This window comes from Mesorhizobium sp. FG116, assembly GCF_057809835.1.
Map to the genome: position 1 here is coordinate 112,594 of NZ_JBMDKS010000006.1, position 55,948 is coordinate 168,541.

Sequence of the window (55,948 nt, forward strand, 5' to 3'; positions counted from 1 at the left end):
AATGCACCCAGGCGTGCGTCTTTTCGACGAAGCGCTTGAGGAAAAGTGCGGCCGTGATCGACCCGGCGAAACCGTCGCTGGTGACGTTGTTCATGTCGGCGATCTTCGACGACAGCTTGGCATCGTAAGCTCGCCACAGCGGCATGCGCCACAGCGGGTCCTCCACCGCCACGGATGCGCTGGAAAGGTCCGAGGCCAGCTTTTCGTCGTCCGTATAGAAAGGCGGCAGGTCCGGCCCGAGCGCCACTCGCGCAGCCCCGGTCAGGGTCGCCATGTCGACCAGCATCTGCGGTTCGTCCTCGTCGGCCAGCGTCAGCGCATCGGCAAGGACAAGGCGGCCCTCGGCGTCTGTGTTGCCGACCTCTACCGTTATGCCCTTGCGGCTCGTTAGCACGTCGCCGGGACGGAAGGAATTCGCGGCGATGGAATTCTCCACGGCAGGGATAAGGACGCGCAACCGGACCTTCAGCTTGGCGGCCATGATCATCGAGGCCAGCCCCAGCACATTGGCCGCGCCGCCCATGTCCTTCTTCATCAAGAGCATGCCGGAGGCCGGCTTGATGTCGAGGCCACCGGTGTCGAAGCACACGCCCTTGCCGATCAGCGTCACCTTGGGGGCTGACTTGGAACCCCAGCGCATGTCGATGAGGCGCGGCGCCTGCGAAGACGCGCGCCCGACCGCGTGGATCATCGGGAAATTCTTGCGCAGCAGGTATTCCCCGGCCGTCACCCTGACATCGGCATCATAGATTGTCGCAAGGTCGCGCACCGCCTTTTCAAGCGCATCGGGGCCCATGTCGTTGGTCGGCGTGTTGACGAGGTCGCGCGCGAGAAAAACGCCGTCGGCAATACGACGCACCCTTGCCGCGTCCGCGCCAGCCGGCAATCCGAGGCGCACGGCGCGGCTCGGCTTCTTGCCGTAGCGCGTAAAGACATAGCCGCCCAGGACAACGGCGAGTGCCGCGAGTTCAGGGTTCTGCGGCGCCGTGGCGAATTGCCAGTCTCCCTCCGGCAGAGCCTTTGCCAAAGCGCCGACCGTCAACGCGCCTTCGCCCTTGCCGACACCGAACAGCGCGCCGCTGACCCCGCCCCCCTCACCCGGAAGGACGAGAACCTTGCCCGCTTCGCCTGAAAATCCGTTGGCCTTGGCCCAGACCACCGTGGAAAGCGAGAGCCCCGCCGTCTCCAAACTGTCCTTGGCCACAAGGTGAACCGGCAAGGCCTTGGCAAATTTGTTCGGCGCCAGCTCAACCGCCATTTTTCCCCCTTTTGACCCGAGCCCCGAGTCGGCCTTGTTAACCAACGGTTAGGGTTAACAGAATATTTCTGACCAAGGGAAGTCGGCCATTCGAATGGCCGCAGCCACGAACGGAAGGTCTAGCTCCCATGCTGCTCACGCGCACGAACACCGCGACATATGGCCGTTTGCTTGCAACCACATTTGCAGTCGCCTTGATGGCTGGTGTTGCCGGCTGTGTATCGACCAGCAAGATGACCACGGGTTCGATCTCTCGATCCAGCGGCCAGCCGATCGAAACGATGTCGACCGGTCAGTTGCGCGACGCTGCGGCGAAACTGGGAAGCTCCTACGCCGCCAATCCAAACGACAAGTCAACCGCGATCAAGTTCGCGACCGTGTTGCAGATGGACGGCAACGCCGACCAGTCGCTGGCGGTCATGCGCAAGCTTGCCATCGCCTATCCGAAAGACCGGGACGTCCTTGCAGCCTACGGCAAGGCGCTCGCCGCCAACGGCCAGCTTGAGCCGGCACTTGACGCCGTGCGCCGGGCGCAGACACCGGAATATCCCGACTGGCGGCTGATGTCGGCCGAAGGCGCGATCCTCGACCAGATCGGTCAGAAGGAAGACGCGCGCCAGATCTACCGCAAAGCGCTCGACCTCAAGCCGAACGAGCCATCCATCCTGTCCAATCTCGGCATGTCCTATGTTCTAAGCGGCGACCTCAAGACCGCCGAGACCTATCTTCGGTCAGCAACCCAGCAGCCGAATTCTGACAGCCGGGTGCGCCAGAACCTTGCGCTGGTGGTCGGGTTGCAAGGCCGTTTCGAAGAGGCCGAGCAGATTGCCTCGCAGGAACTGTCGCCCGAGCAGGCGCAAGCCAACGTGACATACCTGCGCTCGATGCTTTCGCAACAGAATGCCTGGAGCCAGTTGAAGGCGCAGGACGGCGAAAAGCCCACCACCAACTGACACGGTTCGACCCGCCTACCGAACTAGGCTGTGAATTTCGAATGAAACAAAAGGCCGTTCCGGATCATCCACGGAACGGCCTTTTCAGTTTGCCGGCGCTTTCGCTCTATTGGGCAGTGTTCGTATCCGACGAGGTGTTCTGCTGGTCGCCGAAGATGCCGCGCTGGCTGATCTGGATGCCGGCCGGGCCAAGGATGATGGCAAACAGCACCGGCAGGAAGAACAGGATCATCGGCACCGTTAGCTTGGGCGGTAGGGCTGCGGCTTTCTTCTCAGCCTCGTTCAAGCGCATGTCGCGACTTTCACTCGCGAGCACGCGCAAGGCATGCGCTACCGGCGTACCGTAGCGCTCCGCCTGGATCAGCGCCTGAGACACCGACTTGACGGAGTCCAGACCCGTGCGCGTGGCGAGATTTTCATATGCCTGACGACGCTCCTGGAGGTACGAAAGTTCCGCGTTCGTCAGGACGAATTCCTCGGCAAGCTCAACCGACTGTACGCCGATTTCATCGGCAACCTTGCGCATGGCCGCCTCGACCGACATGCCAGACTCAACGCAGATGAGCATGAGATCAAGCGCGTCCGGCCAGGCCATCTGGATAGACTGCCTGCGTTTGGTAGCCCTGTTGGAAACATAAAGGATCGGCGCGTAGAAACCGGCATAGGCTGACACCACGCACACAAGGACTTTCACCATCATCGGCTTTTCCGCCAGATAGCCGAGGCCGAAGATGATCAAGACAGCCAACGCCAGGCCCACGAACGGCAGGACAAGGCGGAAGAAGAGGAACTTGGTCAGCGGATTCTGGCCACGGAAACCCGCCACGCGGAGCTGGCGCATCGTGCCTTCGTCGGCCAGCAGGCGTCGCAGGTCGAGCCGTTCGACGATGTTGCGCATGCCAACCGACTGCTCTTCGCGCAGTCCGCCCCCTCTGCTGCGCTTCTCGGCATTTGCGGCCAGCCAAGCGCGCTGCTTGGCGCGCAGTTCATCGCGCTCCAGTGCAACAGATTTCATGCGGGCCTTCAGTTGATTGCCGCCGAAAGCCGGAAGCACCGTGAAAACGGTCGCAAATACGGCAATGCCGACGAGCAGCGCGATCAGGAAGGTCGGATCGGTTAGGGTCTTGATGACTTGGTCGGTCATGGGTGCCTGCTCATCAATGGGCTCTGTGTGCCGGGGTCCAGTCGTGACCCTACACGTCGAAATTCATCATCTTGCGCATCACGAAAATGCCGATCGACATCCAGAATGCCGACACGCCGAGAATGAGGTGGCCAGTGCTGGTGGTAAACAGCGGCATGATGTAGGTCGGACTGCTCAGGTAAACGAGAAGACCCACGATGAACGGCAGCGCGCCGATGATTGCGGCCGATGCCTTGGCTTCCATCGAAAGCGCCTGGACCTTGGCCTTCATCTTTTTGCGGTCGCGCAGCACGCGGGACAGATTGCCCAGCGCTTCCGACAGATTTCCGCCCGCCTGCGATTGGATCTGGATGACAATGCCGAAGAAGCTGGCTTCCGTGCACGGCATCGTTTCCGGCATGCGTAGCGTCGCCTCGGGTATCGAAAGCCCCATCTGCTGGGAATCGACGATGCGCCGGAATTCGGTTTTTACCGGCTCGGGCGATTCGTTGGCAATCAGGCGAATTCCGTCATTTAGCGGCAAGCCCGATTTGACTGCGCGGACGATGACGTCGAGCGCGTTTGGGAACTCCTTGAGAAAAGCCTTCACGCGGCGCCCACGCCGCAGCGAGACGAACCAGCGCGGCAGACCAAAGGCGCTGACGACAAGGACACCCGGCAAAACGATCAACGGCAGCCCGGCTATGAAGGCGAGCAAGGTCACGACAAGCCCGCACACAACCGAATAAAGATAAAAGCGCTCGATCGTGACATTCATGCCGGCCTGGCGGATCTGCACCTTCAGCGGCGGTTTCTTGACGTTGACGTTCTGGGCGCGCTGCTTGTCATCCAGCTCCTTCAGCGAGTCCTGCACGGACTTGCGCCGCCTGGCAGCTTCGGCCACGCGATCGCGTGAAGCCTTGACAACGGCCCGGTCCGTCTCGGCTGCCTTGATCGATTGCAAACGCTTTCCGACGTTCTTTTCGTCGCTGATCCTGCTGAACAGAAACGCATACGCGACGGCGCCGGCGCTAAGGCCGGCAAGCAACACGAATGCCAATACTGTACTGTCAATTCCGAACATGAATGTCAGGCCCCAGCTGCCGGGTTCGTTCAGTCAGCGCGCTTCTCCATCGCTTCAAGAGCGTTGGCGAGGCGCTGCTCCTCGCCGTAATAGCGGGCGCGGTCCCAGAAGTGAGGCCGGCCGATACCCGTCGACACATGCTCGCCGACCAGGCGTCCGCTCGCGTCCTCGCCCTTGATGTTGTAGACGACCAGGTCCTGGGTGATGATGACGTCGCCTTCGAGGCCGATCACCTCGGTGATGTGGGTAATGCGGCGCGAACCGTCACGCAGGCGGGCAGCCTGCACGATCACGTCGATGGAACCGACGATGATCTCGCGCACCGTTTTCTGCGGCAGCGAATAACCGCCCATGGCGATCATCGATTCCATACGGTTCAGGCATTCACGCGGGCTGTTGGAGTGGATCGTGCCCATCGAGCCGTCGTGACCCGTGTTCATCGCCTGCAAGAGATCGAACACTTCCGGTCCGCGCACTTCGCCGACGATGATCCGCTCGGGGCGCATACGCAGGCAGTTCTTGACCAGATCGCGCATCGTCACCTCGCCCTCGCCTTCGAGGTTGGGTGGGCGCGTTTCAAGGCGCACGACGTGCGGCTGCTGCAATTGCAGTTCGGCCGAGTCTTCGCAGGTAATGACGCGCTCGTCGCGGTCGACATAGTTGGTCAGGCAGTTGAGCAGCGTCGTCTTGCCGGAGCCCGTACCACCCGAAATCACGACGTTACAGCGCACGCGGCCAATGATCTTCAGGACCTCGGCGCCCTGTGGCGAGATGGCCCCGAACTTGACCAACTGGTCGAGCGTCAGCTTGTCCTTCTTGAACTTACGAATGGTGAGCGCGGTGCCATCGATGGCCAGTGGCGGTGCAATGACGTTGACGCGCGAACCATCTGGAAGACGCGCGTCGCAGATCGGCGATGACTCGTCGACGCGGCGTCCGACCTGGCTGACGATGCGCTGGCAGATGTTGAGAAGCTGCTGGTTATCACGGAAGCGGACGCCGGTCTGCTCGACCTTGCCGTTGACTTCGATGTAGACGTTGCGCGAACCGTTGACCATGATATCGGCAATGTCGTCGCGCGCCAGGAGCGGCTCCAGTGGGCCGTAACCCAGCACGTCGTTGCAGATATCTTCGAGCAGTTCCTCCTGCTCGGCGATCGACATCGCGAAGTTCTTGATCGCGATGATGTCGTTGACGATATCGCGAATTTCTTCGCGCGCGCTTTCGGGGTCGAGCTTGGCAAGCTGCGAAAGATCGATGGTGTCGATGAGCGCGGCAAAGACCTGGCTCTTCGTATCATAGTAGCTTTCATTGCGCTCGCGTTGGGTAGACCTTGGCTCCGGGGCCATGGGCGGCGCTTCGATTGCGCGGCGCGGCGTTGCCTGCGCGCTCGCCTCCATGGGCTTGGCTGCAGCCAAGGCGGCCTGCCCGTCACTCGTCTTCTGCGGCGCAGATGCAGGGGCCGGCCGGGGTGCCACCGGCCTGCTGGCATCGTCGTTGCCTCTTTTGCCAAACATGATCGACTACCCGTCCCGCCCAGCGACAGTTACTTGCCGCGTTTCAACTTGCCCAGGATATTGCCCAGCCCGGCTCTTTTCTTGACCTTGATCTCGCTGCGCCCCGTCAGCACATGGGCTATCTCGTTGATCGTGGCGACGACCGGGCTTTTTGTGTCCATCTCGCCAAGCATGCGTCCGTTGTTGGCAGCGTTGCCGAAGAGTTGCGGCTCAAAGGCTATGACCGCCATCGGCGTGATGCCGAGTGGTTCGGCAAAATCCTGGGCCGTGATCTCGGGCCTCTTCGGCACCCCGGCCTGATTGATGACCAGCTTCGGCGGCGGATCGTTGGGGCGCAGCCGCTTCAGCATGTCCATCAGGTTCTTGGTGTTGCGAAGGTTGGCCAGCTCTGGCGTCGCGGTGATGATGACCTCATCCGCCTTCATGAGCGTGGTCTTGCTCCAGCCGCTCCAGATATGCGGAACGTCAAGCACAAGGATCGGCGCGGAGCGCTGCGCCGTGTCTATGATTTGCGAGAATGCGTCGGAATCAAAGTCGTAGACACGTTCCAGCGTCGAGGGCGCAGCCAGCAGCGACAGGTGTTCAGCGCACTGCGCAAGCAGGCGATCGAGATAGACCTCGTCGATCCGTTCCGGCGAGAATACGGCTTCCGCGATGCCTTGCGCCGGGTCCTGGTCGAAATTGATGTTGGCGGTGCCGAAGGCGAGATCGAGATCGGCCACAACCACTTCGGACTTGAACAGGGAAGAGACCGCCCAGGCAACATTATGGGCGATGGTGGAAGATCCCACGCCGCCCTTGGCGCCGACAAAAGCGATGGAGCGGCCAATCGGCTCGGCCTCGGGGTCGACGAAAATCGTCGAGACGACGCTTACGATATCGGCCATCGACACCGGAGCTATGACATATTCCGAAATGCCGTTGCGGATCAGTTCGCGATAAAGGCCGACGTCGTTGTAGTGTCCGATGACGACGACCTTTGTGCTGGGGTCGCAGTATTCAGAGAGCTGCCCCAGTTGCTCAAGCAACTGTTTGGGCTCGCTGCGCGATTCGAGCAGGATCAGGTTTGGCGTCGGCGCGGTCTGGTAGAATTCTATCGCGGTCGGGATGCCGCCCATGTGAACCTTCACATGGGCCTTTGCCATGCGGCGATCTTCGGCCGCCCGTTCGATCGGATTGGCAACGCCGTCGGTGTCACAGAATGCTTGGATGGAGATGCGCGGTATCGGCCGCAGCGCCTGCAGAGCGGAGATTTCGCGCTGCGCGAGCTCGCCTGCATCGTCCGTTGGCTCATAGGCAAGATTGCTCATGATAGTGCTCTTTCCTTGACTTCGCGCGGCCTAGTACTCGACTTCCGAAGTACGGATGAATTCGTCCGGGATGCCTCGCTTGCGGTAGGCGTCGATGACCTCGCTGCGGTTCTCCGCATCGATCGTCGTACGCTTGCGCGGACCAAGAAGATCTGCAGGATTTGCGATCTGCGCGGCCAGGTTGTTCTGGTAGGAGCAACCGAAATTGGCGTAATGCTTGTTCTCGGTCGTTTCCGTAATGTCTTCCGGCCAGCGTCCGCACTTGTCTGTGTGCGCGCGGATCGAGGTGTAGACCAGCCTTACCGGCGCCGACGTTTCTATCGACGTAGCCTGGTATGACACCATCGCGATGCGATCACGGCGTACGCCGTTTGCGGTCGCGAGCTTCGCGAAATCGCGGGCTGCCGATCTGGCGGCCAGTTCGTTGGCCGAGCCCGACGGTACAGCAATCGTCAGCACGGGCGCGGCGCTCATGTCGTAGCCGTCATAGAAACCCAGCAGAACCTGGCGCTGCGACTGGGTCATGCCCTTGGCCGAGGCGGCCACCGGCAGGTCGAGCTTCTGGTCCTTTTCCGAAATCATTATCGGATGATTGGTGCGATAGTCGTCGGGGATTGCGCCGACGACCACGCTGTCACGGTGTGCGCATCCCGCCAGCAAGGCGGTAGCGATGACAACCAGGGCTGGCAGCGCCGGCTTGAACCTGATCATACCGGTTGACCGCTTAGCCGAAGCAGTCGTCCCCATCTGGAAACCTGTCTTGGACATGCCCGTTTCCCCGCTCATTTGTAGATGAAGCCAACAACGCCGTGATAGCGTCCTGCGGGCCTATCCGTCTGCATGGTGCCGTAAACCCGGTTGACGCGGCCGAGGAACATCCCGGCGCCGTCGCTTGCTGCATTGAAGTTGTCGTCAGGCTTGGCAAGGTCGTTCCGAGCGACCGGGCGAGCCAGATAAGGTGTGATGATGATGACCAGTTCGGATTCGTTGCGGACGAAATCCCGGCTGCGGAACAAGGTACCCAGTACCGGGATCTTGGTGAGGCCCGGCATCCCGTTGACCGCCTGGCGGATATCGTCGCGAACCAGACCCGCGATCATCATGGAGCCGCCTGACGGCAACTCGACAGTGGTGTCGGCCAGTCGCTTGCGGATCGAGATGATGTTCGAGTCATGCATGGAGATCGACGCTTCGGTCGTCGGCTCGGAGACAGACGTCCTGACCTTCAGGCTGATGCGCCCGGCCGAAAGAACCACCGGCTGGAATTCGAGACCGATGCCGTATTCGACCGTCCTGTGCGTATAGGAACGCTCGGACGTGCCGTCGTCGTTCTGCTGGTTGCTGGCCTGGCTCAGGATGTTGTATTCGCCGCCTACCTTGAACGTGGCCTTTTCGCCCGAGATGGCGGTCAATGTCGGTTCGGCCAGCGTCTTCATCACGCCCGACTGTTCCATGGCGTTGAAGTAAGCGCGCAGGTCCGAGTTTCCGACTGTCAGGTTCGAGTCGGAAAGAACCTTGCCAAGGCCCGGATAGGTCTGGCTCAGCGCGCTCCACATGATGCCATTGCTGCCGCCGTTGCCGATCATGTTGACGCCAAGCTGCTTCATGACCGAGCGGCTGACTTCCGCGACCGTGACCTTCAGGGTGACCTGGTCTTCGCCCATGATCTGGAGCATGTTGATGATGGCGCTTACTTGACGCTCTGAGTCCGGATTGTCGATATCGACGCCACCATTGGCGGACCCGCCGGCGGCAGTCTGGGAATATTGGCCTGTCGTTGCTTCGCCGCCCTTGACGAAGGCCTGGGCCAATTGGCTGGCGCGCTTAGCGTCCAATGGCGTCTCGACCGTTCCGGTCAGGACGACGTTGTCGTTCAGCAATTCGACCTTGATGTCCGAGCCCGGAATAAAGCGCTCGAGATAATCTTCGAGGCCGGCAACATCGCGCTCGACAGCGAGGTCGAGGCTCACGATCTGTTCGCCGTTCGGCCCAAACACGAAGATGTTGGTTTCACCGACCGACTTGCCGAACAGGTAGATGCGCCGCGAGGTGCGAGTTACCGCATCGGCAACGGAAGGATTGGCCACCAGGATATCGTAAGCGTCGCTCGGCAGGTCGATGACGACGGATTTGTTGAGCCCCAGCTTGACGCGTTGGTTCGCCGTCGTGGCGCCCACCCGGGTGCCTCCCGCCGCATTCGCATCGGTTGTCGGAAGCGTGCTCGCGCCAACGAACAACAGGGCCAGTGTTGCGGCAAGCGTGGCCGGCAGTTTGCGATATGACATCATTTCCTTGCCCCCACTTCGGAAATTTCGCCTGATCTGATCAGCCGGACCGTGCCGCGGCGACCTGCGCCGTTCACGAGATAGTCGGCCTGGTCCAGGTTCGTCTCCTGCGTGTCCTTGATGGATCGCAGCGCCAGCGTCAGCCTGTCAGCCATTTGCTGGGCCACGGTGATGATCTCGGCCTGTTCGGGCGTGAGCTCCAGGGTTGCCGTCTGGCCGACCCTGGTCTTCTTGCCTTCCTCGTCTTCCTGGATGGTCTGGTCGATTGCCAGTACGCGAATGTTCTTCAGGATGGTTTCGGTGCTGAAACCAGTGCCACCGCCGGCCGCATCCGCGCGGCGGGTCATGATGACGTCGACAAAATCGTTCGGCAGGATGAAGCCGCCTGCGGACGTGTCTGCCGCAATCGATGTCGCCACGGCCCGTGCACCCGCGGGCAACATCGACGACATGAAGCTTTGACCTTCGTCGATCAGCTTGATCCGCCTCAACGGTTCGCCGCTATACATCGACATGCGCGCAACCGAGCCTTTCAGCTTTTCGATCGCGTCGGGTTCATTGGCTTTCGTAATGAAATTGGGGTCGATTGTGCCGGAAGGCCAAGCAGCCCATTTTATGTTGTCGCCAAGCGGGCTTCCCATCGCGACGTCTCCCGACAGGACAGCCACTTCCTGTACTGGAACGGAGGGAGACTGCGGGCCGGGGCTAACAACGACCTGTGCCGGCGGAGGCGCCACCATGTTCTTGGCGACAAAACCCGCGCCGCCCGCCGCGACTGCGGCCACGCCCAGAATTATCAATCGGGATGCAGGCATCTGTTTGAACCTCGCCCTTGGCAATCCATTCAGCCAGGCGAGACTTTGCAGCCGCAATCGTCAAATTATGGTTAATGCAATGCTTACGAATGTGATTAATTTAACGTTTATATAAATTGTATCGAACATGCGCCGGCGCGGCCCGCTGCGGAAGCGCGGCAAGCTCCAGATCGGAATTGTTTTGAAATATCAGGCCGACAGCCGTTCGAGCGCCCAGATCATGAGGGGCGTCTGCGGGTAAACGATCAGGCCGCCAATGCCGAGCGCGATACCATAAGGAACGCCGGTCTTTTCATCCGCGAAGTGGCGCAGAAACATGTTGGCCTTTGTAATCGGCGCCAGCATCGAGCTGCGGAACATCAAAATTGCAAGCGTCAACAGGCCGCCAACCACCGCGGCAACGACGAGATATTGTACAAGTGCGATGTCGAAGCCCATCCACACTGCCGTCGCGGCCATGAGTTTGGCGTCGCCGCCACCCATGCCGCCCAAGGCGAATAGCGCAAAGGTTACGCTCAACATCATTGCACCCGCTGCAAGATGCCAGCCAAGGTCTGTCCAGGCCATTCCCGTCAGCGGAGCGATCACCACGAAGCTGCCCAGCAACAGGAGCGACACCCGGTTTGCGATCGTCATGGACAACATGTCCGACACGGCGGCAAACACCATGCAAAAGGGGAAAACCACAAAGATCAGTGCCTCGAGCATGGGTCCCACACAAGAATTCGATCAGCAATGCCAATGCTCATACAATCGCTGCGTTAAGGATCGGTGAGCAGAAATCGGAAAATAAGGGAGGATCGCAGGTTCGGAGGGTGCCGGCTTCTCCTCCGGTCGTGCGGCTTAACCGTTGGTTCACCAATCCCGTTCATATTCCGTTGAACACTCGCGGGTCCGGAGATCAGGTGATGGCCATGTCGAAATCGATTTTTCTTGCGGCAGCACTGGTGGTTGGAGCTGCCTGTGCTTCATCTGCCGCAATGGCTTCCGGTATCGAAGTCACCATGAACCAGGCCAAGATCGTCAAACTCGCACGCGCCGCCGACACAATCGTGGTCGGCAATCCCGCGATTGCCGATGCTTCGGTGCAGGATGCCTCCACGGTGGTCCTGACCGGCAGGGGCTTCGGCGTTACCAATCTTGTCATCATGGACAAGGACGGAAATCCCATCATCGACGAGCAGGTCACCGTCGTTCGCCAGACTGCGGCGACCGTGCGCATCTATCGCCGCTCCCAAGTCCAGACAATGTCGTGTTCGCCTTATTGCGAGAGCTCGTTCAAGAGCGACGCCGAGCGGGTTTCCGAAGCCGAGATGAACAACCAGTAAGACGCCGGGAACGGCGTTCGGCACGGTTACTGGAAGGTAAAGCGCGCCCACCGCAATTTAGCGGTCATTCAAACCGGACTTCAACAGCTCTCATATAAGGTTTGCCCGAACCGTAAAGGGTCGAGGCATAACGCACATGGGTAGCGTCTCCAGCATTGTGGACAGCCGCAGCAGCACGAGGCGAAGCGGTCTCCTGGCCAGATTTCGGCGGGACCGCGAAGGCAGCGTTGCCGTCGAATTCACGATGCTCGCCATTCCGTTCTCCATGCTGGTTTTTGCAGTCCTTGAGACCTGCATTTCCTTTGCTGGCCAGGAAGTTCTGGCCAATGCCACCGACGACATCGCCCGCCAGATGCGAACGGGCCAGATCCGGACCATCAACGAAACCGATCTTCGCAATCTCGTCTGCAGCCGTCTTGAAATCATTGTGACGAGCGGCTGCCCGGGACTGAAGATCGATCTGCGCACGCTGACGAGCTTCAACGAAGGAACGAAGCATAGCTTCATGATCGACAAGGGGTCCAACCAGGTCACCCTGCTCTATGCCGGCGGAAACACCGCCTTCACCACGCAGCTCGGTGAAGCAGGAACGAAGAACATGCTTCGCGTCTTCTACAAATGGCCGGTCATAACCGACTTCATGAGCAAATATATCTCCAACATGAGTGACGGAACGACGCTGCATTTCGCCACCATGACCTGGCAGAACGAACCTTTCTGACAACAATCCGGGTATCGGCGGGCAAAGGGACAACAAAAATGCTGGGTGCGGGGGCACATCGAAAAAGGACCGGCTTCCTGTCGCGGCTGGTCAGTTTCGGGCGGGACCGCAGGGCGGTCGCGGCAGTCGAGTTCGCTTTCATCGCTCCGATCCTGCTCATCATGTATTTCATCACCGTCGAGGCGGTCCAGGCGATCGAAACCAGCAAGAAGGTCAGCCGGCTGGGCAGCATGGTCGCTGACCTCGTCGCCCAGCAGGACCAGGTTTCCACAACCGTGCTTCAGGACATCATAAAGATCGGCGCGTCGGTAATGCGCCCCTACGACCGCTCGTTTCCGACGGTCAAGATCACCGGCATCAGGATATCGAACGACGCAGGCGCGAACCCCACGGTCATCTGGTCCTACCAGGGCGTGGGCACTCAATTTACAGTGCCTTACACAAAGAATTCGCCCACCTCGGTGCCGCCTGCGCTCAAGGTCGCGGGAACGTTCCTGATCAGGGTCGAGAGCCAGCTTGTCTACAATCCGATCATTGCCTGGGCGGTAGATGGCAACAAGGCAACCGGACTTGCCGGCATCTTCAACGATACGCCGATGAACGAAATCTACTATCTGCGACCCCGCGTCCTGCAGGAAATCGCCTGCTCCAACTGCTGACGGCTTTCGTAACAGCGTCATACGCTTACTTGCGAATTGCCAAGGGTCGGACTGATCCCTATGTCTGGACGATAACGAAACAGCGCTGCGACTATCCTGTCGCGGCGCCGTTTCGATCATTCGCGCCAGGCAAAGCCGGAAGCCTTGACACCTTCCCTAGCCGACGCTCCGGTTTGGCAGGGCTTAAATGGCGCGCGCATTCATTTTCGTACTCGATTCCTTCGGCATCGGCGGGGCTGCGGACGCCGACCGCTATGGCGACGCCGGCTCGAACACGTTCGGCCACATCGCCGAAGCGTGTACGGAAGGCCGAGCCGATCGCGACGGCCTGCGCGCAGGACCGCTTCGCCTGCCGAACATGATGGCGCTCGGCCTTGGCGAAGCCGCGAAGGTCGCTTCCGGCTTTTCCCTCTTAAGCCAGCCGGACATAAAACTGGCGGCTTCATCGTTCCAGGGTGCGGCCCAGGAAGTGTCGAGCGGCAAGGATACGCCGTCGGGCCACTGGGAGATCGCCGCGCTTCCAGTGCGCTTCGACTGGGGCTATTTCCCGGACACCGTTCCAGCCTTTCCCCGGTCTTTGACAGACGCCATGATCAGGCAAGGCCGCGTGCCCGGCATCCTCGCCAATTGCCACGCTTCCGGCATCACGGTCATCGAGGATTTCGGCGAAGAGCACATCCGAACAGGCAAGCCGATCTGCTACACATCGGTGGACTCGGTGCTCCAGATCGCCGCCCACGAAACCCATTTCGGCCTGGAGCGCCTCTACGAATTCTGCGAAACCGTGCGCAAACTCTGCGACCCGCTCAACATCGGCCGCGTCATCGCGCGCCCCTTCGTCGGCGAGACGAAAGCCACCTTCAAGCGCACGCCAAACCGCCGCGACTACGCCGTTCCGCCGCCGGAACCCACCCTTCTTGACCGTCTTGTCGCGCGCGGCAGCCGCGTCATCGCCATCGGCAAGATCGGCGACATCTTTGCCCATCGCGGCATTTCGGAAATACGCAAGGGCGTCGGCAACATGGAGATGTTCGACAAGGCGCTTGGCGCAATCGACGACGCCGGCGACGGCGATCTCGTCTTTGCCAATTTCGTCGACTTCGACACCGAGTTCGGCCATCGTCGCGACGTCGCGGGCTATGCCGCTGCCCTTGAAGCCTTCGATCGCCGCATACCCGAGGCGCTCGCCCGCCTCAAACCCGGCGATCTTTTCCTCTTGACCGCAGACCACGGCAACGACCCGACCTGGCGCGGCACAGATCATACGCGCGAGCGCATCCCGGTCATCGGCATGGTGCCCGGCATGGCCGGCGGCGCAATCGGTCTGCGGCCGACTTTTGCCGATATCGGCGAAACGGTGGCCGAGCATCTTGGCTTGCCGCCCGGCCCACACGGCACCTCATTCTATGCGACGCTCGGCGGTCCGGTGATCAAACATGCCTGAACTTCCCGAAGTCGAAACCGTGCGGCGTGGGTTGCAGCCCGTCATGGAAGGCGCGCGCATCGTCAGCGTCGAGGCTCGGCGGCCGGATCTGCGCTTTCCCTTCCCGGAAAACTTCACCGGGCGTTTGACAGGCAAGGTGATTACGGCGATCAGCCGCCGCGCCAAGTACCTCACCATGCACATGGATGGCGGCCCGACCCTGATCTGCCATCTCGGCATGACCGGATCGTTCCGCATCGAGGCTGGCGAGGAAAGCACGACGCCCGGAATATTCCACTATGAGCGGTCAAAGGACAGCGCGCACGATCACGTCGTCTTCAACCTCACCTCACCGCAAGGCTCGCACCGCGTGGTCTTCAACGACCCGCGCCGCTTCGGCTTCATGCTGTTCAGCGAAACAGTCCCTGACGAACATCCGATGCTTTCCGGCCTCGGCGTGGAGCCGACCGGCAACACGCTCGACGGGCCGCTGCTTTCCTCCCTGCTGAAGGACCGCAGGACGCCGCTCAAAGCCGCCCTGCTCGACCAGCGCCTGATTGCCGGCCTCGGCAATATCTACGTCTCGGAGGCGCTCTGGCGCGCGCGTCTCTCCCCATTGCGGGCGGCAGGAACCATCGCTACGAGCGGCAAAAAGGCCAAGGCGCAAAGCGAGCGGCTTGCCGAGGCGATCCGCTCCGTCATCGCCGATGCCATTGCCGCAGGCGGGTCCTCACTGCGCGACTATATGCACACGGACGGCTCGCTCGGCTATTTCCAGCACTCGTTTGCTGTCTATGACCGGGAAGGCGTCGCCTGCCCGACGCCTGGCTGCCGCGGCCATGTCGAGCGCATCGTGCAAAGCGGCCGCTCAACCTTCTATTGCCGGACTTGCCAGGAGTAAGCTACAGCCAAGGCACGCCATCACATCGGGAGACATCGCCATGTCCTATGAAAACATCATCGCGGAAAAGCGCGGCAAGGTCGGGCTCATCACACTGAACAGGCCAAAGGCGCTCAATGCGCTCAATTCGCAGGTTCTGGCGGAACTCCTTGCCGCCGCCAAGGCCTTCGATGCCGACGCCTCGGTTGGCGCCATCGTCGTCACCGGTTCGGAAAAGGCCTTCGCCGCCGGCGCAGACATCAAGGAAATGCAGTCGAAGAGCTATGTCGAGGCCTATCTGGAGGACTTCTTCTCGGGCTGGGAGGAATTCACGCGCACGCGCAAGCCGATGATTGCGGCGGTCGCCGGCTATGCGCTCGGCGGTGGTTGCGAGCTTGCCATGATGTGCGACTTCATCATCGCCGCCGACAGCGCCAAATTCGGCCAGCCGGAAATCACCTTGGGCGTCATGCCCGGCATGGGCGGCTCGCAGCGCCTCACACGCTTCGTCGGCAAATCCAAGGCGATGGACATGTGCCTTACCGGCCGCATGATGGACGCAGCCGAAGCCGAGCGCTCCGGCCTCGTCTCGCGCGTCGTGCCGGCAGGCGACCTGGTCGAGGAAGCCTTGAAGGCAGCGGCAAAGATCGCCGACTTCTCCTTGCCGGCGGTGATCATGACCAAGGAAGCCGTCAATCGTTCCTACGAGGTCACGCTGACCGAAGGGCTGCGATTCGAAAGGCGCGTATTCCATTCCATGTTCGCGCTCGAAGACCAGAAGGAAGGCATGGCGGCCTTCGCGGAAAAGCGCAAGGCAAACTTCAAGAACCGCTAAATGCGCGCGGCATGCCGATATCGTCAAAAAGAGCTCGGGCCAACATTGACGGGTCGGAAAAGCTGCACTATAAGCCGCACCAACTGAGGCGGCCCATGGCTGCCCGTTTGTTTTTTGCGCCTCGCGGTACGCCGCTAGCGCTCACCGTTGAGATCAGAAGAGAGGCATCATGGCCAACACCTCCTCGGCCAAAAAGGCAACGCGCAAGATAGCTCGCCGCGCCGCGGTCAATAAGAACCGTCGCTCGCGCGTTCGCACCTACGTCCGTCAGGTCGAGGAAGCATTGGCCGCCGGCGACAAAGTTGCCGCTGAAGCCGCCTTCAAGAACGCACAGCCGGAACTGATGCGCGCCGCCACCAAGGGCGTGCTGCACAAGAACACGGCATCGCGCAAGGTTTCGCGCCTTGCTCAGCGTCTCAAGACCCTGTCGGCCTGATCCTCGACTATTTAAAAAGTTAGATTTTTTTAAGAACCCGGTGCCTTCGCGCCGGGTTTTTCCGTTTGTCGACATAAATCCCGAACGGACGCCTCAAAGGTGCCCCAGCGGTAGTTTTGGACGCCCCTAAATTTTGCCGGCATATTCAATATGTTGTGCGCGTTAAAGCAATTTCTAACATACGATCTGTCACAAAAAGCCTTTTAAATTCATTGGCTTAATGAAGGTCGTCCACAGACTGTTCATATTGCGGGTGGCGGATGGGGGACAATCGCATGTCAAGCAAAATATTAAAAAAAAAGTCTCGCCAGCTAGCCTTTCGGCAGCCCTCGCGGAAAAGGATTGAATCACAATAGCTTTCACGAGCGACCCTGCTTGAGGGGCACCCTTTGGTCGTCTTCCGGTAACCAGATTCGTTAAAAATCGGTTAGACGCGGCCTTGCCCTTTCCACAGCGATTTCGTTAGTGTCCCTCCATCGAAAGGGATGGGCCGACCGGCCCTCGACCTAACCAAAAATGGAAACATTCGAGGCCGTGGAGGTTATTCCGCGGAAGGTTGGGTTTGTCTTTTCGGTACGGGTAAGGGGAACGGGGTCTCGCGCACTTGGTGTTGAAGCTGCGCCGGCGGATTGCCGGACGGTTTCGTTGTGCCTTGTGTCGCCTGACACACGACCAAGAGCTCGCAAGAGCCGAATGACAGGCAAGCGCCTTTGGCCAGCGGCGGCTATATGGCGAAACAGAACGAGGCGACATGGCGCAGTCAACTGCGATCGTGGCGGCATAGCATAGGACAGGGGTAGCGAATGCAAAGCGGCATCGACAGGGAGATTGGCGGCGACCTCCCTCTTTCGGGGGATTTGATCAAAGAAAGCGACCTGACGATTTCCGCAGCAGTGGATCATAGGTTCGAGCGCATCAAGGCGCAGTTGAAGGCTCGCCTCGGAACCGAGGTCTATTCAAGCTGGTTCGGGCGCATGAAGCTGGCGGAGGCTTCGAAGGGCGTCGTGCGCATTTCCGTTCCAACCGCGTTCCTGCGTTCCTGGATCAACGGCCACTACCTCGACCAGATCATCGAGCTTTGGAAGGAAGAAGACCCGGACGTCCTCAAGGTGGAGATCATCGTTCGCACCGCCACGCGCCATGCGCGCAGCGGCGAGGGTGAGAACGCACCGCAGCGCAAGACGATGACCCGGCAAACCCAGACCGTGCTCGCGGCCGGTACAGTGAACACCGGCAAGCCTGAGCGGGCGCCGGCAAGCCGAAACGGCGCTGCGGAACCGGAGTTCCGCCAAAGCGTGCTCGGTTCGCCGCTTGATCCGCGCTATACGTTTTCCTCCTTCATCGAAGGGCCGTCGAACCGCGTGGCATTCGCCGCCGCTCGTGCGGTGGCGGAATCGCAGTCGAGCGCCGTGCGCTTCAATCCGCTTTTCCTCCATGCCACGGTCGGCCTCGGCAAAACCCATCTGTTGCAGGCGATCGCGGCGGAATCGCTGCGCCAGAACCCGAGGTCGCGCGTTGTCTATCTGACGGCGGAATATTTCATGTGGCGCTTTGCCACCGCCATCCGCGACAACAATGCGCTGACGTTGAAAGAACAGTTGCGCGACATCGACCTTTTGATCATCGACGACATGCAGTTCCTGCAGGGCAAGTCGATCCAGCATGAGTTCTGCCACCTGATCAACATGCTTTTGGACAGCGCCAAGCAGGTTGTCGTCGCCGCAGACCGGCCGCCGTCCGAACTGGAATCGCTGGAGCCTCGCGTGCGTTCGCGTCTCAACGGCGGCGTCGCGCTTGAAATGTCGGCACCGGATTTTTCCATGCGGCTTGCCATGTTGAAGCTGCGGCTTGCCTCGGCCAAGTCCGAGGACTCCTCACTCGCCATTTCGGAAGACATTCTGGAACACGTCGCGCGCACCGTCACGGGCAGTGGCCGCGAACTGGAAGGTGCCTTCAACCAGCTCCTCTTCCGGCAATCCTTCGAGCCGCAGATCACCATCGACCGCATCGACGAGATCCTCGGCCATATCTATCGCACCGGCGAACCGAAGCGCGTGCGCATCGAGGACATCCAGCGCATCGTCGCGCGCCACTACAATGTGTCCAAGACGGAGCTTCTCTCCAACCGGCGCACCCGCACCATCGTCAAGCCGCGCCAGGTCGCCATGTATCTGTCCAAGGTCATGACGCCGCGTTCGCTGCCCGAGATCGGCAGGCGCTTCGGCGGCCGCGACCACACCACAGTCCTCCATGCGGTGCGCAAGATCGAGGATTTGTCGGGCGCGGACAACACGCTGGCGCAGGAACTGGAACTGCTGAGAAGGCTTATCAACGATCAAGCCTAGGCCAGCCCGTCATCGAGGCTTTGCCGTTATCCACAAAGCCTCCGATTGCAGCGCGCGGGCTTGCGTTCGGGGGCTTTTTCCTGTCAGTTTGACGAAATTCTATGCCAGTTCAGACTGAGGCAGGTTGCCGATTCGGACACCTGCCCTTTCCTTCAAGTGAGCCTGTTTCATCATGCGTGTAATTCTGGAACGGTCGAACCTTCTCAAATCCCTTAACCACGTTCACCGCGTGGTCGAGCGGCGCAACACAATTCCGATCCTTTCCAACGTGCTGTTGAATGCGGAAGGCGCCAGCCTGGAGATGAAGGCGACCGATCTCGACCTCGAGATCACCGAGGCAACGCCTGCCAAGGTGGAGCGCCCCGGTGCTACGACCGTGCCGGCGCACCTGCTCTATGACATCGTGCGCAAGCTTGCCGAGGGCGCCGAGGTGATGCTGAAGACCGACGAGGACGGCAATGCCATGACCGTCACCTCCGGACGCTCGAGCTTCCGCCTGCAGTGCCTGCCGCAGTCGGATTTCCCAGAGCTATCGGCCGGTTCGTTCCCGCATATCTTCCGGCTCGATTCAACGGCGCTGAAGGGCCTTGTCGACAAGACCCAGTTCGCCATCTCGACCGAGGAAACGCGCTATTACCTGAACGGCATCTTCCTGCATGCCCATGAAGTCGGCGGCAAGCTGAAGCTGCGCTCAGTCGCGACCGACGGCCACAGGCTGGCGCGGGCTGAAATCGACGCTCCCGCAGGCTCCGAGGGCATGCCCGGCATCATCATTCCGCGCAAGACCGTCAGCGAATTGCAGAAGCTGGTCGATGATCCGGACGTGGCCGTCACCACGGAACTGTCCGACACCAAGATCCGCTTCACCGTCGGCAGCGTCGTTCTCACTTCCAAGCTGATCGACGGCACCTTCCCCGACTATCAGCGCGTCATCCCAACCGGCAATGACAAGAAGCTCACCATCGACCGGCAGACCTTCGCGGCCGCAGTCGATCGCGTCTCCACCATCTCTTCGGAGCGCGGACGGGCCGTAAAGCTCTCGATTGCCGAGGGCCAGTTGACGCTTGCAGTCAACAACCCCGATTCCGGCAGCGCCACGGAAGAACTGGCCGCCAACTACTCGTCCGACCCCATCGAGATCGGCTTCAACGCACGGTACCTGCTCGACGTGGCGGCCCAGCTTAGCAGCGGCGATGCCGAATTCATGCTTGCCGACGCCGGTTCGCCGACGCTGATCCGCGACACCAACGACCAGAACACGCTCTACGTGCTGATGCCGATGCGGGTGTGAGCATTCGGCTTTTTACCCCTTCACGTCACGTCGCCCGCCTCTGTCCCAACGGGCAGAGGATCGCGTCATAAGGCACCGGGCCAATGGCGTTCATTACCCATATCAGCCGGATCACGCTCACCAATTTCCGCAACTACGCGGCCCTCTCGCTTGATCTGAAGCCGGGTGCCGTCGTGCTGACCGGCGACAACGGCGCAGGCAAGACCAACCTCCTTGAAGCCGTCTCCCTGTTCACCCCCGGTCGCGGGCTGCGCCGCGCTCCCTATGGCGAAGTCGCGCGCGAAGGCGGCGACGGCGGCTTTGCCCTCCATGCCAAGCTCGATGGCCCGAACGGTGCTGCCGATATCGGCACCGGTTTCGCAGGCGCCGATGCTGGCGAAACCGGCCGCCGCGTGCGTATCAACGGTGCGCCAGCGCGGTCGGCAGACGACTTGCTTGAATGGCTGCGCGTCGTCTGGCTGACGCCTGCGATGGACTCGCTCTTCACCGGACCCGCCGGCGACCGCCGTCGCTTCCTCGACCGCATGGTTCTGGCAATCGATGCCAGCCACGGCCAGCGCGCGCTCGACTATGAAAAGGCGATGCGCGGTCGCAACCGTCTGCTCGCCGACAACTCCCGCGACGGCGCATGGTTCGAGGCCATTGAAACGCAGATGGCGGAAACCGGCGTGGCGATTGCCGCCGCGCGCGCCGAACTGGTGCGGCTTCTGGCGGCAATGATCGAGCGCCTGCCCGGCGAAGGACCGTTTCCGCAAGCCGACATCGCGCTTGACGGCGACCTCGAAAGCCGGGTCGGCAGCCTGCCAGCCGTCGATGTCGAGGAGGAATTCAGGCATGCCTTGGCAACCGGCCGCGAGCGCGACCGCACTGCCGGCCGCACGCTTGCGGGGCCGCACCGCTCCGACCTCGTCGTTCGTCACCGTCCCAAGGCGATGCCCGCCGATCTTTGCTCCACCGGCGAACAAAAGGCGCTGCTGGTCGGCATCGTGTTGTCGCATGCCCGGTTGACCGCCGAGATATCGGGCATGACGCCGATCCTGCTCCTCGACGAAATCGCCGCGCATCTCGATGCCGGACGCCGCGCCGCCCTGTTTTCAATCCTCGAAGACCTCAACTGCCAAGCCTTCATGACCGGCACCGACGCCGCCCTTTTCTCTAGCCTTGAAGGCAGGGCGCAATTCCTCACCGTCGATCACGGCACGGCTGGCCCCACCGATAGCGCCTGACAAGATTTCCGACCAAGGCTATGGTCCGGCGATGACACCACTGCCGCCACTCACCGATGAAGAACTGGAGCGCTATGCGCGCCACATCGTGCTGCCCGAGATCGGCGGCGCGGGCCAGCGCAAGTTGAAAAACGCGCGCGTGCTGGTCATCGGCGCCGGAGGTCTCGGCGCGCCAGCTCTGGAGTATCTCGCCGCCGCCGGCGTCGGCACGCTCGGCATCATCGACGACGACACCGTCTCGCTCTCCAACCTGCAACGTCAGGTAATCCATGACACGGCGTCGCTCGGCGTCCCGAAAGGCGACAGCGCCAGGGCAAGCATTGCCCGCATCAACCCATCCGTTGCCGTGGAGTTGCATAGTTTCCGCCTTACAGCCGAAAACTCCCCTGCCCTTGTCGCGCAATACGACCTCGTCATCGACGGCTCGGACAATTTCGACACCCGCTATGCGGTCGCCGACGCTAGCGAGCAGGAAAAGCGCCCGCTGGTCCACGCCGCAGTCGGCCGCTTCGATGGTTCGGTAACGGTGCTGAAGCCATTCGAGACGGTATCCGACGGCACGCAAAACCCGTCCTATCGCGACCTGTTCCCGGAGCCGCCGCCGCCCGGCCTCGTGCCCTCCTGCGCCGCCGCGGGCGTGGTCGGCGCGCTCACCGGCGTCATCGGCACGCTGCAGGCGATGGAGGCGATCAAGCTCATCACCGGCATCGGCGAGCCGCTTGTCGGCCGCCTGCTGCTCTACGATGCACTGGCCGCCCGCTTCGACACCATCCGCTACAAGAGGCGCTGACATGGCGCTCGCGCTGACCGCAGAGGAACGCGCCATCGCCTCCGGCGACCGGGGCGAAGGCGCTGCCGCCGCCATGCGCATCGTTGCCGAAAGCGCTCGCCTGCTCGGTGCGCCGCGCCTCATCCCGATCGCGTCCGCGCATATCGACGGCGCGCTCTATCACGGCGATTCCGGCACCTTGTTTGCCGAGAAACTGGTGGCAGGCGGGGCGCGCGTTGCCGTTCGCTCCACGCTCAATGTTGGCGCGCTCGACCTCATCGGCTGCTCGCGCGTCAGGCTGGAAGAACCGCAGCGTGGCATGGCGCGGCGGATGATGGAAGCCTATCGCAAGCTTGGCTGCGAACAGAGCTGGACCTGCGCGCCCTACCAGGCCGGCCACCGGCCCGCCTTCGGCAGCGATGTCGCCTGGGGCGAGTCCAACGCCGTTGTCTTCTGCAACTCCGTGCTCGGCGCGCGCACCAACCGCTATGGCGACTTCCTCGACATCGCCTGCGCCATCGCCGGGCGCGCCCCCGACTACGGCCTGCACCGTCCGGACAACCGGCGCGCCCGGCTTGTCTTCGATGTCTCCGCCCTGCCCTCCGCCTTTCTCGCCTCGGAAATTGCCTGGCCTGTCCTCGGCAGCCTCTATGGCCGCGACACCGGCACCACCATCGGCGTCGTCGCCGGCATCGCCGCGCACCCGGGCGAAGACGCGCTGAAGGCCTTCGGCGCGGCAGCAGCCTCCTCCGGTGCGGTCGGCCTGTTCCACATTGCCGGCGTTACGCCCGAAGCGCCGGACGTGCAGACAGCCCTCGGCCACCTCGCACCCGAACAGACGATCACAGTAACTCCGCAGATGGTCGCCGCCGCGCAGCGCGGGCTTTCCACCGCCAAGCACGCCGATGCAATAGACGCGGTTGCCATCGGCAGTCCGCATCTGTCGCTGGGCGAGTTCGAGCGGCTGGAAAGGCTGATTGCCGGGCGGCGTCTCGCCGTTCCGATCCACGCCTGCACCGGGCGTCATGTCGTTAGCGAACTCGACAAGACGGCTCGCAGAAAGGCGCTCGAGGCTTGCGGGGTCGTCGTCGTGGCCGACACCTGCGTCGTGGTCACGCCGATCCTCACCGAACTGCCCAACGGCGTCCTCATGACCAATTCCGGCAAGTTCGCCCATTATGCGCCCGGCAACACCGGCTATGCGGTGCTCTACGGCTCGCTGGCCGATTGCGTGGAAAGCGCCGTCGCCGGCAAGCCGGTCTTCAAGGACGTCGCGGCATGAGCCAACAGGCCGACATCCTTGTCAAAGGCCGAGGCGGCGAAGGCGAAGCGCTGATCCTCACGGCGCCGATCAGCTTCTGGGGCGGCGTCGATCCGAAGTCAGGCCGTATCGCCGACGTGCGCCATCCTCAGCACGGCCAGTGCATCGCCGGCCGCGTCCTGTTCCTGCCCGGAACCATCGGCTCGTCATCGGCTTCCGCCGTGCTTCTGGAACTGGTCCACAACGGCCACGCGCCTGCCGCGCTCGTCCTGCACGAACCGGACGCCATCCTGTTGCTCGGCCTCATCGTGGCGCGCGAAATGGCGTGGCAAGGCCCTATCGCAATCCGGCTCGACCGCAGCGCCTTCGAAAAATACGAAGGCCGCGACGTTCAGGTCGCGGCCAACGGTGAAATCAGCGTCGTTTAATAGCCCGAAAGGGTCTACGTCCGCAGGGGCAGCACGCGGTCCGGCGGACGGTGGCCGTCGCAGAAGGTGCGGATGTTGATGATCACCTTCTCGCCCATGTCGATGCGGCCTTCCAGCGTGGCCGAGCCCATATGCGGCAACAGCACCACCTTGCCCTTGGCCGAGAGCTTGAGCAGCTTCGGATTGAGCGCCGGCTCGTTTTCGTAAACGTCGAGGCCCGCACCGGCGATCTTGCCGCCATCGATCAGCTTCACCAGCGATTCCTCGTCGATCAGGTCGCCGCGCGCGGTGTTGACCAGATAGGCGTTGGGCTGCATCAGCGCCAGCCGCCTGGCCGACAGAAGATGGAAGGTCGCCGGCGTCGAGGGGCAGTTGACCGAGATGATGTCCATGCGGGCCAGCATCTGGTCGAGGCTTTCCCAGTAGGTCGCCTCCAGCTCGTCCTCCACCGCCTGCAAAACGCGGTGGCGGTTGTGATAGTGGATCGAAAGGCCGAAGGCCTTGGCGCGCCGCGCAACCGCGGTGCCGATGCGTCCCATCCCGACAATGCCCAGCCGTTTTCCCCATATGCGGCGGCCCAGCATCCAGGTCGGCGACCAGCCGGCCCATTTCTTGCCGTCCGGCAAGATGTTGGCGCCTTCGGTCAGCCGCCTCGGCACGGCGAGGATGAGCGCCATGGTCATGTCGGCGGTGTCTTCAGTCAGCACGCCCGGCGTATTGGTGACGGTTATCCCCCTGGCGGTCGCGGCAGCAACGTCGATCTTCTCGACGCCATTGCCGAAATTCGCGATGAGCTTGAGGTTCTCGCCCGCCTGCGCGATCACGGCCGCGTCGATCGTGTCGGTCACCGTCGGCACCAGCACATCGGCTTCCTTGACCGCAGCCACAAGCTCGGGCTGCGTCATCGGCCTGTCCTCGACATTGAGGCGCGCGTCGAAAAGCTCGCGCATGCGCGTTTCCACCGGGTCGGGCAGCTTACGCGTGATGACGACGAGAGGCTTCTTCTTGCCGGCCATATTTCCCTCGATCCCGGATACGTTGAGACCTCTTTAACCAAGACGGGCGAAACTGCAAACCGGTCGCGGCCCGATTGCCTCATGTATCAAGTGGTGCCGTGGAAGACAAAGAAAAAGGGGCAGCAGGGTTACGAACCCTCACCCATTGCAAGGGAACGAAAGTGTCTGGTCTCGTGTCGCTTCGCCTGGCCTTGAGTGCATTGATCGTGGGGAGCAGTTTTGCCGCCCTGCCAGCGTCTGCACAGTCGGCGGCGACGAACGCACAGAATGTGCGGTTGGGACCAAGCGGCTTGCCATTGCCCCGATTCGTCAGCCTGAAGTCGGCGCGCGTCAATTCCCGCGTCGGCCCCGGCGTCAACTATTCGGTAGACTGGATGTACACCAAATCCGGCCTGCCGATGGAAATCATCCAGGAATACGATACCTGGCGGCGCGTGCGCGATGCCGAAGGTTCGGAAGGCTGGATCAACCAGTCCTTGCTGTCGGGCAAGCGCACGGCAATCGTCGCGCCATGGCAGCGCGGCAAGGGCACGCAGATCAACGTCCACGACGCACCCCGCGAAGATGCCGGCGTCGTGGCAATGGTCGAGCCCGGCGTGATCGGCTCGATCAAATCCTGCGACGGCCAGTGGTGCGAGATGACCCTTGGCGGCCAGACCGGCTGGATCAGCCAGTCGCAGGTCTGGGGCGCCTATCCCGGCGAAAAAGTGAAAGACTGAGCTGATGCATGTCTCCCGAAGGTGGGAACCGGTTTCGGGACAAAGACATGCATAAAATCAAAGAGCCAATGCGTGTAGGGCGAATCTGAAAGATCGCGACATGCTTTAGCGCAAGCGTATCCGTCGCGATTTCAGCCTCGACCGATTCGGCCCAGATGCGTGTCGCGAAAATCCGTCGGCAGCTTCAATCCGTAACCCAGCGCCCGATCGATGCCGATATGGGCAAGCCAGATCAGCCCGATACTGACGCAAAGCGTGCTGCCAGCGAGATGGCCGCCGACCAGAAGCACCAGCGGCCACAAAGTGATGTGGAAGCAGTTGTAGGCGTAGGCGCCGACGCGCGGTCCCCTCAGGTATCCCAGCATCGACAAATCGGGGGCAAGGATGAGCAATGCGAACAGCCACCAGCTTGCGCCGGAAAGCCAATAGCCGGCCAGCGCCGCAACAAACAGCGCGGTACCCTCAATCCTGAGCAGCGCCGTTGCCATTTGGCGGCTAGCTTCGCTTGTTATTTCTTGGGGCGCAGCCTGACGACGACATCGACGTTGGCGATTTCCATGCCGTCCGGCGGTTCCGGCAGGTTGACCACGCTCACCGGTCCGCTCTCGATGTCGAAAATGCGGTTTTCGCCTTCGACATAGAAATGGTGGTGATCCGAGGTGTTGGTGTCGAAATAGGTCTTTGACCCTTCGACGGCCAGGATGCGCAACATCCCGGCTTCTGTAAACTGGTGAAGCGCATTGTAGACGGTTGCGAGCGATACCGGCACACCCGCCGCCAGCGCTTCCTCGTGCAGTTCCTCAGCCGACAAATGGCGGTCGCCCTTGGCAAACAGCAGGTCGGCCAGTGCAACGCGCTGGCGAGTCGGCCTCAGACCGGCATCTCGAACCCGCTTATCCACAGCGTGCCTTTCGCTTTGCCCCACCGAGTTCATCCGTTCGCAACATTCCGTTTCAACGACCCAAACACGCCCTTATGGGCGAAAAATGGACACCAACGCAAACCAAGCTATCAGAGGAGATATATTCTGTCGCCTGAAAGCGATCAATAGCGCGCATTGACCCGGCTAAAACAGCGCGTTAGAGCCACATCGCTAGATCAGTGCAGGTTTCCGGGCTGAAACGGACTGTGCTACTACACAACAACAAAAGGGTGGCCCGACCGCCCGACTTGAACGGGGATGTGTTGATGGCGGCAGCGAAATCCAGTTACGGCTACGAGGAATTGCTCGCCTGCGCACGCGGCGAGCTGTTCGGTCCGGGAAATGCGCAATTGCCAGCGCCGCCGATGCTGATGTTCGACCGCATCACCGAAATCAGCGAGACCGGCGGCGAGTTCGACAAGGGCTTCATCCGCGCCGAGTTCGACATCAAGCCGGACCTCTGGTTCTTCCCCTGCCATTTCATCGGCAATCCGATCATGCCCGGCTGCCTTGGCCTTGATGCCATGTGGCAGTTGACCGGCTTTTTCCTCGGCTGGCTCGGCGAGGAAGGCAAGGGCATGGCGCTCTCCACCGGCGAAGTGAAGTTCAAGGGCATGGTCACGCCTTCGGTCAAGAAGGTCGAATACGGTATCGATTTCAAGCGCGTCATGCGAGGCCGGCTCGTACTCGGCATTGCCGATGGCTGGCTCAAGGCCGATGGCGAACCTATCTACAAGGCGACCGACCTGAAGGTCGGCCTGTCGAAGCAGGGATCGGCCGCCTGACCGGCGCCGGACAAACTGGAAGGAACCGCCCATGAGACGAGTCGTCGTAACGGGTCTCGGTATCGTGTCGTCGATCGGCAACAATGCCAATGAAGTCCAGGCTTCGCTGCATGACGCGAAATCCGGCATCAGCTTCTCGGACTCCTTTGCCGAACATGGGTTTCGATGCCAGGTCTGGGGCGCGCCGACTCTCGACCCCACACCATTGATCGACCGCCGCGCGCTGCGCTTCCTGTCGCAGGGTGCTGCGTGGAACCACGTCGCCATGGATCAGGCAATCGTCGATGCCGGTCTCGGCGAAGGCGACATCACCAATGAGCGCACCGGCATCATCATGGGCTCGGGCGGCCCTTCCACCCGCACCATCGTGGAAGCCGCAGAAATCACGCTGAAGAACAACAGCCCCAAGCGCATCGGCCCGTTTGCCGTGCCGAAGGCGATGTCCTCCACCGCTTCGGCAACGCTCGCCACCTGGTTCAAGATCCACGGCGTCAACTACTCGATTTCCTCTGCCTGCTCGACCTCGGCGCACTGCATCGGTAACGCCTACGAACTGATCCAGTGGGGCAAGCAGGACATGGTGTTCGCAGGCGGCCATGAGGATCTCGACTGGACAATGTCGGACCTGTTCGATGCCATGGGCGCAATGTCGTCCAAGTACAACGACAAGGCCTCCAGCGCCTCGCGCGCCTATGACGTCAACCGCGACGGTTTCGTCATCGCCGGCGGCGCGGGCGTGCTGGTCCTGGAAGAACTGGAGCATGCCAAGGCGCGCGGCGCGAAGATCTACGCCGAAGTCGTCGGCTACGGCGCGACATCCGACGGCTACGACATGGTGGCCCCATCAGGCGAAGGCGCGATCCGCTGCATGCGCCAGGCCCTGTCCACCGTTTCAGGCTCGGTCGACTATATCAACACCCACGGCACCTCCACGCCTGTCGGCGATTCCAAGGAAATGGGTGCGATCCGCGAAGTGTTCGGCGACAAGATGCCCAACATCACCTCCACCAAGTCCCTCACCGGCCATTCGCTCGGTGCCGCCGGCGTGCAGGAATCGATCTATTCGATCCTGATGATGCAGGGCGGCTTCATCGGCGAAAGCGCCCATATCGAGGAACTCGATCCGGAATTCGAAGGCATGCCGATCGTGCGCAAGCGCATCGACAACGCCAAGATAGATACAGTGCTGTCGAACTCGTTCGGCTTCGGCGGCACCAACGCCACGTTGGTTTTCCAGCGCTATTCGGCATAGAGGTCACAGCCATGAACGGATTGATGAAAGGCAAGCGCGGGCTTGTCATGGGGGTGGCCAATGACCATTCTATCGCATGGGGCATCGCCCAGAAGCTTGCCGAGCAAGGCGCGGACCTCGCCTTCACCTATCAGGGCGAAGCCTTCGGCCGCCGTGTCAAGCCGCTAGCCGACCAGCTGGGCGCAAAGCTCGTCGTACCGTGTGATGTCGAAGACAGCGCCTCGGTCACGGCCACTTTCGACGAGCTTGAAAAGGCATGGGGCGGGCTCGACTTCGTTGTCCACGCCATCGGCTTTTCCGACAAGAACGAGCTGAAGGGCGCCTACGCCGACACCACGCGCGACAACTTCATCCGCACGATGGTCATCTCCTGCTATTCCTTCACCGAAATCGCCCGCAACGCCGCCCGCCTCATGGGCGAAGGCGGCTCGATGATCACGCTGACCTATGCCGGCTCGGTGCGCGTCATGCCGAACTACAACGTCATGGGCGTCGCCAAGGCAGGCCTCGAAGCCAGCGTGCGCTATCTCGCCAACGATTACGGCCCGCGCGGCATCCGCGTGAACGGCATTTCCGCCGGACCGGTGCGCACGCTTGCCGGCGCCGGCATCTCGGATGCGCGCCACATGTTCAGCTACCAGCAGCGCAATTCGCCGCTGCGTCGCAACATCTCGCTCGACGAGGTCGGCAACTCGGCGCTCTACCTGTTGTCCGACCTGTCGTCCGGCGTCACCGGCGAAATCCACTATGTGGATTCCGGCTATCACATCGTCTCGATGCCGACGCTGGAAGAGTTGAAGCGCATGGATAACGGCAAGGAATAATCCGGCCGCCTACCTCCGCGCCAGCAACACCTTGAAGCGGTTGTCGCGGGCAAGTTCGCCTGCGGTCGAGAAGGAGGCGGCAAGCGTCGCCTCATAGGGCAATTGCCGGTTCGCCACCAGCGCCAGCCTTCCGCCGGATTTCAGCGCCTTCGCCGCAGCCTTGATCAGCGCAACGCCGATATCCGGCTCCGCCGCCCTGCCCTGATGGAATGGCGGGTTCATAACGATCCAGTCGTAGCGCCCCTCGACCGGCTCGGCGATCAGGTCCTGCCAGAAGAAGCGCACCTCGCACTCGGCGCGCACATTCTGCTTCGCCGCCTCGATCGCCTCGAAATCCGCTTCGTAAAGGTCAAGCGCCTTCAGGCCCTTCGACCGCGCCGCGACCTCGGCGGCAACATAGCCCCAGCCGGCGCAGAAATCGGCAACGCGCCCTGACACATCCGCAGGCAGGTTGTCGACCAGCAGCCTTGAGCCTGCATCGATCTTCTCATGCGAAAACATGCCGGGCGCGGTGTGAAAGCGGCCATCGACCAGCACCGGCGCATTGGCCGCCCGCAACTTCTGCGCTGCGTCTTTTTCGGCCGGGCAGCTAAACCAGAACGCCAGCCCATGATATTTCGGCAGCGCATCTTCCAGCTCCACCAGCGCCCCAATGCGCTTGCGCAGCGAGGCGATGCCGTCGTCCTTGGAGCCGGCGACGACGATCAAGCCGCCCGGCGCAACCCTTTCCAGAGCTTCCGCGATCCACAGTTCGTTCTGGCCGCGATGCCGCCCGGCAAGCACCAGCGCCGCCGCATAACCAACTCCCTCCGCACGAGGCGTAATCTTTTGCCCCGCCGTTTCGAGCGCCCGAAAATACGGGCGAAATCCCTGCACGCAGCGGAGCTCCGGCTCGAACCCTGCCGGCAGCTGGAACCCCGGCTCGGCACCCAGAAATAGCACGCGGGCGTCCCTCGCAGGCGGTGCCAGCGCATCCGTCTCAAACGGATAAAACAGCGTCTTCAGCGCTTCAGATGCCATGCAGAAACCTTACCCGAACCATTGAGCAGGTGCCCAAAAGAAAACGGGCGCAACCTTCCGGCGCGCCCGCTTTGTCATTCATTCCAAGCCTATCAGGCGGCGTCTTCTTCGCCGTCGGCCTTCTTCTCGCGAACGATTTCCTTGCCGGTCGCCTGGTCGACAACCTTCATGGACAGGCGAACCTTGCCGCGCTCGTCGAAGCCCATCAGCTTGACCCAGACCTTGTCGCCTTCCTTGACCACGTCGGTGGTCTTCTGGACGCGCTCGCTGGCAAGCTGCGAGATGTGAACCAGGCCGTCGCGCGGACCGAAGAAGTTGACGAATGCGCCGAAGTCGGCGGTCTTGACGACCGTGCCTTCGTAGATCTCGCCCACTTCCGGCTCGGCCACGATGGTGTGGATCCACTTCTTGGCCGCCTCGATTTCCTTGGCGTTCGAAGACGCGATCTTAACGGTGCCGTCGTCCTCGATGTTGATCTTGGCGCCGGTCTTTTCCACGATCTCGCGGATGACCTTGCCGCCGGAACCGATCACGTCGCGGATCTTGTCGGTCGGGATGTGCATGACCTCGATGCGCGGCGCAAACTCGCCGAGCTCGGCGCGGGCGCCGGAAAGCGCCTTGGCCATCTCGCCCAGAATGTGCTCGCGTCCACCCTTGGCCTGCTCGAGCGCCACCTTCATGATCTCTTCGGTGATGCCCTCGATCTTGATGTCCATCTGCAGCGAGGTGATGCCGCCGGTGGTGCCGGCCACCTTGAAGTCCATGTCGCCGAGGTGATCCTCGTCACCCAGGATGTCGGAGAGAACGGCGAAGCGCTCGCCTTCCTTGATCAGGCCCATGGCGATACCAGCAACGGGCTTTGCCAGCGGCACGCCCGCATCCATCAGCGCCAGCGAGGTGCCGCAGACGGTTGCCATTGAGGACGAGCCGTTGGACTCGGTGATCTCCGAGACAACGCGCAGCGTGTAGGGGAACTGCTCGACGCTCGGCAGCATCGGGCGAATGGCGCGCCAGGCCAGCTTGCCGTGGCCGATTTCGCGGCGGCCCGGCGAACCCATGCGGCCGGTCTCGCCAACCGAGTAGGGAGGGAAGTTGTAGTGGAGAAGGAACTTCTCCTTGTACATGCCGGTCAGCGAGTCGACATACTGCTCGTCTTCGCCGGTGCCCAGCGTTGCGACAACCAGCGCCTGCGTCTCGCCGCGGGTGAACAGCGCCGAACCGTGGGTGCGCGGCAGCACGCCAACATCGGAAACGATCTTGCGGACCGTCTTGAGGTCGCGGCCATCGATGCGCGAGCCGGTGTCGAGAATGTTCCAGCGAACGATCTTGGCCTGCAATTCCTTGAACACGGCCGCAACCTGCTCGGAAGAATACTTGGCGTCTTCGCCTTCGGCCGGCGTGAACGCCGCCTTGACCTTGGACTTCACCGCGTCGACAGCGGCATAACGCGACTGCTTGTCGGTGATCTTGTAAGCTTCGCGCAGCTCGGCTTCGCCGATCTTCAGCATCTCTGCCTCAAGCGCGGAATAATCCGGCGAGGTGAAGTCGCGCGGGTCCTTGGCTGCCACTTCGGCCAGCTTGATGATTGCCTCGATGACCGGCTGGAACGAGCGGTGGCCGAACATGACCGCGTCGAGCATCGTCTTTTCGTCGAGTTCCTTGGCTTCCGATTCGACCATCAGCACGGCGTCGGCAGTACCGGCGACAACCAGGTCGAGCTTGGATTCCGGCATCTCGTCGAGGTGCGGGTTCAGCACATATTCGCCATTGATGTAGCCGACGCGGGCGCCGCCGATCGGGCCCATGAACGGAACGCCCGACAAGGTCAGGGCGGCGGAGGTGGCGACGATCGACAGGATGTCCGGATCGTTTTCAAGATCGTGCTGCACGACGGTGACGACAACCTGCGTGTCGTTCTTGTAGCCATCGGCGAAAAGCGGACGGATCGGACGGTCGATCAGGCGCGAAACCAGAGTTTCCTTTTCGCTCGGACGGCCTTCGCGCTTGAAGTAGCCGCCGGGGATCTTGCCGGCCGCGTACGTCTTTTCCTGGTAGTTGACGGTCAGCGGGAAGAAATCGAAGCCCGGCTTCGGCTCCTTGGCCGAGACAACGGTGGCCAGAACCATGGTTTCGCCGTAGGTGGCGAGAACCGCTCCATCAGCCTGGCGGGCAATCTTGCCGGTTTCCAGGATGAGCGGACGGCCGCCCCATTCGATTTCGACTTTGTGGTGGTTGAACATGTCTTGTCCTTCATATGCGGAAAGGCCGCGCAGACTTCTCATGCGCGACTTTAGCTTTCCTGGCTTCTTTCGGGCAGCCACGGGCAAGACAACGGGGAGCTTGTGAAATCCGGCGCAAAGCCGGGGCAAGCAACCTGCAATCCTGCCCCATGACCGTCCATGGGCGGCTTCGACGTGGCCCTTTCCTGCGTCGAAACCGGTTGGGCCTATTACCTTTTACACAGGCCCGAATATGCAAGCGGCGGGCTCTCTTTCGAGATCCCGCCGATAGTTTCGTCAGCGACGCAGTTCGAGTTTCTCGATCAGCGTCTGATAGCGCGCATCATCCTTGCGCTTGAGATAATCAAGCAGGCTGCGGCGCTGGGAGACGAGTGCGAGCAGGCCACGACGGGAGTGGTTGTCCTTCTTGTGGCCCTTGAAGTGCTCGGTAAGGTTCTTGATACGCTCGGAGAGGATGGCGACCTGCACTTCCGGGGAACCAGTGTCACCCTTGGCAGTGGCAAACTCGGCCATCAATTCTTGCTTGCGTTCGGCAGTGATCGACATCGTGCTTTTCCTTTGTATGTTTGAGGAAACGGGACGCCTAGAGCCGGGATGTCGTCCAGCAAAGGCCACTCATGACCGCGCTTTCCGGCGCGATGCTGCGGCGCATATAGTGCAATTGCCGGCAAAAAGCCAGCGCCATTTCGCATGGCGGCCTTGCGGGCTGGAAGGCCAATGTCGCCCCGCTTCGTTACCTCTCATCCAATCTCACCTTCGCATCGCTCGGTTCGGCCAGATGAGGGATGACTAGCGCAAACGCTGGCGTCTTCCTCTCCCCGTTTACGGGGAGAGGGTAAGGGTGAGGGGCAGCACTGACGTCGCCAGACGTGGATCAAACCACCCACTTCCCTATCCACACCTCATGCCAACCCCTTGTTCCCGCTCACCTCGCGCAAAAATCTCACCCTCGTTTATCCCCACCCACTCTGCCACTGCCATACTCAGCCCCATCGCTCTTGCGGGAACCGGCTGCGCACCGGGCAACGGTTAGGGCGGCGGTGACCTCCCCCCATTGGTTCGGCGCCAATGGACCCGAGGGCATCCGACAGGCCGGCGTCCTGCGGCGGGCTTTCCATGACAAAGGAAAGAGAACCCGTGGCGGCAGGAGGCGCATTTCGCCTGATCGTCGCGACAGGGTGAGACCCATCGGACGATCTTGGGACCGGTCGACTGGATGACAGACACCGGACGGGCGGCCGCGAGGCCGCATACTTTATCTAAACGAGCGACCGAACGGCCGCCCGTCCTCCCGACCTGCGCTTCACAAGCAAAGGTCAGTTCTTTGACAATGGCCAGACGCGAAAGCGGGCGTGGTGATGAACAAGCACACCCATCTCTTCGTCATCCTAGGGCGGAGCAGGCCGAAGGCCGTTGCGCAGACCCTGGGATGACGAAGCGCAAAATGCCCGCGTCATCCCGGAAGCGAGCCGAGCAAAGCGATGGCGATGCTGTCCGGGATCCATTCCGTGACAAACCGGCAGTGAGACAACGATGCAGAAGGCCCTCGGCCTACAGCCACTTCTTCCATTTGAAGTAGACGAACAGGCTGACGGCGACCGTCACCATGAACAGAAGTGCTGCCGGATAACCATAATAGGCGCGCAGTTCGGGCATGTTCCAAGGCGAGGTGTCAGGGTCGAAGTTCATGCCCCAGACGCCAACCAGAAAGGTCAACGGAATGAAAATCGCCGAGACGATCGTCAACAGGCTGATGACATCGTTGGTGCGAGCCTGGCTGAGCGACAAATGCATTTCAATCAGGCCGGTCATCGCGTCGCGCTGCGTCTCGACCAGCTCGATCAGGCGGATGCAATGATCGAGCGTGTCGTTCAAAAACACCTTGGTCTCGGCCTTCACATAAGGCACGTCGTTGCGGATCAGCGTCGCCAGCGCATCGCGCAGCGGCCACAGCACGCTCTTCAGCCCATTGGTGTTGCGCCGCAACGCGTGCAGCGACTGCATCTGCTGCTTCTGCGGCGATTTCAGCATGGCGTCTTCGATGTGCTCGACGACATCGCTGGCCGCCTCGACCGGAGCGAAGTAGCTGTCCACAACGGCATCGATCAGCGCATAGGCAAGGTAATCGGCGCTGCGCTGGCGCAGCCGGTTCGGCAAGGGCGCCGCAATGCGCTTGCGCACCGGGTCGAACGGGTCGCCGGCACGTTCCTGGAAGGTGATGACGAACTTCTCGCCGAAGAACACCGAAATCTGTTCGTAGCGATGCGAGGCGGCGTCGTCGATCATGCTGACCGCAACGAAGGCATGGTCCTCGAAGAAGTCCACCTTCGGCCGTTGGCCGGTGTTGACGACATCCTCAAGCGCCAACGGATGCAGGCCGAAAATACGTCCGATTTCCTCGATGAGCTCGATATTGGCGAGGCCGCTGCAATCGAGCCAGACCATGGGCCACCGGTCGCAGTGCTTCAACAGGTCGTCAATGCTGGCGTTGGGGATCGTCTTGTGCTTGTCCGGCGCGATCAGGGTCAGAGTCAATTCCGACCGTTGCGCTGCCGGATCGGCGATCAATGTTCCAGGCGAAGCACCGACCGGCGAGCGTCTGCGCCGGGAGCGGGCTTTCTTCACAGTGGTTTCCGTCTTCGTCATGGCGAGACCGACCCTTGGCGCGCGCAACCCGGCTTACCCGGCAAAAACCCGCTTCGGCTTGAACATCCCCTGCTCGATGGCGCCGATGGCAACAAGCCTTCCGCGTGCGGTCGCGCACGCTTCCTCGGCCTCCACCGGCGCATCGCGGCCACGGATGACGACCGGATTGCCGAGCCTGATCTTGGTCGCTGCATCGTCGCTGATCGCCACTTGCGGCAGGCAATCCAGCGCCGCAACCGTGTCGACCAGAAGCGCGTCGATGGCGGAAAAATCCAGCGGGGCCTCGGCCGCCTCTTCCCCTGCCTGAGGCTGGTCGCCGAAGCGGGCGGCCTCAAGTTCGGCAATGGTGACGAAATCGTCTGCCGTGAAAGGATCGACCTCCATGCGGCGCAGATCGGCGATATGGCCGAAACAGCCGAGATCGCGCCCCATGTCGCGGGCCAGCGAACGCACATAGGTGCCCTTGCCGCATTCGATCTCAAACAGCGTGCCGCCATCCTTGTGCTCGACGATGTCGAGACGGCCGATTTCGATCTCACGCGGCGGGATGTCCACCGTCTCGCCTTCACGTGCGAGATCGTAAGCCCGCTCGCCGGCGATCTTGATGGCCGAAAACTGCGGTGGCGTCTGCATGATGACGCCGGTGTATTTCGGCAGCAGCGCGCGAACCTCGGCTTCCGCCGGTCGCTTGTCCGAACTCTTGGTGACCGGACCCTCAAGATCGTCCGTCGAGCGCTCGTCGCCCCAGGCAACGGTGAAGCGATAAATCTTCGCCCCATCCTGCACGTAGGGGACGGTCTTGGTCGCTTCGCCGAGCGCGATGGGCAACATGCCGGAAGCGAGCGGATCGAGCGTGCCGGCATGACCGGCCTTTTCGGCCTGGAACAGCCACTTCACCTTGGAAACGGCATCCGTCGAACCCATGCCGACAGGCTTGTCCAGCACCACCCAACCGGAAACGGGCCGGCCTTTCTTCTTGCCTCGACGCCCCACTATTTCTCACCCTCGTCGTCGTGACCCAGATCGCGCGCCACTTCCGGTGAATGGAGAAGCTCATTGATCTTCTGGAAATTGTCGTAACTCGTATCGAGCCGGAAGCGGAACTCAGGCATGTATTTCATCTGCCTCAGCGCCGGCGACATGCGCCCGCGAATGAAACGGGCATTGCGGTTCAGCGCCGCGACGACCGCGTCGTCGTCCTTGGCGCCAAGCGGCGCGACAAAGGCAGTCGCGATCTTGAGATCAGGCGACATGCGCACTTCCGAGACCGAAACGACCGTCGTCTCGATCAGGTCGTCGCGGATTTCACCGCGCTGGAGCATTTCGGCGAGCGCGTGGCGCACCTGTTCGCCGACGCGCAGCATGCGCTGCGATGGGCCGGACTTGCTGGAATGGGACATTTCTTCAATCCTGAAAACGCGAAGCCGGGGTTGGACCGCACCTCGCCTCATGTAGACGAACGGCGGCCAAAGGCCGCCATTCGTTCAAACCTTGGTCCTGCCGGCAGACTAGAGCCTGCGCGCCACCATCTCGACGCGGAAGCACTCGATGACATCGCCGGCCTGGATGTTCTCGTAGTTCTGGAACGCCATGCCGCATTCCTGGCCGACCGGGACTTCCGAGACTTCGTCCTTGAAGCGCTTCAACGTCTTCAACGTGCCTTCGTGAATGACGACATCGTCGCGGATCAGGCGAACGCCCGCACCACGCTCGACCTTGCCTTCGGTGACACGGCAGCCGGCGATCTTGCCGACCTTGGTGATGTTGAACACCTCGAGAATTTCCGCATTGCCGATGAACGTCTCGCGGCGCTCCGGCGACAACAGGCCCGACATCGCATCCTTGATGTCATCCACAAGGCTGTAGATGATGTTGTAGTAGCGGATTTCGATGCCGGCAGCTTCTGCCGCCGCCCTCGCCTGCGCATTGGCGCGCACGTTGAAGCCGAGGATCACGGCGCCGGAAGTCTGCGCCAACGTGACGTCGCTCTCGGTGATTGCGCCTGCGCCCGAATGCACGATGCGGGCGCGCACTTCGTCGGTGCCGAGCTTGTCCAGCGCTGCATCGATAGCCTCGATCGAACCCTGCACGTCGCCCTTGATGACCAGCGGGAATTCCTTCAAGCCGCTTGTCTGCAGTTGCGACATCATCTGTTCGAGCGAACCGCGCTGGCCGGCATGCTTGGCCACAGCCTTGTCGCGCGCCTTGCGCTGACGATACTCGGTGATCTCGCGAGCCCGGGCTTCGTTGTTGACGACAGCGAAACGGTCACCGGCGTGCGGCGTGCCCTGAAGGCCCAGCACTTCCACGGGCATGGCCGGCGGTGCCTCCATGACATGGTCGCCACGGTCGTTGACCAGCGCGCGGACGCGGCCCCATTCGTTGCCGGCCACAATGATGTCACCCGGCATGAGCGTACCGGTCTGCACCAGGACGGTTGCCACGGGGCCACGGCCCTTGTCGAGTTGCGCCTCGATGACAACGCCCTCGGAGGTACGATCAGGATTCGCCTTGAGGTCGAGGATTTCGGCCTGCAGCAGGATCGCCTCGAGCAACTTGTCGATGCCCTTGCCGGTCTTGGCAGACACTTCGACGTCGAGCACTTCACCGCCCATCGATTCGACGAACACCTCATGCTGGAGAAGCTGGGTGCGTACCTTCTGCGGATCGGCTTCGTGCTTGTCGACCTTGTTGATCGCCACGATGATCGGAACACCAGCCGCCTTTGCGTGGCTGATCGATTCAATCGTCTGAGGCATGACGCTGTCGTCTGCTGCAACGACCAGGATGGCAATGTCGGTAGCCTGCGCACCACGTGCACGCATTGCCGTAAAGGCCGCGTGGCCGGGGGTGTCGATGAAGGTGATCTTCTGACCGTTCTTCTCCACCTGATAGGCACCAATGTGCTGCGTGATGCCGCCGGCTTCACCTGACTGAACGTTGGCCTGCCGGATTGCATCAAGCAGCGAGGTCTTGCCGTGGTCGACGTGACCCATGATCGTCACCACAGGCGGGCGCGAGACCAGATCCTCGGCATTGTCGGCGATGTTGAAAAGGCCTTCTTCAATGTCGGATTCCGCGACGCGGCGCACGGTGTGACCAAATTCGGTCGCAACCAATTCGGCCGTGTCGGCGTCAATGACGTCGCCCGGCTTCATGATCTGACCCTGCTTCATGAAGAACTTGACCACGTCGACTGCCCGTTCGGACATGCGTTGTGCCAATTCCTGGATCGTAATGGTTTCAGGCAGGATCACTTCACGCATCACCTTTTCGCGCGGCTCGTTGTGCATCGCGCGCTTGAACTTCTCCTGACGGCGACGCATGGACGAAAGCGAACGCGCTCTCGCGTCTTCGTCCGACAGCGCCGCATTCAGCGTGAGTTTGCCTCTCCGGCGATCTTCCTCACCCTTCGTAGGCTTGGCGGGGCGAGCAACTTCTGGCGTGACCAGACGGCGCACCGGCGCACCGGCAGCGGCCGGGCGCTTTGGCTTGACGTCGTCGTCGGCTGTAGCCATGTCGGCAGTTTGCGGCGCGCGGCGGCGAGCCTCTTCCTCAGCCCTACGGCGCGCCTCGGCTTCGGTAAGCAGACGGGCCTCTTCCTCGGCCTGACGACGAGCCGACTCGTCGCGTTCGCGACGACGGCGCTCTTCTTCTTCGGCACGGCGCTTGGCGTCATCGGACGCGCGCTGGCGGTCCTCCGCCTCGCGGGCCTTGGAACCCTCCAACGCACGGCGGCGCGCTTCCATCTCGCCACGCGACAGTTCGTTCAGAACCAGGCGCTCTGCAGGCGGCACCGGCGCGGGCGCTTTCGGCGCTTCGGCTACCACAGGTGTGGGCGCAGGGGTCGGAGCGGGCGTCGGAACAGGAGCAGGCGGCGTCGGCTTCGGCGTAAAGACGGAAGCCGGCGGCTGCTCCGGCTTTTCACCGGGAATGTTGAACTTGCGCTTCTTGGTCTCGACAACGACCGACTTGCTGCGGCCATGCGAGAAGTTCTGGCGCACCATGCCCTGCTCCAGGCCCGGCCGCTTCAGCGTCAAGGTCTTCTTCGGTGTCACGCTCAACGTCTTGTCGTCACCCGATTTCGTATCGCTCATTCCATATCCTCTGCGGCGTCATCTTCGCCAGCGACGGCCGCAAGCATCGCCAGATCGTCCGGGGTACCGCCCCGGTAACGGTCGAGCGCAACCATGCGCTTCTGAGCCGCCTTGCCCGCATCTCCCGCGAGAACGGCAGCATGTATCACATTTGTGCCCCCCAATGCCAAACCCAATTCGGCCTCGGAGAAAAGTTTGTAGGCATTGATCGCAGGGCCACCGAGATGGACTGTTGCACGACGAGCCTGGCTGATCTTGCGCACACCATCGGGGGACGCCTCGACAGCATGGATGACGAACAGGGCTGTGCCGTCGCGCACGGCGGCCTCGACCTTGGTGGCACCGAGAACAATCGAGCCTGCTTTGCGGGTGAGGCCGAGCATGCCCAAGGCCGACTTTTCGAGTAGGCCCTCAACCATGCCGCCAAGTTCAGCGGGCACGGCAACCTTTGTTTTGAAGGCGCGCGAAAACAACCCCTTCGCCGCCGCCTTGTCTATATGTAGGCGGTCGGCGGTGACCCAGCAACCGCGGCCGGGCAGGTTTCTCTTTATGTCCGGAACGACGGCCGAGTCCGGGCCGACGACGAAACGGATCAGGTCATCCGCGTCGGCGGTCTTTCTGGTGACGATGCAGGTGCGATCGTTCATCTCGGCCAAGGGTTGCTCCGGTCCGGCTCACGTCACGCACCGGCGGCTTCGGCATCGGCTGCCTCGGCCTGGGCTTCCTCCTCGGAAATCCAGCCAGCCTTGAGGCGCGCAGCCAAAACCATCTGCTCTGCGTCGGCGCGGGTGACACCATGGCTTGCCAATACACCCGGATAGACCTTGGTCTCGCCGTCCTTGCGCTCTTTCCAACCCGTCAGGTCATCGGCGGCGTAGCCGGCGAAATCCTCGATAGACTTCACGCCATCCTCGCCAAGTGTGACCATCATAGCGGTGGTGATGCCGGAAATTTCACGCAACTCGTCCAGCACGCCGAGTTGCTTGCGCTTGGCATCCTGCTCGGCCTCGATCTTTTCCAGATATTCGCGGGCGCGGGTCTGGATTTCGCTGGCCGTATCCTCGTCGAAGCCGTCGATGGACGAAATTTCGTCGGAGTCGACATAAGCCACTTCCTCGACGCTGGTGAAGCCTTCGGAAGCCAGCACCTGGCCAACCATCTCGTCGACGTCGAGCGCCTCCATGAAAAGACTGGAGCGTTCTACGAACTCCTTCTGGCGGCGCTCGCTCTCTTCTTGCTCGGTCAGGATATCGATGTCCCATCCGGTCAACTGCGAGGCAAGGCGCACGTTCTGGCCCCGACGGCCGATGGCCAGCGAAAGTTGATCGTCCGGCACCACAACCTCAATGCGCTCCGCATCCTCATCGAGCACGACCTTGGCAACTTCTGCCGGCTGAAGCGCATTGACGATGAAGGATGCGGCCGATGGCGACCATGGAATGATATCGATTTTCTCGCCTTGCAACTCGCCGACAACCGCCTGGACGCGCGAGCCGCGCATACCAACGCAAGCGCCGACCGGATCGATCGAGCTATCGCGGGAAATCACAGCGATCTTGGCGCGGGAGCCCGGATCACGCGCCACAGACTTGATCTCGATAATACCGTCATAGATTTCCGGCACTTCCATCGTGAAGAGCTTGGCCATGAACTGCGGATGCGTACGCGACAGGAAAATCTGCGGGCCGCGCTGTTCGCGACGGACGTCATAGACATAGGCGCGCACGCGATCGCCATACTTGTAATTCTCGCGCGGGATCAGTTCGTCGCGGCGAATGATCGCCTCGCCACGGCCCAGATCCACGATGACATTGCCGTATTCGACGCGCTTGACAGTGCCGTTAACGATCTCGCCGATACGGTCCTTGTATTCGTCATACTGACGGTCGCGCTCGGCTTCGCGCACCTTCTGGACGATGACCTGCTTGGCCGACTGCGCGGCGATGCGACCGAAATCCATCGGCGGAAGCTGCTCTGCAATGAAGTCGCCTAGCTGAGCGTCGGGGTTACGTTCGCGCGCCGAAACCAGTGCGATCTGGGTCGCGTAGTCTTCGACCTTCTCGACCACTTCCATCAGGCGCTGAAGCTTCATCTCGCCGGTCTGCGGGTTGATGTCGGCGCGGATATTGGTCTCCTGGCCATAGCGCGAGCGAGCAGCCTTCTGGATGGCGTCGGCCATCGCATCGATGACGATCTGCTTATCGATCGACTTTTCACGCGCGACCGCATCAGCGATCTGCAGCAGTTCAAGCCTGTTGGCGCTTACAACCATGTCTTTCTCCCTGAACTTTGCCGCAATCCATCGCGGCAGCTCAATCAATCTTCCTGTTCGTTGTCGTCGTCGCCTTCGGGCGCATCGTCGTGCTCGGCATGGCGCTTCCTGGCTTCCTTGCGCGCGCGATTGTCCTTCGAAAGCGCGTCGCGGATCAGGTCGTCCGTCAGGATGAGGCGCGCTTCGGCAATGGCGTCGTAAGGCACGCGCACGCTCGGCGATTCGCCATAAGCAGCCTGATCACGCTGGATCAAAATGCCCTCTTCGTCAGCTTCGGCGATCTTACCTTTGAAGCGCTTACGGTCGGTGACGAGAGTGGAGGTCTCCATCTTCACCAAATGACCCAGCCAAGTGGTGAAGTCCGATTTGCGCACCAGCGGACGATCGATGCCGGGCGACGACACTTCAAGATGATACGCCTTTTCGATCGGGTCTTCCACGTCCAGCGCCGGCGATATGGCGCGGCTGACTTCCTCGCAGTCCTCGACCGTCATGGTGCCATCGTCGCGCTCGGCCATGATCTGAAGCGTCAGCCCGCTCTGGCCCGACAGCCGAACCCTAACCAGCCGAAAGCCAATGCCACGCAGAACCGGCTGGATGATCATGGCAATGCGCGCATCAATTCCGCTTTCGCGGATGATACGATCGTCACCACTCGCCTCGCCTGCTGTCACTGTCATTCGATCCTATCGATTTGCTCCGGCAGGTAATAAAAAAGAGCGGGACCGGGTGGACCCACTCTTCGTCATACCGACCAAGAATTTGATCGCGATATAAACGATCCGCCGCAGTGTTTCAAGGCCGAAGACCGCAAGGCTCCGGGTTGGGTGGAAAATTTGCCAGCGATGCGCCTAGCGCAGGGCGCATATGTATAAACTGGTATTCCGGTTTTGCCGCCGCGTCCTATTTATATTGCAATGCAACATGGACGGCGCGCAGAGCGCCGGAAAGAGACAAGATCATGACCAAGCGCAACGCATTGGCGGCAATCGGAGACCTGTTCATCACGTTCGGCAGCGCGGTCGCCGTGTCGAGAGCAGTCGAAGCCGGTCGCAAGCCGCGCGCCCAGCACCTTGCCGACCTCGGCATTGATCCGCGTGTTTTCGACAAGATCCGCTACTATTGATGCGATGCCGTCCTGCCGGAACTTAGGCGGTGTGGTGCCTCACTTTCGAATGAAAGTGAGATAGGCCGGGGACCTTCGCTCGCGGATCGCCTTGGCCTCGTATCGAGTGCCGGGCCAGCCGTGGTAAGGTCGATTCCAATCACCTGCATGGCCGGCCTGCCACTGGAAAGCAGCGTGGGCACGGCAGTGCAGGAGCGTCCAGTTGACATAGGTGTCAATGTCGGACGCGAACCGGAATTGCGCACCGGGCCGCAGAACCCGCGCAAAGCGGTCCAGATTGATCTTACTGACGAATCGCCGCTTCCAATGCTTCTTCTTCGGCCATGGGTCCGGGTAAAGCAGGTCAATGCCGTCAAGCGATTCTGCCGGCAGCCAGTCCAACAGCCGGGTCGCATCCTCGTCGAACAACCTGATGTTTTCGAGCGGCTCTTTTTCCAGCGCCGTCATCATCTTGGCCATGCCGTTGACGAACGGTTCGGCCCCGATGAAGCCGGTCGCCGGCGTAGAAATCGCCTCATGTAGAAGGTGTTCACCGCCACCGAAGCCGATTTCCAGGCGCACGGCGCCCACCTGCGCCTGAAAGAGCTGGCGCAGATCGGCCGGCGTCGGGTTAGACAGATCAAGCCCGTAACGAGCCAGCCCGCGCTCCAATGCTGTCGATTGAGCCGGACGTATAGTCTTGCCGCGACGACGGCCGAAAAAGGCCTCGCTGGCGCGTTTGGGTCGTTCTTCAGCGGTCACGGGGCGCGCCACCGCCTTCAAGCGGCGATGGCTTCCTTGAGTGCTTTGGCGAGGTCAGTCTTTTCCCAAGAGAAAGATCCGTCGCGGCCGGGCTTGCGGCCGAAATGACCATAGGCCGTCGTCTTCGCGTAGATCGGCTTGTTGAGGTCGAGGTGCCGACGAATGCCCGATGGCGACAAGTCCATGACCTGGCGCAGCGCGTTCTCCAAAACAGCCTCGTCAACCTTGCCGGTGCCGTGCAGATCAACGTAGATCGACAACGGCTGGGCAACGCCAATGGCGTATGAAAGCTGGATTGTGCAGCGATCCGCGAGCTTCGCCGCAACCACGTTTTTAGCCAGATAGCGCGCCGCGTACGCAGCGGATCGATCAACCTTGGTGGTGTCCTTGCCCGAGAAAGCACCTCCGCCGTGCGGGGCAGCGCCACCATAGGTGTCAACGATGATCTTGCGCCCGGTCAGGCCGGCGTCGCCATCCGGCCCGCCGATCACGAACTTGCCGGTTGGATTGATATACCAATTGCAGTTGTCAGCGATCTTCAAGTCGCCCAGCGCCTCACGAATGTAGGGCTCGACGACCTTGCGCACCTTGTGCGAATCCCAACTTCCATCCAGATGCTGGGTAGAAAGAACGATCTGGGTGGCTTCGGCTGCCTTGCCGTCCGCATATCGAACGGTAACCTGGCTCTTGGCATCCGGGCCGAGCTTACCGACTTCGCCCTTGCCTTCGTGCCGTGCGGACGCCAGCAATTCGAGGATCTTGTGGCTGTAGTAAATGGGCGCGGGCATAAGGTCTGGCGTCTCGCGGCAGGCATAACCAAACATGATGCCCTGATCGCCCGCTCCTTCTTCGCCCTGGCGGTCAGAAGCGTTGTCAACACCTTGGCCGATATCCGGGGACTGGCCGTGCAGGAGGACGTCGATCTTCGCCGTCTTCCAATGGAAGCCGCTCTGCTCATACCCGATCTCGCGGATCGCCTTGCGGGCAACCGACTTGAACTTGGCGGGGTTGATGACGGCGTGACCCGAACCATCCTTGACGATGTTGCCGGACTTATCCTTCTTCAAAAGCGTGTCAGGGACGCGCACTTCGCCGGCAATCACGACTCGATTGGTCGTTGCAAGCGTCTCGCAGGCGACGCGGACTTTCCATGGGTCCATTCCAGTCTTTTTCGCTTCCCGATAGACGAGGTCGACGATCTCATCGGAAATGCGGTCGCAAACTTTGTCGGGATGGCCCTCTGACACCGATTCAGAGGTGAAGAAGTAATTCTCGCGGCTCACGGGGTGTCCCCTCTCGAAAATATCAGGCGCGCCGAAAAGCGCGACACCTGTTAGCGGTGTGCGCTACGACTCGTCAAGCAATATGCCCACCAACGGATAACACCATTGATGGCGCAAAGTCCTGCAAGGAGATTCCCTAATCGAAGTCGTCCTGGGAAAGCGATTTCACCAGGTCAAGGATTCGGCGACGCACCTTGGTGTCCGTGATTTTCACAAATGCACGGTTGAGTTGCAGGCCTTCCGTGCTGGAACAGAACTCCATCACCGAATTCATCGACGAATCTTCTGCAAAGCCTCGACCCGCGGAAGGTTCATGGCCAGGCGCATCTTCGAAAAAGAAGGCAGGCGGAACCTCCAGTATCGATGCGATCGCCTGCAACCGGCTGGCGCCCACACGGTTTGTGCCCTTTTCATATTTCTGAATCTGCTGAAACGTAATTCCCAGGTTTTCGCCTAGTTTTTCCTGGCTCATTCCAAGCATATTTCGACGTAGCCGAATGCGGCCGCCTACATGAATGTCGATTGGGTTTGGTTTCTTTTTGTTTTCTTCTACCATTTTTTCCTCGCCGAATTTTTCCGGCATTGTTCTGTTTTTATGCCTGAAGGCGTCCGGCCAAAGCGACCCCAATGAAACTTGCCAATGCGCACCAAAAATTGTCAGGCGGCTACTATATGGATTTCTAATATACGGGCTGTCAATTCGCACGTAGTCTTTGTCTTACGTTCACAACAAGAGATGCGGCAGCAAACAGCAGCACCGTCAGCAATCCGTTAACGCGCCGCTGACCGACCGAAACCGCCTCCAACCGGTATACCGGTAGCTGAACGTCGATCTCCCCCTTCGCGCCGATCGCCAAAGCGTCGACAATTCTCCCCCTTTGATCCACGACCGCGGAAATTCCAGTGTTAGCCGCCCTTAACAAAGGAATTCCGTTCTCGACCGCCCGCACCTGAGCCTGCCTGAAATGCTGGTAGGGGCCCGGTGTATTTCCGAACCATGCGTCATTGGTTACATTCACAATAAGCTCAGATGACGTAGCGTCAACTGCTACCAGGTCGGAGAAAATGACTTCGTAGCAAATGAAGGGGAGCGCCATCAGGCCGCCAGGCAGCGCGACGGCATGACGCTCGTTGCCTGCTGCAAAATTCATGGGGCCCGCAACAATTTGCTCCAAACCGATGCGGCCGAACAGGTCGGCGAATGGAATATACTCTCCGAACGGAACCAGATGGACCTTGTCCACCGCATCGACGATCTCGCCACGGTCGTTAATTGCCGCAACCGAATTGTAGTAGCGATCATCGGAGGCGCCAGCCACGGCCGCCTCTTCACGCACAATACCTGCCAGCAGCATCTGGCCGTCATCCAACGTTTCAGCCAGCGCTGAAAACGCATCGGGCCTCTCGTTGAACAGAAATGGCACGGCAGTTTCCGGCCAGATGATCAACCTGGGTTTGCTGTGCCCTGGCAGGGGTGGCTTGGCCGACTGTTCCAGAAGCGAGGAGAAGATGCGGTCGCGTACCGCCTTGTCCCACTTCTCGCTCAAATCGACAGCAGGCTGAACAATGCGGACGTCGAGGCTTTGAACCGCATCTGGCGCAGGTTTGGTAAGCCGATAATAACCAAACCCCACATCGGCAATGGCAAGGCCCGCGAACAGGACGATCCCAAGGCGAAGATTCTGACGATTGGCAAGCAATGCCGGCAGCGCAAAAACGAACACCGCCAGCGCATTCATGCCGTTCATGCCGACCACGGACACGCTTTGCATAAGCAACGGCACCGGCATCGCCGCATAGCCAACGGCGTTCCAGGGAAAGCCAGTGAAGACAAAACCGCGCAGCCATTCCGCGAGCGCGAAACCGAATGCCAGAGCCGCGATGCGCCCGATATTGCTGCTCCAAAGCAACCGGGCGACAGCCGTTGCGAAACCATAAAAGCAGGCAAGCACGAGCGGAACGCCGACAAAGGCAAAGGGAAGCGCCCACGCAAAGCTTTCAGCTTCGACGAGAAGAGCTGCTCCGATCCACCAGAGACCGGCAAGGAAATAGCCGAAGCCAAACCACCAACCGACAGCAAAAGGCGGGCGCAGCCGCCGGATTTGTCCAGCCGATGCATCGCCAGTAGCGCCGTCGAGCAACAGCACAAGGATCGGAAAGGAAACGAAACAGGCGGCAAAGAAGTCGTAGGGCGCCTGGCCCAAGACGGCAAAGGCGCCGGCAAGGAACGCCACAAAGGCACGACGCCATCCCCAAAGCAGAATTATCCGGCCCGCCAGGCGCTCCATGAAATCTTCCGATTCGCGCGAATCACGAGAGAAGATTTATCAGGCCACAGCCTTCACTCCAACGCCGGTTGGCCAGCAAAAAGGTCAGGCCTGCTCGGCACGGGCGACGCGCTTGCGCCGATCACCTTTCAGGACCTGCACAATACGCACCCGCTTGACCCGTCGTGGGTCGGCATCGAGCACATGGAATTCGAATCCTGGGATTGCCTGCACAACCTCTCCGCGCGCGGGCACACGGCCAAGCGTGTTGAAGATCATGCCGCCAATCGTATCGACGGACTCGCCATGCTCGCCAGCGGCGAACCCCTCGCCGATCATCGCCGCAACTTCGTCGATCTCCGCCTTGCCGTCGACGATGAAGACACCATCGCCGGCCTTGGTGACCATCGGCTCTTCGTCGTCATGCTCATCTTCGATGTCGCCGACGACCATCTCGACGATGTCTTCGAGCGATGCGAGACCGTCCGTGCCGCCATATTCGTCGATCACCAGTGCCATCTGGGTGCGCGCCGCCTGCATGCGTCCCATCAAATCCGAGGCGAGCATTGAAGGCGGCACGAACAAGACAGGCCGCATCAGCCCAAGATCGCCAATGGTGCGCGTCAGATCGACCTGTGCGAGATCAAGCTCCGCGCCGGTCGGTTGCTTGCGGGTCGTGCGGCGCTTCTTGCCGCGCGCGCTGCGGGTTATATGAGCCAGCACATCGCGGATGTGGACCATGCCGCGTGGGTCGTCGAGCGTTTCGGCGTAGACCGGCATGCGCGAATGGCCCGACTGCTCGAAAACCGCAAGAAGGTCTCCAAGCGTTGTCGTGACCTCTACAGCCTCGATGTCAGCGCGCGGGACCATGACGTCCTCGACGCGTACTTCGCGCAGACGCAGGATATTGTTGAGCATCGCCCGTTCGCCGGGGGAGAATGAACCCGCTCCGCTCGCGGTCTCGGCCAGAGCATCCGCAATCTCTTCGCGCAGCGTGGTACCGTTGCGATGCCTGAACAGCCCAATCAGTCGTTCGAATACGGAAGGGCCGGCAGGTGTGACGTCAACCGCTACGCTGCCGGGCCTGGTACTAGGACTAGGGTCCTCGTCCGCATTTTCGTGGGGCTTGCCCGCACTGCCGTCGTCTGGGTGGGCGGCGGTCTGTGGTGTGTCGTTCATCGTCGTCCGGTCAATTTGTGCATGTAGTTACGCATAGGGATCGGGAATGGCAAGCCTTGCCAGCGCTGCGCGCTCGGCTGCTTCCATTTCGTCAGCCTCGGCATCGGTCTCGTGATCATAACCTAAAAGATGCAGGAGGCCATGGACAACGAGATGGCTAATGTGGTTCTCGAGCGGCTTTCGTTCCAGTTCGGCCTCTTGCGAAACCGTTTCGGCGGCAAGAATTATGTCGCCGAGCATCGGTGGTAGCGAACCGCCTCCGGAAACTGGAAAGGCTGGGAAGGACAATACATTGGTCGGCTTGTCCTTTCCTCGCCAACCCGCATTCAGTTCCCGGATGTTGGCATCATCCGAAAAAACGATGCTGAGTTCGCTGGTTCCGGACCAAACCGATCCAATTTCGGCAAATGCAGCACCTGCGGCACGGTCAACCAGACGTTTTAACACGTCCTCTTCCGGCCAAGTGCCCGCCTCGACCAGAAGATCGATGTCGAGAGGATGGGCAAGCGCCATAGTCATAGATGGTTTGCCAGTGGGCATTTGAGAGCCGAAATCAGCCTTCCACGCCAAGGCCGCGCGAGACTTTACCATCGCGGTCGTAGGCCCTGACGATCTCGCCAACCAGCGGATGACGCACGACATCGACATCATTGAAGCGCACGGTGATAATACCCGGAACCCCATCAAGAACACGCAACGCTTCTACGAGGCCGGATCGCGTGTTCTGCGGCAAGTCGATCTGGGTCGGGTCGCCGGTGACGATCATACGCGAATTCTCACCCAGACGCGTCAGAAACATCTTCATCTGCATTTGAGTGGTGTTTTGTGCCTCATCGAGAATGACGGCTGCGTGCGCCAACGTGCGGCCGCGCATGAAGGCAAGCGGCGCGATCTCGATGATACCGGCAGCGATGGCCCGTTCAACCTTGTCGCCCGGCATCATATCGTAAAGGGCGTCGTAGAGTGGGCGCAGATAGGGGTCGACCTTTTCCTTCATGTCGCCGGGAAGGAAACCCAGCCGCTCGCCAGCCTCCACGGCTGGTCGGGACAGGATGATGCGTTCAACCATACCGCGTTCAAGCAGCATTGCGGCGTGCGCAACCGCCAGATAGGTCTTGCCCGTGCCCGCGGGGCCGATGCCGAATACCAGTTCCGAGCGCTCAAGCGCCCGCATATAGGCATCCTGATTGAGCGAGCGGGCATAGATGGTCTTCTTGCGGGTAGAAATCTGTGCGGCTGACACTTTGCCCTTTCGCTCCAATGTCGGCAGCGTGAGTTGGTCGTCGGCAGCGACCGCCATACGCACTGCGCCGTCGACGTCGGATTGGCCGATATCGATGCCCTTCTGCAAAATGTCGTATAGGCTATCGAGCGCTCTCCTAGCCTGTTCCGCGGATGACGACGAGCCCTTGATGGTAAGTTGGTTGCCGCGCGAACGGATATCGACGCCGAGCTTCTGCTCAAGCCGCGCCAAATTCTCATCGAACTGACCGTAAAGGGCGCTCGCAAGCTTGTTATTGTCGAAGGTCAGAACGATGTGCGCCATGTCCGATGCCCCCGTTTCCAGCTTGGAGGACACGTTCTTCAGATCGGCAGCGCTCAACCGTCTCTCCTCATCTGCCGGGGCCCGTCAGGCCGGCTCGGCGAACAGGCTATTGTAGCCAGTCTTCGTGATTCGCACGTCAATAATGTCACCGATTTCCGCGGCCATTTCATCAATAATAACCGGCTGCAGCCACGGTGACCGCCCAACCTTCTGCCCGGCCTGACGGCCAGCCTTCTCGATCAAGGTTGCCATTGTGCGCCCAACCATGCCTCGCGTGAAGTCCTGCTGTTGTTCGGTCAACAACGCCTGCAGGCGCTGCAACCGCTCGTCCTTGACGTCTTCGGGGACATGTCCGTCCATTTCCGCGCCGGGCGTGCCGGGACGCGGCGAGTATTTGAACGAAAAAGCGGAGGCGTAGCCCACCTCGCGCACGATTTGCATCGTCGCCTCGAAATCCGCCTCGGTCTCGCCCGGGAAGCCGACGATAAAGTCACCGGACATGGCGATATCGGCGCGTGCGCCGCGAACACGCTCGATCAACCGCAGATAGTCGCTTGCCTTGTGGCGACGGTTCATAGCCTTCAAAATGCGGTCCGAACCTGACTGCACAGGGAGATGCAGATACGGCATCAGCGCATCCAGATCACGATGCGCAGCGATGAGGTCTTCATCCATGTCGCGCGGGTGGCTGGTTGTGTAGCGAAGGCGGGCAAGACCTTTGATCTCTGCAAGCCTGTGAAGAAGCCGGCCAAGGCCCCACTCGCTGCCATCTGGCCCTTCGCCATGCCAGGCGTTGACGTTCTGGCCAAGCAGCGTCACTTCACGCACGCCAGCTTCGGCAAGGCGCTCGGCCTCGGCTACGATCTGGTGGACCGGGCGCGAAACTTCCGAACCCCGCGTATAGGGCACAACGCAGAACGTGCAGAACTTGTCGCAGCCTTCCTGCACGGTCAGGAAGGCTGTGACGCCGCGCTTGATGACCTCGGCGCGCCTCGGCTGAGGCAAATGCTCGAACTTGTCCTCGATCGCGTATTCGGTTTCGACGACCTTTTCGCCGTTTCGAACCTTGGCAAGCATCTCGGGCAAACGGTGGTAGGTCTGGGGGCCGACGACCAGATCGACAGAAGGCGAGCGCCGCAGGATTTCGCCACCCTCGGCCTGGGCGACGCAACCTGCAACGCCGATCGTAAGGTCACGTCCAGCGTCCGCCCTTTCCGACTTCAGATCGCGGAGACGGCCAAGCACCGAGTAGACTTTGTCGGCCGCCTTTTCACGGATATGGCACGTGTTCAGAAGGACCAGATCGGCATCGTCCATGGCTTCAGTCGCAACATAGCCGTCAGCCGCAAGCGCGTCGGTCATACGCTGGGAGTCATACACGTTCATCTGGCAGCCATAGGTCTTCACGAAGACCTTCTTAGGCGCGCCAGACGCACTTTCCAGCGGCGTGTGGTCTTCGTTGATGATTGTGGTTTCCAGTTCCATGGGGCGGCTTCTAACGTTTTTCGGCAGCAAAAAACAGCCGATTCTATGCCTTTGACCGAGCCGCGACACTGGGTCGGCTGGCGCGAGGTGAACGCAGAGCCTGCTGGAGCATTATATTGACTTGCTCCTCCATAGTGCGCGCGGTCTGCTTGCGGTTCGACGCGGATGAAAATGCAACCGGTTCGCCGAAATGAACCTCTACATCCAACGCGCCTTCCGCCAGCAGGTCCTTGACGTGCGGCACCAGATCCTGATCACCAATCCAAGCGGCATGAGACCTGTGCCGACGGCCGAGCGGCAGGCCATGCAAACGCGTATAGGCTATCGCAACCGGCTGAACGAAAACCTCTTCCGCCCCGCCGCCCGAGATCGCCATCGCAGCGGCACCGAACAGCGTGCTCTTGAAAGGCAGCACCATGTTGCCGTCGCCAGTCGTTCCTTCGGCAAACAGCACCATGGCATCGCCATTGGCCAACCGGCCCGCGATCTCACTGGCTTGGTCGCCAGACTTGCGCTTGCGCTCACGCTCGATGAACACAGTGCGCTGCAGCTTCGACAAAAAGCCGATCAACGGCCAGCCCGCCATGTCGGCCTTGGCGATGAAACGGACATCCGACATGGAGCCGAGCACGGAGATATCAGTCCATGAGACGTGATTGGCGGCCACGAGCAACGGTCTCTCGGACGACAGCGCGCCGGTTACATGGACGCGGATACCAAGCGTTTTAAGGACCGCCTTGTGCCAGATTTTCAGGATGACGGTCTCGCGCCACAAGCCGATCTTCATCGATATGAGTTGCAGCGGCACCAGCAGCAGCGTGGTTATCGCAATGAACATCAGCGCCAGAAAGGTCCTGATCTTGGCCATCATTGAGCCTATGGCCTTTCTTCAGCGAAGATCGCGGCGCATGACCAGCGCACCAGTTGGGCCATGCTCGGGAGAGCGGTAGTAGTTCGGTCGCTTGCCGACTTCACCGAATCCTAACCGCCGGTAGAGTGCTATTGCCGCGCCATTGGTTTCGTCGACTTCGAGAAACAGAGCCTCGGCACGCTCGGAATGCAGTTCGCGCAATACGGCATCCATCAACTGCCAGCCGATGCCCTGTCTGCGGTGTGAGCGGGCGACTGCTACGGTGAGGATTTCGCCCTCGCCGGCGGCAAGCCTGGCCAATACGAAACCGACCGGCGAGCGACCGCCCTGCCCGACCTCGCGCGCCGCATAGCCAAAGACAGTATCCTGCTCAAGCAATGTTGCGAACTCCGCATCGGACCATGGCCGCACGAAGTCTTCCTGATGCAACATGGACAACGCACCGCTATCGGTCGTTGAAAGCGGCTCAAGGACGTAGTCGCGCCGACGGGGCGTCAGGAACGGAATCCGCATTAGGCCCTGTCCCTGGCAGTCATCAAGGGCTCGCCCTCGGCAACACAAAGCCTGCCTGCGGTTTCGCGTCGGCTTCGCGCAGATAGACAGGTGCAGGCTTTTCGGCCGGCTCCCTGGCCGCGCCGAGGCGAGCGTAGGTGGCGATATCGGCTGTTGCCCCAACCGGACCACGGTTGAAAGATTTACCGGCTGTGCCTGCGACGAGACCGGCTGCCGTGCCGCTCAGAACCGCCTGCGAACTGACTGCCATTTCGGTGATCTCTTCCAGCGTCGTCACAGCGGGCCCAAATCGAAGCTGCATCTTATCATCATACAGCGCGGCGTGGATTTCACCACGCCCGGCATCGAGGGCAGCAAGCACTGCGCGACTTGGGAACTTGATGGCAGTTTCGGTCGCCAGCGCATCAAGCGTGGTAACGCCGACGGCGGGAATTTTCAGCGCCAAGGCCAAGCCACGCGCTGTGGAAACACCGACGCGGACGCCGGTGAAAGAGCCCGGGCCTACTGAGACGGCAATCCGGCAAAGATCGGCGTAGGTCGCGCCGGATCGCCCCAGTGCCTCGGCGATCACCGACATCAGGTGCTCGGCGTGTCCCTTGCCGAGGTCGAGCACCTGACGGCCAAGCTCGCGACCGGCTGTCGCATCATAGACACAGGCGGCGCAGAGACTGGCGGAGCAATCGATGGCAAGGACGATCATACGGTTAGGTATTCGCCCCGTTCTGCCCGGCCTTCAGCTCCAGACGACGGGCGTGGAGGATCGGCTCGGTGTAGCCACTCGGCTGGACGGCGCCCTTGAACACCAGATCGCAAGCGGCCTGGAAGGCGATCGAGGTGTCGAAATCGGCAGCCATCGCCTTATAGAGCGGATCGCCGACATTCTGGTGATCGACGATGACGGCCATGCGCTGGAGCGAATCCATGACCTGGATCTTGGTGCAGACATCATGGCGCAGCCAGTTGGCCATGTGCTGCGAGGAAATGCGCAAGGTGGCTCGGTCTTCCATCAGGGCTACGTCATTGATGTCGGGCACCTTGGAGCAGCCTACGCCCTGATCGATCCAGCGCACGACATAGCCGAGGATGCCTTGCGCATTGTTGTCCAGCTCGCGCTGGATGTCGTCCGGGGTCCAGTTGGGCCGCGTGGCGACAGGTATCGACAGGATGTCGTCGAGCTTGGCCTTGGGACGGCTTTTTAGGGTTTCCTGCACGGCGTGGACATCGACGCGGAAATAATGCGTGGCGTGCAGCGTGGCAGCGGTCGGCGACGGCACCCAGGCGGTGTTGGCGCCTGCCTTGGGGTGGCCGATCTTCTGTTCCAGCATCGCCGCCATGAGGTCCGGCATCGCCCACATGCCCTTGCCGATCTGGGCATGGCCGACAAGGCCGCATTCCAGCCCGGTATCGACGTTCCAGTTCTCGTAGGCGCCGATCCACGCGGCCTGCTTCATGTCGCCCTTGCGGATCATCGGGCCGGCTTCCATCGAGGTGTGGATCTCGTCGCCCGTGCGGTCGAGGAAGCCGGTATTGATGAAGGCGACGCGCGCCGAGGCCGCGCGGATGCATTCCTTGAGGTTGACGGTGGTGCGCCGCTCCTCGTCCATGATGCCCATCTTGATGGTGTTTTTCGCAAGCCCGACGAGGGCCTCGACGCGGTCGAATATCTCGACGGCGAAGGCAACTTCCTCCGGCCCGTGCATCTTGGGCTTGACGACATACATCGAACCCTTGCGCGAGTTGGCGCGGCGGCCACTTGGGCCGATGTCGTTCAAGGCGATGAGCGCGGTGATCGCCGCATCCATGATGCCTTCCGGAACTTCCGAACCATCGGACAAAAGGATGGTCGGATTGGTCATCAGGTGGCCGACATTGCGCACCAGCATCAGGGCGCGGCCGGGAAGCACCAGCTCGCTGCCGTTCGGCGCGGTGTAGGTGCGGTCGGCGGCGAGGCGACGGGTGAAGGACTTGCCGCCCTTGGCGATCTCTTCCGACAGGTCGCCGCGCATCAGGCCGAGCCAATTCGTGTAGACCGCGATCTTGTCGTCGGCATCGACGGCTGCGACGGAATCCTCGCAATCCTGGATGGTGGTGAGCGCGGACTCGACCACCACGTCGGAAATGCCGGCCTTGTCGGTCCTGCCGATGACGCTGTTGCGGTCGATGACGATCTCGACATGCAGGCCGTTTTTCGTAAGCAGCACGGCGGCTGGATTGCCCGCCTCGCCGCGCCAGCCGGCAAAGCGCGCGGCCTCCTTCAGCGCCGTCGGCCCGGCCTCGAGCGAAACCTTAAGGCGGCCGCCGGAGACGGCTAGTTCCGCCACGTCCTTCCACGAGCCGGACACCAGCGGGGCGACCTCGTCGAGGAAGGCGCGCGCCCAGGCGATGACCTTGGCGCCGCGCTTGGGGTTATAGCCCTTGCCCTTGGCCGCGCCGCCGTCGTCGGAAATGGCATCCGTGCCGTAAAGCGCATCGTAGAGCGAGCCCCAGCGGGCGTTGGCGGCGTTCAGCGCATAGCGCGCGTTCATGACCGGCACGACGAGTTGCGGTCCGGCGACCACGGCGATCTCGGGATCGACGTTTTCGGTGGTGACCGAGAAGGCCGGGCCTTCCGGCACGAGGTAGCCGATTTCGCGCAGGAAGGCCTTGTAGGCTTCCATGTCGTTCGGCGCGCCATTGTTGCGATACCACTGGTCGATCTGTGCCTGCAGGTCGTCGCGCTTGGCCAGCAGCGCCCGGTTCTTCGGCGCTAGGTCGTGGAGGATTTCAGAAAAGCCGGCCCAGAATTTCTCCGCCTCGATGCCGCTGCCTTTCAGCGCCTCGCCGACAACAAAGTCATGCAAGGGGCGCGCGATGCGCAACCCGGCGATCTCGATCCGGTCCGTCATTTAGAATTCTCCGCAGGCACCACCCGAAAAGGTGGGTGGCTTCGATGCGGGGGCTTTGGCATGACAGGGCCAAAGGGTCAATGATCCGATAGAGTGAGGCGTGGGGCACAGCGCCCTTTCGCCTCGTTCTCTTCGGCGCTTCCCTTCGTGGGCAAGCCCGAGCGCAGCGAAAGGCGCGACCCGAGGATCCATGCCGTGAGGATTGTGGGGGTAGGACGGCTCAGAATGATGAGCTTTCCTTTGCACCCTTTACGCGTTGCCGCGATGTCACGGCATGGATCCTAGGGTCTCCGCAACGGCCTTCGGCCTGCT

The 55,948-nt window shown here is 61.4% G+C and carries 53 protein-coding genes (1 of these 53 cut by a window edge); 19 read left to right on the forward strand and 34 right to left on the reverse strand.

Annotated elements, in window-relative coordinates:
* Positions 1–1,258, reverse strand: partial view of a leucyl aminopeptidase family protein gene (locus ACODTY_RS07515; protein WP_488993663.1) — the 5' portion only. Its footprint begins 107 nt before the window's first position; the window shows 1,258 of its 1,365 coding nt (coding positions 1–1,258); its start codon is at positions 1,256–1,258; its stop codon lies off the left edge, out of view.
* Positions 1,259–1,386: 128 nt separating this feature from the next.
* On the opposite strand from ACODTY_RS07515, the gene ACODTY_RS07520 reads away from it, so the two are divergent.
* Positions 1,387–2,211, forward strand: coding sequence for a tetratricopeptide repeat protein (locus ACODTY_RS07520; RefSeq protein WP_488993664.1), 825 nt, complete (start codon positions 1,387–1,389; stop codon positions 2,209–2,211).
* Between the two features lie 106 nt (positions 2,212–2,317).
* Here ACODTY_RS07520 and ACODTY_RS07525 read toward each other — a convergent pair whose 3' ends face one another.
* The 8 genes from ACODTY_RS07525 to ACODTY_RS07560 form a co-directional block, all read right to left on the reverse strand.
* The gene (locus ACODTY_RS07525) at positions 2,318–3,355 is read right to left on the reverse strand and encodes a type II secretion system F family protein (protein ID WP_488993665.1); all 1,038 of its coding nucleotides are present in this window, start codon (positions 3,353–3,355) and stop codon (positions 2,318–2,320) included.
* A gap of 49 nt (positions 3,356–3,404) precedes the next feature.
* The gene (locus ACODTY_RS07530; RefSeq protein ID WP_488993666.1) at positions 3,405–4,418 is read right to left on the reverse strand and encodes a type II secretion system F family protein; all 1,014 of its coding nucleotides are present in this window, start codon (positions 4,416–4,418) and stop codon (positions 3,405–3,407) included.
* Between the two features lie 29 nt (positions 4,419–4,447).
* Positions 4,448–5,935 (reverse strand): TadA family conjugal transfer-associated ATPase, encoded by a 1,488-nt coding sequence (locus ACODTY_RS07535; protein ID WP_488993667.1) that lies wholly within the window; start codon positions 5,933–5,935, stop codon positions 4,448–4,450.
* Between the two features lie 29 nt (positions 5,936–5,964).
* Positions 5,965–7,245 carry a CpaE/TadZ family protein gene (locus ACODTY_RS07540; protein WP_488993668.1) on the reverse strand — a complete coding sequence of 427 codons (1,281 nt, stop codon included), beginning with the start codon at positions 7,243–7,245 and terminating at the stop codon, positions 5,965–5,967.
* A 30-nt stretch (positions 7,246–7,275) separates the two neighbouring features.
* Positions 7,276–8,013: a CpaD family pilus assembly protein gene (locus ACODTY_RS07545; protein WP_488993669.1), complete on the reverse strand. Its 738-nt coding sequence runs from the start codon at positions 8,011–8,013 to the stop codon at positions 7,276–7,278.
* 14 nt (positions 8,014–8,027) lie between these two features.
* Positions 8,028–9,533 carry a type II and III secretion system protein family protein gene (locus ACODTY_RS07550; protein WP_488993670.1) on the reverse strand — a complete coding sequence of 502 codons (1,506 nt, stop codon included), beginning with the start codon at positions 9,531–9,533 and terminating at the stop codon, positions 8,028–8,030.
* Positions 9,530–10,345, reverse strand: a complete 816-nt coding sequence (gene cpaB / locus ACODTY_RS07555) for a Flp pilus assembly protein CpaB (protein ID WP_488993671.1) — start codon at positions 10,343–10,345, stop codon at positions 9,530–9,532. Before cpaB ends, ACODTY_RS07550 begins: the two co-directional genes overlap by 4 nt.
* Before the next feature lie 189 nt (positions 10,346–10,534).
* The gene (locus ACODTY_RS07560) at positions 10,535–11,053 is read right to left on the reverse strand and encodes an A24 family peptidase (protein WP_056245367.1); all 519 of its coding nucleotides are present in this window, start codon (positions 11,051–11,053) and stop codon (positions 10,535–10,537) included.
* 200 nt (positions 11,054–11,253) lie between these two features.
* On the opposite strand from ACODTY_RS07560, the gene ACODTY_RS07565 reads away from it, so the two are divergent.
* From ACODTY_RS07565 to ACODTY_RS07625, 13 genes are all read left to right on the forward strand, one after another.
* The gene (locus tag ACODTY_RS07565; RefSeq protein ID WP_488993672.1) at positions 11,254–11,673 is read left to right on the forward strand and encodes a pilus assembly protein N-terminal domain-containing protein; all 420 of its coding nucleotides are present in this window, start codon (positions 11,254–11,256) and stop codon (positions 11,671–11,673) included.
* 136 nt (positions 11,674–11,809) lie between these two features.
* The gene (locus ACODTY_RS07570; RefSeq protein WP_056245375.1) at positions 11,810–12,394 is read left to right on the forward strand and encodes a TadE/TadG family type IV pilus assembly protein; all 585 of its coding nucleotides are present in this window, start codon (positions 11,810–11,812) and stop codon (positions 12,392–12,394) included.
* A gap of 38 nt (positions 12,395–12,432) precedes the next feature.
* On the forward strand, positions 12,433–13,053 hold the full coding sequence (locus tag ACODTY_RS07575) for a TadE/TadG family type IV pilus assembly protein (protein ID WP_488993673.1): 621 nt from the start codon (positions 12,433–12,435) through the stop codon (positions 13,051–13,053).
* A gap of 187 nt (positions 13,054–13,240) precedes the next feature.
* The gene (locus ACODTY_RS07580) at positions 13,241–14,497 is read left to right on the forward strand and encodes a phosphopentomutase (RefSeq protein ID WP_488993674.1); all 1,257 of its coding nucleotides are present in this window, start codon (positions 13,241–13,243) and stop codon (positions 14,495–14,497) included.
* Complete coding sequence (gene mutM, locus ACODTY_RS07585; RefSeq protein ID WP_488993675.1) at positions 14,490–15,377, forward strand: bifunctional DNA-formamidopyrimidine glycosylase/DNA-(apurinic or apyrimidinic site) lyase; 888 nt, start codon at positions 14,490–14,492, stop codon at positions 15,375–15,377. Before ACODTY_RS07580 ends, mutM begins: the two co-directional genes overlap by 8 nt.
* Before the next feature lie 40 nt (positions 15,378–15,417).
* Positions 15,418–16,191, forward strand: coding sequence for an enoyl-CoA hydratase (locus ACODTY_RS07590; protein ID WP_488993676.1), 774 nt, complete (start codon positions 15,418–15,420; stop codon positions 16,189–16,191).
* 169 nt (positions 16,192–16,360) lie between these two features.
* Entirely contained in the window at positions 16,361–16,627 is a 267-nt protein-coding gene (gene rpsT / locus ACODTY_RS07595) for a 30S ribosomal protein S20 (protein WP_056245390.1), read from the forward strand.
* Positions 16,628–17,430: 803 nt separating this feature from the next.
* Positions 17,431–18,972 carry a chromosomal replication initiator protein DnaA gene (dnaA, locus tag ACODTY_RS07600; protein WP_488993677.1) on the forward strand — a complete coding sequence of 514 codons (1,542 nt, stop codon included), beginning with the start codon at positions 17,431–17,433 and terminating at the stop codon, positions 18,970–18,972.
* A 172-nt stretch (positions 18,973–19,144) separates the two neighbouring features.
* Positions 19,145–20,263: a DNA polymerase III subunit beta gene (gene dnaN, locus ACODTY_RS07605; RefSeq protein WP_488993678.1), complete on the forward strand. Its 1,119-nt coding sequence runs from the start codon at positions 19,145–19,147 to the stop codon at positions 20,261–20,263.
* An 83-nt stretch (positions 20,264–20,346) separates the two neighbouring features.
* Positions 20,347–21,489 carry a DNA replication/repair protein RecF gene (recF, locus tag ACODTY_RS07610; RefSeq protein ID WP_488993679.1) on the forward strand — a complete coding sequence of 381 codons (1,143 nt, stop codon included), beginning with the start codon at positions 20,347–20,349 and terminating at the stop codon, positions 21,487–21,489.
* A gap of 31 nt (positions 21,490–21,520) precedes the next feature.
* Entirely contained in the window at positions 21,521–22,279 is a 759-nt protein-coding gene (locus ACODTY_RS07615) for a molybdopterin-synthase adenylyltransferase MoeB (RefSeq protein ID WP_488993680.1), read from the forward strand.
* Between the two features lies 1 nt (position 22,280).
* Positions 22,281–23,540 (forward strand): aconitase X, encoded by a 1,260-nt coding sequence (locus ACODTY_RS07620; RefSeq protein ID WP_488993681.1) that lies wholly within the window; start codon positions 22,281–22,283, stop codon positions 23,538–23,540.
* The gene (locus ACODTY_RS07625) at positions 23,537–23,947 is read left to right on the forward strand and encodes an aconitase X swivel domain-containing protein (protein WP_488993682.1); all 411 of its coding nucleotides are present in this window, start codon (positions 23,537–23,539) and stop codon (positions 23,945–23,947) included. The genes ACODTY_RS07620 and ACODTY_RS07625 overlap by 4 nt, the downstream gene beginning before the upstream one ends.
* A gap of 14 nt (positions 23,948–23,961) precedes the next feature.
* Here the strand turns inward: ACODTY_RS07625 and ACODTY_RS07630 are convergent, their stop codons facing one another.
* Positions 23,962–24,963, reverse strand: coding sequence for a 2-hydroxyacid dehydrogenase (locus ACODTY_RS07630; protein WP_488993683.1), 1,002 nt, complete (start codon positions 24,961–24,963; stop codon positions 23,962–23,964).
* A 161-nt stretch (positions 24,964–25,124) separates the two neighbouring features.
* Between ACODTY_RS07630 and ACODTY_RS07635 the strand changes: the two genes are divergently transcribed.
* A complete protein-coding gene (locus tag ACODTY_RS07635) occupies positions 25,125–25,682 on the forward strand; it encodes an SH3 domain-containing protein (protein ID WP_488993684.1) in 558 nt (185 codons plus the stop codon).
* A 131-nt stretch (positions 25,683–25,813) separates the two neighbouring features.
* On the opposite strand, the gene ACODTY_RS07640 is transcribed toward ACODTY_RS07635, so the two are convergent.
* Together ACODTY_RS07640 and irrA are read right to left on the reverse strand one after the other, a co-directional pair.
* Complete coding sequence (locus ACODTY_RS07640) at positions 25,814–26,170, reverse strand: DUF4260 domain-containing protein (RefSeq protein WP_488993685.1); 357 nt, start codon at positions 26,168–26,170, stop codon at positions 25,814–25,816.
* Positions 26,171–26,190: 20 nt separating this feature from the next.
* Complete coding sequence (gene irrA / locus ACODTY_RS07645) at positions 26,191–26,616, reverse strand: iron response transcriptional regulator IrrA (RefSeq protein ID WP_488993686.1); 426 nt, start codon at positions 26,614–26,616, stop codon at positions 26,191–26,193.
* A gap of 254 nt (positions 26,617–26,870) precedes the next feature.
* Between irrA and fabA the strand changes: the two genes are divergently transcribed.
* The 3 genes from fabA to fabI are packed head-to-tail and all read left to right on the forward strand — an operon-like array spanning position 26,871 to position 29,465.
* A complete protein-coding gene (gene fabA, locus ACODTY_RS07650; RefSeq protein ID WP_056245424.1) occupies positions 26,871–27,389 on the forward strand; it encodes a 3-hydroxyacyl-[acyl-carrier-protein] dehydratase FabA in 519 nt (172 codons plus the stop codon).
* 31 nt (positions 27,390–27,420) lie between these two features.
* Positions 27,421–28,641, forward strand: a complete 1,221-nt coding sequence (fabB, locus tag ACODTY_RS07655) for a beta-ketoacyl-ACP synthase I (protein WP_488993687.1) — start codon at positions 27,421–27,423, stop codon at positions 28,639–28,641.
* An 11-nt stretch (positions 28,642–28,652) separates the two neighbouring features.
* A complete protein-coding gene (fabI, locus tag ACODTY_RS07660) occupies positions 28,653–29,465 on the forward strand; it encodes an enoyl-ACP reductase FabI (protein WP_488993688.1) in 813 nt (270 codons plus the stop codon).
* Positions 29,466–29,474: 9 nt separating this feature from the next.
* Here fabI and ACODTY_RS07665 read toward each other — a convergent pair whose 3' ends face one another.
* From ACODTY_RS07665 to rimP, 10 genes are all read right to left on the reverse strand, one after another.
* Entirely contained in the window at positions 29,475–30,485 is a 1,011-nt protein-coding gene (locus tag ACODTY_RS07665; RefSeq protein ID WP_488993689.1) for a class I SAM-dependent methyltransferase, read from the reverse strand.
* A 92-nt stretch (positions 30,486–30,577) separates the two neighbouring features.
* Entirely contained in the window at positions 30,578–32,725 is a 2,148-nt protein-coding gene (gene pnp / locus ACODTY_RS07670; RefSeq protein ID WP_488993690.1) for a polyribonucleotide nucleotidyltransferase, read from the reverse strand.
* A 276-nt stretch (positions 32,726–33,001) separates the two neighbouring features.
* Positions 33,002–33,271 carry a 30S ribosomal protein S15 gene (rpsO, locus tag ACODTY_RS07675; RefSeq protein WP_488993691.1) on the reverse strand — a complete coding sequence of 90 codons (270 nt, stop codon included), beginning with the start codon at positions 33,269–33,271 and terminating at the stop codon, positions 33,002–33,004.
* Positions 33,272–34,276: 1,005 nt separating this feature from the next.
* Positions 34,277–35,371, reverse strand: a complete 1,095-nt coding sequence (gene corA / locus ACODTY_RS07680; RefSeq protein ID WP_488993692.1) for a magnesium/cobalt transporter CorA — start codon at positions 35,369–35,371, stop codon at positions 34,277–34,279.
* A gap of 33 nt (positions 35,372–35,404) precedes the next feature.
* The gene (truB, locus tag ACODTY_RS07685; protein ID WP_488993693.1) at positions 35,405–36,364 is read right to left on the reverse strand and encodes a tRNA pseudouridine(55) synthase TruB; all 960 of its coding nucleotides are present in this window, start codon (positions 36,362–36,364) and stop codon (positions 35,405–35,407) included.
* Complete coding sequence (gene rbfA / locus ACODTY_RS07690; protein ID WP_488993694.1) at positions 36,364–36,771, reverse strand: 30S ribosome-binding factor RbfA; 408 nt, start codon at positions 36,769–36,771, stop codon at positions 36,364–36,366. Before rbfA ends, truB begins: the two co-directional genes overlap by 1 nt.
* A gap of 108 nt (positions 36,772–36,879) precedes the next feature.
* Positions 36,880–39,468, reverse strand: coding sequence for a translation initiation factor IF-2 (gene infB, locus ACODTY_RS07695; RefSeq protein ID WP_488993695.1), 2,589 nt, complete (start codon positions 39,466–39,468; stop codon positions 36,880–36,882).
* Positions 39,465–40,115 (reverse strand): RNA-binding protein, encoded by a 651-nt coding sequence (locus ACODTY_RS07700; RefSeq protein ID WP_488993717.1) that lies wholly within the window; start codon positions 40,113–40,115, stop codon positions 39,465–39,467. Before ACODTY_RS07700 ends, infB begins: the two co-directional genes overlap by 4 nt.
* A 32-nt stretch (positions 40,116–40,147) precedes the next feature.
* Complete coding sequence (gene nusA / locus ACODTY_RS07705; protein ID WP_488993696.1) at positions 40,148–41,740, reverse strand: transcription termination factor NusA; 1,593 nt, start codon at positions 41,738–41,740, stop codon at positions 40,148–40,150.
* 44 nt (positions 41,741–41,784) lie between these two features.
* Complete coding sequence (gene rimP, locus ACODTY_RS07710; RefSeq protein ID WP_488993697.1) at positions 41,785–42,420, reverse strand: ribosome maturation factor RimP; 636 nt, start codon at positions 42,418–42,420, stop codon at positions 41,785–41,787.
* 281 nt (positions 42,421–42,701) lie between these two features.
* On the opposite strand from rimP, the gene ACODTY_RS07715 reads away from it, so the two are divergent.
* Complete coding sequence (locus ACODTY_RS07715; RefSeq protein WP_488993698.1) at positions 42,702–42,866, forward strand: hypothetical protein; 165 nt, start codon at positions 42,702–42,704, stop codon at positions 42,864–42,866.
* A gap of 39 nt (positions 42,867–42,905) precedes the next feature.
* Here the strand turns inward: ACODTY_RS07715 and trmB are convergent, their stop codons facing one another.
* The 12 genes from trmB to ACODTY_RS07775 all read right to left on the reverse strand — a co-directional run bounded on the left by trmB (position 42,906) and on the right by ACODTY_RS07775 (position 55,636).
* Positions 42,906–43,607, reverse strand: a complete 702-nt coding sequence (trmB, locus tag ACODTY_RS07720) for a tRNA (guanine(46)-N(7))-methyltransferase TrmB (RefSeq protein ID WP_488993699.1) — start codon at positions 43,605–43,607, stop codon at positions 42,906–42,908.
* 17 nt (positions 43,608–43,624) lie between these two features.
* On the reverse strand, positions 43,625–44,890 hold the full coding sequence (metK, locus tag ACODTY_RS07725) for a methionine adenosyltransferase (RefSeq protein ID WP_488993700.1): 1,266 nt from the start codon (positions 44,888–44,890) through the stop codon (positions 43,625–43,627).
* 136 nt (positions 44,891–45,026) lie between these two features.
* On the reverse strand, positions 45,027–45,446 hold the full coding sequence (locus tag ACODTY_RS07730; RefSeq protein WP_056235634.1) for a helix-turn-helix domain-containing protein: 420 nt from the start codon (positions 45,444–45,446) through the stop codon (positions 45,027–45,029).
* A gap of 139 nt (positions 45,447–45,585) precedes the next feature.
* On the reverse strand, positions 45,586–47,178 hold the full coding sequence (gene lnt, locus ACODTY_RS07735) for an apolipoprotein N-acyltransferase (RefSeq protein ID WP_488993701.1): 1,593 nt from the start codon (positions 47,176–47,178) through the stop codon (positions 45,586–45,588).
* 84 nt (positions 47,179–47,262) lie between these two features.
* Positions 47,263–48,336, reverse strand: a complete 1,074-nt coding sequence (locus ACODTY_RS07740) for a hemolysin family protein (RefSeq protein ID WP_488993702.1) — start codon at positions 48,334–48,336, stop codon at positions 47,263–47,265.
* 27 nt (positions 48,337–48,363) lie between these two features.
* Complete coding sequence (gene ybeY / locus ACODTY_RS07745; protein WP_488993703.1) at positions 48,364–48,855, reverse strand: rRNA maturation RNase YbeY; 492 nt, start codon at positions 48,853–48,855, stop codon at positions 48,364–48,366.
* 34 nt (positions 48,856–48,889) lie between these two features.
* A complete protein-coding gene (locus ACODTY_RS07750) occupies positions 48,890–49,882 on the reverse strand; it encodes a PhoH family protein (RefSeq protein WP_488993718.1) in 993 nt (330 codons plus the stop codon).
* An 84-nt stretch (positions 49,883–49,966) separates the two neighbouring features.
* On the reverse strand, positions 49,967–51,367 hold the full coding sequence (gene miaB / locus ACODTY_RS07755) for a tRNA (N6-isopentenyl adenosine(37)-C2)-methylthiotransferase MiaB (protein WP_488993704.1): 1,401 nt from the start codon (positions 51,365–51,367) through the stop codon (positions 49,967–49,969).
* Between the two features lie 43 nt (positions 51,368–51,410).
* Positions 51,411–52,238, reverse strand: a complete 828-nt coding sequence (gene olsA, locus ACODTY_RS07760) for a lyso-ornithine lipid O-acyltransferase (RefSeq protein WP_488993705.1) — start codon at positions 52,236–52,238, stop codon at positions 51,411–51,413.
* An 18-nt stretch (positions 52,239–52,256) separates the two neighbouring features.
* Positions 52,257–52,751: a ribosomal protein S18-alanine N-acetyltransferase gene (gene rimI, locus ACODTY_RS07765; protein WP_488993706.1), complete on the reverse strand. Its 495-nt coding sequence runs from the start codon at positions 52,749–52,751 to the stop codon at positions 52,257–52,259.
* 22 nt (positions 52,752–52,773) lie between these two features.
* Positions 52,774–53,451 carry a tRNA (adenosine(37)-N6)-threonylcarbamoyltransferase complex dimerization subunit type 1 TsaB gene (gene tsaB, locus ACODTY_RS07770; protein ID WP_488993707.1) on the reverse strand — a complete coding sequence of 226 codons (678 nt, stop codon included), beginning with the start codon at positions 53,449–53,451 and terminating at the stop codon, positions 52,774–52,776.
* A gap of 4 nt (positions 53,452–53,455) precedes the next feature.
* Positions 53,456–55,636, reverse strand: coding sequence for a malate synthase G (locus ACODTY_RS07775; RefSeq protein WP_488993708.1), 2,181 nt, complete (start codon positions 55,634–55,636; stop codon positions 53,456–53,458).
* Positions 55,637–55,948: the final 312 nt, after the last annotated feature.

Excerpts from the sequence above, each read along its gene's own strand:
- ACODTY_RS07520 (WP_488993664.1), top strand. The coding sequence starts at position 1,387 with ATGCTGCTCACGCGCACGAACACCGCGACATATGGCCGTTTGCTTGCA.
- ACODTY_RS07525 (WP_488993665.1), bottom strand. The coding sequence starts at position 3,355 with ATGACCGACCAAGTCATCAAGACCCTAACCGATCCGACCTTCCTGATC.
- ACODTY_RS07530 (WP_488993666.1), bottom strand. The coding sequence starts at position 4,418 with ATGTTCGGAATTGACAGTACAGTATTGGCATTCGTGTTGCTTGCCGGC.
- ACODTY_RS07535 (WP_488993667.1), bottom strand. The coding sequence starts at position 5,935 with ATGTTTGGCAAAAGAGGCAACGACGATGCCAGCAGGCCGGTGGCACCC.
- ACODTY_RS07540 (WP_488993668.1), bottom strand. The coding sequence starts at position 7,245 with ATGAGCAATCTTGCCTATGAGCCAACGGACGATGCAGGCGAGCTCGCG.
- ACODTY_RS07545 (WP_488993669.1), bottom strand. The coding sequence starts at position 8,013 with ATGTCCAAGACAGGTTTCCAGATGGGGACGACTGCTTCGGCTAAGCGG.
- ACODTY_RS07550 (WP_488993670.1), bottom strand. The coding sequence starts at position 9,533 with ATGATGTCATATCGCAAACTGCCGGCCACGCTTGCCGCAACACTGGCC.
- cpaB (WP_488993671.1), bottom strand. The coding sequence starts at position 10,345 with ATGCCTGCATCCCGATTGATAATTCTGGGCGTGGCCGCAGTCGCGGCG.
- ACODTY_RS07560 (WP_056245367.1), bottom strand. The coding sequence starts at position 11,053 with ATGCTCGAGGCACTGATCTTTGTGGTTTTCCCCTTTTGCATGGTGTTT.
- ACODTY_RS07565 (WP_488993672.1), top strand. The coding sequence starts at position 11,254 with ATGGCCATGTCGAAATCGATTTTTCTTGCGGCAGCACTGGTGGTTGGA.
- ACODTY_RS07570 (WP_056245375.1), top strand. The coding sequence starts at position 11,810 with ATGGGTAGCGTCTCCAGCATTGTGGACAGCCGCAGCAGCACGAGGCGA.
- ACODTY_RS07575 (WP_488993673.1), top strand. The coding sequence starts at position 12,433 with ATGCTGGGTGCGGGGGCACATCGAAAAAGGACCGGCTTCCTGTCGCGG.
- ACODTY_RS07580 (WP_488993674.1), top strand. The coding sequence starts at position 13,241 with ATGGCGCGCGCATTCATTTTCGTACTCGATTCCTTCGGCATCGGCGGG.
- mutM (WP_488993675.1), top strand. The coding sequence starts at position 14,490 with ATGCCTGAACTTCCCGAAGTCGAAACCGTGCGGCGTGGGTTGCAGCCC.
- ACODTY_RS07590 (WP_488993676.1), top strand. The coding sequence starts at position 15,418 with ATGTCCTATGAAAACATCATCGCGGAAAAGCGCGGCAAGGTCGGGCTC.
- rpsT (WP_056245390.1), top strand. The coding sequence starts at position 16,361 with ATGGCCAACACCTCCTCGGCCAAAAAGGCAACGCGCAAGATAGCTCGC.
- dnaA (WP_488993677.1), top strand. The coding sequence starts at position 17,431 with ATGCAAAGCGGCATCGACAGGGAGATTGGCGGCGACCTCCCTCTTTCG.
- dnaN (WP_488993678.1), top strand. The coding sequence starts at position 19,145 with ATGCGTGTAATTCTGGAACGGTCGAACCTTCTCAAATCCCTTAACCAC.
- recF (WP_488993679.1), top strand. The coding sequence starts at position 20,347 with ATGGCGTTCATTACCCATATCAGCCGGATCACGCTCACCAATTTCCGC.
- ACODTY_RS07615 (WP_488993680.1), top strand. The coding sequence starts at position 21,521 with ATGACACCACTGCCGCCACTCACCGATGAAGAACTGGAGCGCTATGCG.
- ACODTY_RS07620 (WP_488993681.1), top strand. The coding sequence starts at position 22,281 with ATGGCGCTCGCGCTGACCGCAGAGGAACGCGCCATCGCCTCCGGCGAC.
- ACODTY_RS07625 (WP_488993682.1), top strand. The coding sequence starts at position 23,537 with ATGAGCCAACAGGCCGACATCCTTGTCAAAGGCCGAGGCGGCGAAGGC.
- ACODTY_RS07630 (WP_488993683.1), bottom strand. The coding sequence starts at position 24,963 with ATGGCCGGCAAGAAGAAGCCTCTCGTCGTCATCACGCGTAAGCTGCCC.
- ACODTY_RS07640 (WP_488993685.1), bottom strand. The coding sequence starts at position 26,170 with ATGGCAACGGCGCTGCTCAGGATTGAGGGTACCGCGCTGTTTGTTGCG.
- irrA (WP_488993686.1), bottom strand. The coding sequence starts at position 26,616 with ATGAACTCGGTGGGGCAAAGCGAAAGGCACGCTGTGGATAAGCGGGTT.
- fabA (WP_056245424.1), top strand. The coding sequence starts at position 26,871 with ATGGCGGCAGCGAAATCCAGTTACGGCTACGAGGAATTGCTCGCCTGC.
- fabB (WP_488993687.1), top strand. The coding sequence starts at position 27,421 with ATGAGACGAGTCGTCGTAACGGGTCTCGGTATCGTGTCGTCGATCGGC.
- fabI (WP_488993688.1), top strand. The coding sequence starts at position 28,653 with ATGAACGGATTGATGAAAGGCAAGCGCGGGCTTGTCATGGGGGTGGCC.
- ACODTY_RS07665 (WP_488993689.1), bottom strand. The coding sequence starts at position 30,485 with ATGGCATCTGAAGCGCTGAAGACGCTGTTTTATCCGTTTGAGACGGAT.
- pnp (WP_488993690.1), bottom strand. The coding sequence starts at position 32,725 with ATGTTCAACCACCACAAAGTCGAAATCGAATGGGGCGGCCGTCCGCTC.
- rpsO (WP_488993691.1), bottom strand. The coding sequence starts at position 33,271 with ATGTCGATCACTGCCGAACGCAAGCAAGAATTGATGGCCGAGTTTGCC.
- corA (WP_488993692.1), bottom strand. The coding sequence starts at position 35,371 with ATGACGAAGACGGAAACCACTGTGAAGAAAGCCCGCTCCCGGCGCAGA.
- rbfA (WP_488993694.1), bottom strand. The coding sequence starts at position 36,771 with ATGTCCCATTCCAGCAAGTCCGGCCCATCGCAGCGCATGCTGCGCGTC.
- infB (WP_488993695.1), bottom strand. The coding sequence starts at position 39,468 with ATGAGCGATACGAAATCGGGTGACGACAAGACGTTGAGCGTGACACCG.
- ACODTY_RS07700 (WP_488993717.1), bottom strand. The coding sequence starts at position 40,115 with ATGAACGATCGCACCTGCATCGTCACCAGAAAGACCGCCGACGCGGAT.
- nusA (WP_488993696.1), bottom strand. The coding sequence starts at position 41,740 with ATGGTTGTAAGCGCCAACAGGCTTGAACTGCTGCAGATCGCTGATGCG.
- rimP (WP_488993697.1), bottom strand. The coding sequence starts at position 42,420 with ATGACAGTGACAGCAGGCGAGGCGAGTGGTGACGATCGTATCATCCGC.
- ACODTY_RS07715 (WP_488993698.1), top strand. The coding sequence starts at position 42,702 with ATGACCAAGCGCAACGCATTGGCGGCAATCGGAGACCTGTTCATCACG.
- ACODTY_RS07730 (WP_056235634.1), bottom strand. The coding sequence starts at position 45,446 with ATGGTAGAAGAAAACAAAAAGAAACCAAACCCAATCGACATTCATGTA.
- lnt (WP_488993701.1), bottom strand. The coding sequence starts at position 47,178 with ATGGAGCGCCTGGCGGGCCGGATAATTCTGCTTTGGGGATGGCGTCGT.
- ACODTY_RS07740 (WP_488993702.1), bottom strand. The coding sequence starts at position 48,336 with ATGAACGACACACCACAGACCGCCGCCCACCCAGACGACGGCAGTGCG.
- ybeY (WP_488993703.1), bottom strand. The coding sequence starts at position 48,855 with ATGACTATGGCGCTTGCCCATCCTCTCGACATCGATCTTCTGGTCGAG.
- ACODTY_RS07750 (WP_488993718.1), bottom strand. The coding sequence starts at position 49,882 with ATGGCGCACATCGTTCTGACCTTCGACAATAACAAGCTTGCGAGCGCC.
- miaB (WP_488993704.1), bottom strand. The coding sequence starts at position 51,367 with ATGGAACTGGAAACCACAATCATCAACGAAGACCACACGCCGCTGGAA.
- olsA (WP_488993705.1), bottom strand. The coding sequence starts at position 52,238 with ATGATGGCCAAGATCAGGACCTTTCTGGCGCTGATGTTCATTGCGATA.
- rimI (WP_488993706.1), bottom strand. The coding sequence starts at position 52,751 with ATGCGGATTCCGTTCCTGACGCCCCGTCGGCGCGACTACGTCCTTGAG.
- tsaB (WP_488993707.1), bottom strand. The coding sequence starts at position 53,451 with ATGATCGTCCTTGCCATCGATTGCTCCGCCAGTCTCTGCGCCGCCTGT.
- ACODTY_RS07775 (WP_488993708.1), bottom strand. The coding sequence starts at position 55,636 with ATGACGGACCGGATCGAGATCGCCGGGTTGCGCATCGCGCGCCCCTTG.